General features: G+C 43.9%; 58 protein-coding genes (2 of these 58 only partly in view). 23 read left to right on the top strand and 35 right to left on the bottom strand.

What is annotated here, in order from left to right; translation table 11 throughout:
- The 8 genes from ACO05V_RS04140 to ACO05V_RS04175 form a co-directional block, all read left to right on the top strand.
- A protein-coding gene (locus ACO05V_RS04140; protein WP_421847797.1) for a LysE family translocator crosses the window boundary here: on the top strand, positions 1–4 show its final stretch. 632 nt of this gene lie to the left of the window's left edge; the window shows 4 of its 636 coding nt (coding positions 633–636); its start codon lies beyond the left edge, outside the window; it ends in the stop codon at positions 2–4.
- A 36-nt stretch (positions 5–40) separates the two neighbouring features.
- The gene (locus tag ACO05V_RS04145) at positions 41–658 is read left to right on the top strand and encodes a MarC family protein (protein ID WP_421847799.1); all 618 of its coding nucleotides are present in this window, start codon (positions 41–43) and stop codon (positions 656–658) included.
- A gap of 114 nt (positions 659–772) precedes the next feature.
- A complete protein-coding gene (locus tag ACO05V_RS04150) occupies positions 773–1,738 on the top strand; it encodes a nickel/cobalt transporter (RefSeq protein ID WP_421847801.1) in 966 nt (321 codons plus the stop codon).
- Entirely contained in the window at positions 1,738–2,250 is a 513-nt protein-coding gene (locus ACO05V_RS04155) for a Fur family transcriptional regulator (protein ID WP_421847803.1), read from the top strand. The genes ACO05V_RS04150 and ACO05V_RS04155 overlap by 1 nt, the downstream gene beginning before the upstream one ends.
- Positions 2,247–3,035 (top strand): zinc ABC transporter ATP-binding protein ZnuC, encoded by a 789-nt coding sequence (gene znuC / locus ACO05V_RS04160; protein ID WP_421847805.1) that lies wholly within the window; start codon positions 2,247–2,249, stop codon positions 3,033–3,035. The genes ACO05V_RS04155 and znuC overlap by 4 nt, the downstream gene beginning before the upstream one ends.
- Before the next feature lie 35 nt (positions 3,036–3,070).
- The gene (gene znuB / locus ACO05V_RS04165; RefSeq protein WP_421847807.1) at positions 3,071–3,862 is read left to right on the top strand and encodes a zinc ABC transporter permease subunit ZnuB; all 792 of its coding nucleotides are present in this window, start codon (positions 3,071–3,073) and stop codon (positions 3,860–3,862) included.
- Positions 3,863–3,864: 2 nt separating this feature from the next.
- On the top strand, positions 3,865–4,443 hold the full coding sequence (locus ACO05V_RS04170) for a biliverdin-producing heme oxygenase (RefSeq protein WP_421847809.1): 579 nt from the start codon (positions 3,865–3,867) through the stop codon (positions 4,441–4,443).
- A gap of 157 nt (positions 4,444–4,600) precedes the next feature.
- A complete protein-coding gene (locus tag ACO05V_RS04175; RefSeq protein WP_421847811.1) occupies positions 4,601–6,232 on the top strand; it encodes a methyl-accepting chemotaxis protein in 1,632 nt (543 codons plus the stop codon).
- Positions 6,233–6,240: 8 nt separating this feature from the next.
- Here the strand turns inward: ACO05V_RS04175 and ACO05V_RS04180 are convergent, their stop codons facing one another.
- From ACO05V_RS04180 to ACO05V_RS04210, 7 genes are all read right to left on the bottom strand, one after another.
- Positions 6,241–6,699 (bottom strand): DoxX family protein, encoded by a 459-nt coding sequence (locus tag ACO05V_RS04180; protein ID WP_421847813.1) that lies wholly within the window; start codon positions 6,697–6,699, stop codon positions 6,241–6,243.
- A 36-nt stretch (positions 6,700–6,735) separates the two neighbouring features.
- Positions 6,736–7,491, bottom strand: a complete 756-nt coding sequence (locus ACO05V_RS04185; protein WP_421847815.1) for a putative DNA-binding domain-containing protein — start codon at positions 7,489–7,491, stop codon at positions 6,736–6,738.
- Positions 7,484–8,371 carry a DUF692 domain-containing protein gene (locus ACO05V_RS04190; protein ID WP_421847817.1) on the bottom strand — a complete coding sequence of 296 codons (888 nt, stop codon included), beginning with the start codon at positions 8,369–8,371 and terminating at the stop codon, positions 7,484–7,486. Before ACO05V_RS04190 ends, ACO05V_RS04185 begins: the two co-directional genes overlap by 8 nt.
- Positions 8,372–8,383: 12 nt before the next feature.
- Complete coding sequence (locus tag ACO05V_RS04195; RefSeq protein ID WP_100186196.1) at positions 8,384–8,659, bottom strand: DUF2282 domain-containing protein; 276 nt, start codon at positions 8,657–8,659, stop codon at positions 8,384–8,386.
- Between the two features lie 108 nt (positions 8,660–8,767).
- On the bottom strand, positions 8,768–8,959 hold the full coding sequence (locus tag ACO05V_RS04200; protein WP_421847819.1) for a zf-HC2 domain-containing protein: 192 nt from the start codon (positions 8,957–8,959) through the stop codon (positions 8,768–8,770).
- 5 nt (positions 8,960–8,964) lie between these two features.
- Complete coding sequence (locus ACO05V_RS04205) at positions 8,965–9,594, bottom strand: RNA polymerase factor sigma-70 (protein ID WP_421847821.1); 630 nt, start codon at positions 9,592–9,594, stop codon at positions 8,965–8,967.
- 99 nt (positions 9,595–9,693) lie between these two features.
- Positions 9,694–10,251 (bottom strand): gamma carbonic anhydrase family protein, encoded by a 558-nt coding sequence (locus tag ACO05V_RS04210; protein WP_421847823.1) that lies wholly within the window; start codon positions 10,249–10,251, stop codon positions 9,694–9,696.
- Positions 10,252–10,420: 169 nt separating this feature from the next.
- Here ACO05V_RS04210 and prlC point away from each other — a divergent pair, with 169 nt between their 5' ends.
- On the top strand, positions 10,421–12,451 hold the full coding sequence (gene prlC / locus ACO05V_RS04215; RefSeq protein ID WP_421847825.1) for an oligopeptidase A: 2,031 nt from the start codon (positions 10,421–10,423) through the stop codon (positions 12,449–12,451).
- 107 nt (positions 12,452–12,558) lie between these two features.
- Entirely contained in the window at positions 12,559–12,819 is a 261-nt protein-coding gene (locus tag ACO05V_RS04220; RefSeq protein WP_421847827.1) for a YheV family putative zinc ribbon protein, read from the top strand.
- Positions 12,820–12,897: 78 nt separating this feature from the next.
- Here ACO05V_RS04220 and ACO05V_RS04225 read toward each other — a convergent pair whose 3' ends face one another.
- The 3 genes from ACO05V_RS04225 to ACO05V_RS04235 form a co-directional block, all read right to left on the bottom strand.
- Positions 12,898–14,823 carry an alpha-amylase family protein gene (locus ACO05V_RS04225; RefSeq protein ID WP_421847829.1) on the bottom strand — a complete coding sequence of 642 codons (1,926 nt, stop codon included), beginning with the start codon at positions 14,821–14,823 and terminating at the stop codon, positions 12,898–12,900.
- Positions 14,824–15,048: 225 nt separating this feature from the next.
- Complete coding sequence (locus ACO05V_RS04230) at positions 15,049–15,585, bottom strand: DUF3750 domain-containing protein (RefSeq protein WP_421847831.1); 537 nt, start codon at positions 15,583–15,585, stop codon at positions 15,049–15,051.
- 182 nt (positions 15,586–15,767) lie between these two features.
- The gene (locus tag ACO05V_RS04235; RefSeq protein ID WP_421847833.1) at positions 15,768–16,406 is read right to left on the bottom strand and encodes an NAD(P)H-dependent oxidoreductase; all 639 of its coding nucleotides are present in this window, start codon (positions 16,404–16,406) and stop codon (positions 15,768–15,770) included.
- A gap of 223 nt (positions 16,407–16,629) precedes the next feature.
- Here ACO05V_RS04235 and sstT point away from each other — a divergent pair, with 223 nt between their 5' ends.
- Complete coding sequence (gene sstT, locus ACO05V_RS04240) at positions 16,630–17,850, top strand: serine/threonine transporter SstT (protein ID WP_421847835.1); 1,221 nt, start codon at positions 16,630–16,632, stop codon at positions 17,848–17,850.
- A gap of 96 nt (positions 17,851–17,946) precedes the next feature.
- On the opposite strand, the gene ACO05V_RS04245 is transcribed toward sstT, so the two are convergent.
- A complete protein-coding gene (locus tag ACO05V_RS04245; RefSeq protein ID WP_421847837.1) occupies positions 17,947–19,596 on the bottom strand; it encodes a methyl-accepting chemotaxis protein in 1,650 nt (549 codons plus the stop codon).
- A gap of 198 nt (positions 19,597–19,794) precedes the next feature.
- On the opposite strand from ACO05V_RS04245, the gene ACO05V_RS04250 reads away from it, so the two are divergent.
- Positions 19,795–21,024: an MFS transporter gene (locus ACO05V_RS04250; RefSeq protein WP_421847839.1), complete on the top strand. Its 1,230-nt coding sequence runs from the start codon at positions 19,795–19,797 to the stop codon at positions 21,022–21,024.
- A 134-nt stretch (positions 21,025–21,158) separates the two neighbouring features.
- A complete protein-coding gene (locus tag ACO05V_RS04255; RefSeq protein ID WP_421847841.1) occupies positions 21,159–21,677 on the top strand; it encodes a glycine cleavage system protein R in 519 nt (172 codons plus the stop codon).
- A 28-nt stretch (positions 21,678–21,705) separates the two neighbouring features.
- Here the strand turns inward: ACO05V_RS04255 and ACO05V_RS04260 are convergent, their stop codons facing one another.
- Positions 21,706–22,611, bottom strand: coding sequence for a LysR family transcriptional regulator (locus tag ACO05V_RS04260; RefSeq protein WP_421847843.1), 906 nt, complete (start codon positions 22,609–22,611; stop codon positions 21,706–21,708).
- 98 nt (positions 22,612–22,709) lie between these two features.
- Between ACO05V_RS04260 and ACO05V_RS04265 the strand changes: the two genes are divergently transcribed.
- A complete protein-coding gene (locus tag ACO05V_RS04265; protein WP_421847845.1) occupies positions 22,710–23,651 on the top strand; it encodes a DMT family transporter in 942 nt (313 codons plus the stop codon).
- Between the two features lie 29 nt (positions 23,652–23,680).
- On the opposite strand, the gene ACO05V_RS04270 is transcribed toward ACO05V_RS04265, so the two are convergent.
- Positions 23,681–25,240, bottom strand: a complete 1,560-nt coding sequence (locus ACO05V_RS04270; RefSeq protein WP_421847847.1) for a cryptochrome/photolyase family protein — start codon at positions 25,238–25,240, stop codon at positions 23,681–23,683.
- A gap of 2 nt (positions 25,241–25,242) precedes the next feature.
- Positions 25,243–26,568 carry a DASH family cryptochrome gene (locus ACO05V_RS04275; protein WP_421847849.1) on the bottom strand — a complete coding sequence of 442 codons (1,326 nt, stop codon included), beginning with the start codon at positions 26,566–26,568 and terminating at the stop codon, positions 25,243–25,245.
- 207 nt (positions 26,569–26,775) lie between these two features.
- Here ACO05V_RS04275 and ACO05V_RS04280 point away from each other — a divergent pair, with 207 nt between their 5' ends.
- Positions 26,776–27,117, top strand: a complete 342-nt coding sequence (locus ACO05V_RS04280; RefSeq protein WP_421847851.1) for a zinc ribbon domain-containing protein YjdM — start codon at positions 26,776–26,778, stop codon at positions 27,115–27,117.
- A gap of 109 nt (positions 27,118–27,226) precedes the next feature.
- Here ACO05V_RS04280 and ACO05V_RS04285 read toward each other — a convergent pair whose 3' ends face one another.
- A complete protein-coding gene (locus ACO05V_RS04285) occupies positions 27,227–27,502 on the bottom strand; it encodes a DUF3817 domain-containing protein (RefSeq protein ID WP_421847853.1) in 276 nt (91 codons plus the stop codon).
- 154 nt (positions 27,503–27,656) lie between these two features.
- Entirely contained in the window at positions 27,657–28,124 is a 468-nt protein-coding gene (locus tag ACO05V_RS04290) for a GNAT family N-acetyltransferase (protein ID WP_421847855.1), read from the bottom strand.
- A gap of 546 nt (positions 28,125–28,670) precedes the next feature.
- On the opposite strand from ACO05V_RS04290, the gene ACO05V_RS04295 reads away from it, so the two are divergent.
- Positions 28,671–29,531, top strand: a complete 861-nt coding sequence (locus tag ACO05V_RS04295) for a hypothetical protein (RefSeq protein ID WP_421847857.1) — start codon at positions 28,671–28,673, stop codon at positions 29,529–29,531.
- On the opposite strand, the gene istB is transcribed toward ACO05V_RS04295, so the two are convergent.
- The gene (istB, locus tag ACO05V_RS04300) at positions 29,481–30,221 is read right to left on the bottom strand and encodes an IS21-like element helper ATPase IstB (protein ID WP_421846544.1); all 741 of its coding nucleotides are present in this window, start codon (positions 30,219–30,221) and stop codon (positions 29,481–29,483) included. The two genes, ACO05V_RS04295 and istB, sit on opposite strands and share 51 nt — an antisense overlap.
- A gap of 9 nt (positions 30,222–30,230) precedes the next feature.
- Positions 30,231–31,763 (bottom strand): IS21 family transposase, encoded by a 1,533-nt coding sequence (gene istA / locus ACO05V_RS04305; protein ID WP_421846542.1) that lies wholly within the window; start codon positions 31,761–31,763, stop codon positions 30,231–30,233.
- Positions 31,764–31,963: 200 nt separating this feature from the next.
- On the opposite strand from istA, the gene ACO05V_RS04310 reads away from it, so the two are divergent.
- Both ACO05V_RS04310 and ACO05V_RS04315 read left to right on the top strand, forming a co-directional pair.
- Positions 31,964–33,178 (top strand): putative bifunctional diguanylate cyclase/phosphodiesterase, encoded by a 1,215-nt coding sequence (locus ACO05V_RS04310; protein ID WP_421847859.1) that lies wholly within the window; start codon positions 31,964–31,966, stop codon positions 33,176–33,178.
- Positions 33,179–33,597: 419 nt separating this feature from the next.
- Positions 33,598–34,356, top strand: a complete 759-nt coding sequence (locus ACO05V_RS04315; RefSeq protein ID WP_421847861.1) for a 5'-nucleotidase, lipoprotein e(P4) family — start codon at positions 33,598–33,600, stop codon at positions 34,354–34,356.
- A gap of 51 nt (positions 34,357–34,407) precedes the next feature.
- On the opposite strand, the gene ACO05V_RS04320 is transcribed toward ACO05V_RS04315, so the two are convergent.
- From ACO05V_RS04320 to ACO05V_RS04395, 16 genes are all read right to left on the bottom strand, one after another.
- The gene (locus ACO05V_RS04320; RefSeq protein ID WP_421847863.1) at positions 34,408–34,689 is read right to left on the bottom strand and encodes a Fis family transcriptional regulator; all 282 of its coding nucleotides are present in this window, start codon (positions 34,687–34,689) and stop codon (positions 34,408–34,410) included.
- Positions 34,682–35,038, bottom strand: a complete 357-nt coding sequence (locus ACO05V_RS04325; RefSeq protein WP_421847865.1) for a type II toxin-antitoxin system RelE/ParE family toxin — start codon at positions 35,036–35,038, stop codon at positions 34,682–34,684. Before ACO05V_RS04325 ends, ACO05V_RS04320 begins: the two co-directional genes overlap by 8 nt.
- A 302-nt stretch (positions 35,039–35,340) precedes the next feature.
- Positions 35,341–35,676, bottom strand: coding sequence for a YgaP family membrane protein (locus ACO05V_RS04330; RefSeq protein ID WP_421847867.1), 336 nt, complete (start codon positions 35,674–35,676; stop codon positions 35,341–35,343).
- A gap of 215 nt (positions 35,677–35,891) precedes the next feature.
- Complete coding sequence (gene ahpF / locus ACO05V_RS04335) at positions 35,892–37,439, bottom strand: alkyl hydroperoxide reductase subunit F (protein WP_421847869.1); 1,548 nt, start codon at positions 37,437–37,439, stop codon at positions 35,892–35,894.
- 148 nt (positions 37,440–37,587) lie between these two features.
- Entirely contained in the window at positions 37,588–38,145 is a 558-nt protein-coding gene (gene ahpC, locus ACO05V_RS04340; protein WP_421847871.1) for an alkyl hydroperoxide reductase subunit C, read from the bottom strand.
- 166 nt (positions 38,146–38,311) lie between these two features.
- Positions 38,312–39,379: an HD domain-containing phosphohydrolase gene (locus tag ACO05V_RS04345; RefSeq protein WP_421847873.1), complete on the bottom strand. Its 1,068-nt coding sequence runs from the start codon at positions 39,377–39,379 to the stop codon at positions 38,312–38,314.
- A 5-nt stretch (positions 39,380–39,384) separates the two neighbouring features.
- Positions 39,385–43,242: a response regulator gene (locus ACO05V_RS04350; RefSeq protein WP_421847875.1), complete on the bottom strand. Its 3,858-nt coding sequence runs from the start codon at positions 43,240–43,242 to the stop codon at positions 39,385–39,387.
- Positions 43,243–43,277: 35 nt separating this feature from the next.
- Positions 43,278–44,438, bottom strand: a complete 1,161-nt coding sequence (locus ACO05V_RS04355) for an ABC transporter substrate-binding protein (protein ID WP_421847877.1) — start codon at positions 44,436–44,438, stop codon at positions 43,278–43,280.
- Between the two features lie 20 nt (positions 44,439–44,458).
- Positions 44,459–45,625, bottom strand: coding sequence for a PAS domain-containing protein (locus tag ACO05V_RS04360; RefSeq protein ID WP_421847879.1), 1,167 nt, complete (start codon positions 45,623–45,625; stop codon positions 44,459–44,461).
- 169 nt (positions 45,626–45,794) lie between these two features.
- On the bottom strand, positions 45,795–46,718 hold the full coding sequence (locus ACO05V_RS04365) for a biotin-dependent carboxyltransferase family protein (protein ID WP_421847881.1): 924 nt from the start codon (positions 46,716–46,718) through the stop codon (positions 45,795–45,797).
- Positions 46,708–47,412, bottom strand: coding sequence for a 5-oxoprolinase subunit PxpB (gene pxpB, locus ACO05V_RS04370; RefSeq protein WP_421847883.1), 705 nt, complete (start codon positions 47,410–47,412; stop codon positions 46,708–46,710). Before pxpB ends, ACO05V_RS04365 begins: the two co-directional genes overlap by 11 nt.
- Positions 47,413–47,415: 3 nt before the next feature.
- Complete coding sequence (locus tag ACO05V_RS04375; RefSeq protein WP_421847885.1) at positions 47,416–48,183, bottom strand: 5-oxoprolinase subunit PxpA; 768 nt, start codon at positions 48,181–48,183, stop codon at positions 47,416–47,418.
- A 36-nt stretch (positions 48,184–48,219) separates the two neighbouring features.
- Complete coding sequence (locus ACO05V_RS04380) at positions 48,220–49,527, bottom strand: TRAP transporter large permease (protein WP_421847887.1); 1,308 nt, start codon at positions 49,525–49,527, stop codon at positions 48,220–48,222.
- On the bottom strand, positions 49,527–50,045 hold the full coding sequence (locus ACO05V_RS04385; RefSeq protein ID WP_421847889.1) for a TRAP transporter small permease: 519 nt from the start codon (positions 50,043–50,045) through the stop codon (positions 49,527–49,529). The genes ACO05V_RS04380 and ACO05V_RS04385 overlap by 1 nt, the downstream gene beginning before the upstream one ends.
- A gap of 126 nt (positions 50,046–50,171) precedes the next feature.
- Positions 50,172–51,149, bottom strand: coding sequence for a TRAP transporter substrate-binding protein (locus tag ACO05V_RS04390; protein WP_421847891.1), 978 nt, complete (start codon positions 51,147–51,149; stop codon positions 50,172–50,174).
- Positions 51,150–51,227: 78 nt separating this feature from the next.
- Complete coding sequence (locus ACO05V_RS04395) at positions 51,228–52,028, bottom strand: putative hydro-lyase (protein ID WP_421847893.1); 801 nt, start codon at positions 52,026–52,028, stop codon at positions 51,228–51,230.
- 240 nt (positions 52,029–52,268) lie between these two features.
- Here ACO05V_RS04395 and ACO05V_RS04400 point away from each other — a divergent pair, with 240 nt between their 5' ends.
- Positions 52,269–53,540 (top strand): amidase family protein, encoded by a 1,272-nt coding sequence (locus ACO05V_RS04400; protein WP_421847895.1) that lies wholly within the window; start codon positions 52,269–52,271, stop codon positions 53,538–53,540.
- Here ACO05V_RS04400 and ACO05V_RS04405 read toward each other — a convergent pair whose 3' ends face one another.
- The gene (locus tag ACO05V_RS04405; RefSeq protein ID WP_421847897.1) at positions 53,541–54,446 is read right to left on the bottom strand and encodes a LysR family transcriptional regulator; all 906 of its coding nucleotides are present in this window, start codon (positions 54,444–54,446) and stop codon (positions 53,541–53,543) included.
- Between the two features lie 160 nt (positions 54,447–54,606).
- Between ACO05V_RS04405 and ACO05V_RS04410 the strand changes: the two genes are divergently transcribed.
- The 4 genes from ACO05V_RS04410 to rfbC form a co-directional block, all read left to right on the top strand.
- Positions 54,607–55,188 (top strand): DUF502 domain-containing protein, encoded by a 582-nt coding sequence (locus tag ACO05V_RS04410; RefSeq protein ID WP_421847899.1) that lies wholly within the window; start codon positions 54,607–54,609, stop codon positions 55,186–55,188.
- 78 nt (positions 55,189–55,266) lie between these two features.
- Entirely contained in the window at positions 55,267–56,355 is a 1,089-nt protein-coding gene (rfbB, locus tag ACO05V_RS04415) for a dTDP-glucose 4,6-dehydratase (RefSeq protein WP_421847901.1), read from the top strand.
- 5 nt (positions 56,356–56,360) lie between these two features.
- Positions 56,361–57,242, top strand: coding sequence for a glucose-1-phosphate thymidylyltransferase RfbA (rfbA, locus tag ACO05V_RS04420; RefSeq protein WP_421856870.1), 882 nt, complete (start codon positions 56,361–56,363; stop codon positions 57,240–57,242).
- A 12-nt stretch (positions 57,243–57,254) separates the two neighbouring features.
- Positions 57,255–57,671 carry the 5' portion of a dTDP-4-dehydrorhamnose 3,5-epimerase gene (gene rfbC / locus ACO05V_RS04425; protein WP_421847903.1) on the top strand. It continues 120 nt past the right edge of the window, so 417 of the gene's 537 nt are visible here — the first part of the coding sequence; its start codon is at positions 57,255–57,257; its stop codon lies beyond the right edge, outside the window.

Raw genomic sequence — 57,671 nt, forward strand, 5'->3', positions numbered from 1 at the left:
CTGATCGCGTGGCTGTGTGCTTTTCTGGTGATTCCCCTAAATGAGTTTATTGATCTCGACTTGGATTAAGTTCTTCTTTCTCTTCGCGCCGTTTTTTGTGTTGTCTATGTTTCTTGCGTTAACCCGCGGAGAATCTTCGGCATCCCGTCGGCAAGTGGCGAATAAAGCCATTATTGCCTCGGTGGCGATTTCTTTGGTGTTGTTATTTTTTGGCGGCAGTTTGTTTGCCGTATTAGGCATCACTCTGGATTCTTTCCGTATTGGTTCTGGTATTTTGCTGTTTATGTCTGCCTTGAGTCTGGTTCGTGATGGTACGCGTAATCATGCGGTGGGCATGCCAAGTGAAGAGCGTGACGATGTGTCTGTTGTGCCATTGGCGGTACCGACGATTATTGGACCAGCGACCATTGGTACGATTCTGGTTTATGGTGCCGAACTACAAGGCTGGGATTTGTTCATCGGTTTGTGTGGTTTGTTGTTGGCGTTGGGGACTTTGGCGATCATTCTGTATTCCGGTTCTTTGATTGAAAAGATGCTCGGTCGAACTGGCTTAAACGTTTTGTCTAAGATTACCGGTTTGATTTTGGCGGCTATGGCGGCGCAAATCTTTATGAGTGGTGTGATGGGTTTTTTACATCCAGCTGCTTCAGTTAGCTAATCTGTCATGAATTAAATTTTGTACAAAATGCGGCGTTTCTAGGCTTTGGCTTCTCCTTGAGATTGACTTGTTATACCATAACAAAATTATGTCTAATCTCGGTGAGAGCCAAATATGGCAAAGAACGTCGCTTTTTTATTGTTATCTTTTTTATGTCTCAGCTCGCCTCTTTATGCCGCAATGGATTTTGCGGTGTATCAAGATTTTATTCAGTGGGTTATTTCCCAACAGGCCACGTTTCATCGTGAATTGGTGTCTTTAGTTCGCTCTATTAGTAAGAGTGGCAGTCCGATTTTATTGTGGGGATTAATCTCTACGAGCTTTTTTTATGGCGTTTTTCATGCGGCTGGACCGGGTCATGGTAAGGCGGTAATTTCTGCTTATATGCTGGCGAGCAAAGCGCCATTGCGTCGTGGTATTAGCTTGGCGTTTTTGTGCGCTGGTGTTCAGGCGCTGATGGCGGTATTGGTGATTGTGGTGCTGAGCCAGGTGTTTTCTTTGGCGAGAAAAGCCATGCAAATTAGTCGCTTTTTTGAGGTGGCGAGTTTTGCTGCGGTTGGCTTGATTGGCGTATGGATTCTAATTCGTTTGTCCCGAGGTCAGTCGAGTTGCGGTCATGATCACTCACAAGACCATTTTGAAGAACATCATCACGATCATTCTGCGGAGCATCATTCCCATTCCCATTCCCATGAACACTCTCATGATCATGCATGCTGTTCTCACCACAAAGACGAAGCAAAGACAGCGCGTCGCAGCATTTGGGCGATGGTAGCAGCGGTGGGGATTCGTCCTTGCACCGGTGCGATTTTAGTCTTGTTATTTTCGTTAAGTACGGGGATTTTTGTTTGGGGCTTGGTTGCCACTTTTGCCATGGCATTGGGAACGGCGATTACGGTTTCGGCTCTTGCTGGTATCAGTGTGTTTGTACGTGATACCGGTTTTGCGTTAAGTAGTGAGCATCGTGTTTGGCGACAACGAGTGTCGCGAGCTTTTGGTTTTATTGCCGCTTTCGCTTTGATTATCATCAGTACTTCGATGATTTGGAGTTACATCAACAATGTAGGAAGGGCTTTCTAATGAAGCATGAAGACTCACAACAACAGTCCCATCAACACAGTCATCACAACCATAATCATTGTATTGATACGGCGTTAGAAACAGCAGAAACCCTGTGCGCAGAGCAAGGCCAGCGATTAACAAAAGTTCGCCGCCGCGCATTGGAATTGATCTGGGAACGTCATCGCCCACTTGGTGCTTATCAGCTCTTGGCGAAGCTAGCCGAAGAAGGTTTTAACTCGGCGCCGCCAACAGTGTATCGCGCGTTGGATTTTTTATTGAGCGCGGGTTTGATTCATAAAGTGGAATCGATGAACGCCTATCTTGGTTGTGCTCATGCTGACAAAGCTCATAAAGGTTATTTCTTGATTTGCGATGAGTGCCACAATGTCATGGAGTTCGATTATCAAGATATTCACGCTGCGCTGATTGAAAAAGCGGCGCATCAAGGGTTTGAATTGCGCGCTGAAACCATTGAATTAACAGGTTTATGCGCGAAATGTAAGGCGAAATCAGTAGGAGCAAGCGCGTGAGCAAACGATTAGTCGCTTTTGACAAAATTGGCATCTCGTTTGATGGCCGAGTCTTGCTCGAAAACATTGATATGACGATCAGTGAAGGTGAAATTGTCACCTTGATTGGCCCCAACGGCAGTGGCAAAAGTACTCTTATTCGCACCTTGTTAGGGCTACAAGATGCCACGTCAGGTGAGATAGTAAGACACAAAACCTTGCGCATCGGATATATGCCGCAAAAATTGCATATCGATCCGACGTTGCCATTAACGGTAAAGCACTTTTTAGCTTTGGTGCGCGGTGTTGATAAACAGCAAATTCTTCCCACATTGGAAAAGCTCGGCATCGCACATTTACTTCATTCGCAAGTGCATGTTTTGTCTGGTGGTGAAACACAGCGTGTTTTGTTGGCGCGTGCCTTATTGAACAGACCAAATCTATTGGTGCTTGATGAGCCCGTGCAAGGCGTGGATGTGAATGGTCAGGTGGAACTTTATAACCTGATTGAACACATTCGTAATGAGCTAAATTGCGGCGTGCTGATGGTCTCTCATGATTTGCACTTGGTGATGGCGAAAACCGATACCGTGGTCTGTATTAATCAGCACGTTTGCTGTTCTGGTAGCCCACAGCATGTCACCGATCATCCGGCTTATCAGGCTTTGTTTGGTGTACCTGGGGCGGATGAATCCATCGCGATTTATGCTCATCAGCATGATCACGTGCATGACGAACACGGCGGTATTGTATCTGACGATGGCGATGCTCACACCCACGATCATTCTCACTGTAATCATTATTAATCACACCCCAGTTCAGATTTGGAGTCAGTAATAGCATGTTAGATCTTTTGCTCAGAGCCTTGTTAGGCGGATTGGGTGTGGCGGCGGTCGCAGGGCCATTAGGGGCGTTTGTTGTTTGGCGACGCATGGCGTATTTCGGTGACACCTTGGCGCATTCTGCGCTATTAGGTGTGGCGTTAGGTTTTTTATTAGACATCAATTTGAACCTTGCGATTATCGTTTTATGCGTTGGCTTGGCCTTGGTGTTGGTGACTTTGCAAAAGAAACACATTATCGCGACAGATACTTTGTTGGGCATTCTTGCTCACTCTGCATTGTCACTTGGTTTGGTAGCGGTGAGCTTTCTCGACAATATTCGTATCGATTTGATGGCGTATTTGTTTGGTGATTTGCTGGCGATTAACCAAACCGATGTGTATTGGATTTATGGCGGTGGTTTTGCGGTCATTGCGTTATTAGTCACATTTTGGAAACCTCTGTTGGCCGTCACGGTTAATGAAGAGTTGGCAAAAGTAGAAGGCTATCCGGTCGAAGCGATTAGTTTATTACTGATGTTGCTGGTGGCCTTGGTGATTGCCGTGGCGATGAAAATCGTCGGTGTTTTGTTGATTACGTCCTTGATGATTATTCCTGCCGCGACGGCGCGTAAGTTATCGAGTACGCCGGTGCAAATGGCCTCGTTTGCTAGCTTGATTGGTTGCTTGTCGGTATGTGGTGGTTTGTGGGCATCTTATCGCTGGGACACTCCAACAGGCCCAAGCGTCGTGGTATGTGCTGCTTTGCTGTTCCTGATCGCTTACACCTTGCCATTTAAGCGTTTGCGTTAACCATGACAGAAGAAAAAGATACTTTAACCTTCGCAAAGCGGCTGAAATATTCCACGCTTGCCAGTCACGATAGTGTTGATACATTGGTGATGCAATCCGAGCCATTCGCCAATGAAGAGAACTATATAAAGTTTTTGCGTGTTCAGCATATTTTCCATTTGTCAGTTGCGCCTTTGTATCATCAACCAGATTTGCAAACCTTGCTGTCAGGTTTGGCTGAGTTACCTCGTTTGTTTGCGGTGGAGTCGGATCTGGCGGATTTAGGTTTAACGCTGAATGTGGATAAAAAAGATGTGGCATGCATCGATCATCTTTACGAGGCTATTGGCTGGTTATATTGCAGTGAAGGGTCGAATATTGGTGCTGCATTTTTGTATAAAGAGACACAGAAACTGAATTTCGATGCTCATCGAGGTGCTAGGCATTTGTCTGCACACGTAGACGGTCGAGCGCCTCATTGGCGTAAGTTTGTCGCACAATTGGATGCGCTCAATCTGACCGATGAGCAAACGGATCAGGCTGTAAAAGGTGCTGTGGATGCGTTTGATTTTTATAAAAAAACCTTAAAGCGTATATTTTAAATGTCATTCGTTATTTAAAAACTTGCTTTAAAAAAGTGGGTCATTATTCAGTGAAGACTATTTACCTGTAATAAAACTAGCTAGTTTTACGTCTATTATGTTCATATCAGATGGTACGTGCTTTTCGTCGCTTTAATATTTCATAAGAGGTTGTTCTATGCCTGGTTTTACTAGTATCCGTGGTCGTCTCAGGGCGAGTTATTTAGTGTTGTTGGCATTGTTGGTGCTGGTGGTTGTGTTGTCTGTCAGCCGCTTTCAGCTTTTGTCTGGCAATATCCGCAGCATAGTGGATGAAAATGCGGCGCTAGTGGAGTTGACCGGCGAGCTCAACGTAAACGCAGAAAGCTTGGCAAGCCGTTTGTTATTATTGTTTGTACTGGAAGAGCGAAACGCTCGGGTGGCAATTTATAAAGAAATTGATGAACGTAATAAAAGCCTAGACACCAATCTAGAGAAAATGGCTCTGTTGGTGCAAACGCCGAAAGATAAGGCGAGCATCGAAGGATTAAAAAAACAACGTAAAGTTTATCAGGCCGCTCTTCAAGCAACGGTAGAAGCCTTAGAGTTCGGTGAACTTGATGATGCCAAAAAATTGATGGCAGGTACGACTCGTAATGAATTACAAACGTTTTTAAAACAAACCTCTGCGTTGTCTGAGTACGAACGCAATATGATGCAAGGGCGCCAGAAGGAAGTTTTATCTGAATCAGAATTGGCTATTTGGTTAACCGTTGGTGTTGGTCTTTTGGCGGTGTTAATTGGTTTGGTTATGTCGGTTTTGATTTCTCGTAGTATTGTTACTCCACTGAATTATGTCATTGCCTTGCTAGACAAATTTGCTCGTGGCGACCTTTCTCAAGACATTACTTCTGAGCAAAAAGGGGAAATTGGCCAATTGCTCGATAGCGTTAAGCGCATGCAAGTCAGTTTAGCTGGTGTTGTTATGAAAATTGATAAAAGCGCCAAAACCGTGGTCACCGCGGTGAGTGAGATTCGTACCAACGTGGCGGATGTTAACCAAGGCTCTAATACTCAAGCTGTTATGGCTAATGATATTCAGGGCTCGGTCAGCGAATTATCTAATTCGGCGAATGTGATGGCAGATCACGTTAGCGTATCGCGTAATCAAGCGGAAGCCGCGCACGATTTGGCCAAACATGGCAAGAAAGTGATTACTTCTGCGGCCACAGACATTACTGCGGTGGCAGCTTATATAGAAGAAACCTCTAAAGCAGTCGCTGAGTTAAATCAAAGTGCGATGACGGTAACCGAATTTGTGAACAGCATTCGGAATGTTGCGGAACAGACAAATCTATTGGCCTTGAATGCGTCTATTGAAGCGGCTCGGGCCGGAGAAAGTGGTCGAGGTTTCGCAGTAGTTGCCGATGAAGTCCGAAATTTGGCAACGAACACGGCGGAAGTGACGGCTTCCATAGATAAAGTGATCACAACCATCAGCAGCTTGTCGATGCAGATTTCTAATGAAATGGTGCAAGGCCAAGAGAAAATGCGCCACGGCGTTGCGCAAATCGAGGACGTTGTCGCGCCTCTGAGCCAATTAGAAGCAGATGCGGCCACATCATTAGAAAGTCTAGATGGTCTGTCGCAATTAGCTCAGCAGCAGGCACGAGAAGCGAATGATATTGCCGAGCACATTAGGCGGATTGTGGAAGTCACCGTCAGCAATGAACAGACATCAAAACGCTTGAGTAAGCTCACCGATGCCTTATCCGGAGCCGCTGAACAAACCCATGAAGCAACGTCTACTTTTATTCTGCCGGCTAAGTGAGAAGCTGATTAGCGTTTAAAAATCAAACGATCTAAAGAAAAAGCGCCCGCGCCGCGCCACATGATTAACAAGGCAATGGTTAACCATGTGGCGTGAGTTGGGTAAGCGTCATGATAGACAAAAAGCTGAATCACCAAGGTCATTCCTGCCAAACCGAGCGCAGCAAAGCGTGTCAAAAAACCAGTCAAAATGAGAATCGGTAAAATGTGCTCGGCAAGAGCCGCTAAGGTTGCTGCTATCATCGGCGACAGCAATGGTAAATTGTATTCGTATTCAAACAAAAACAAAGTTGAGTCTTTTAAATGCGGCCATCCTAAGTGCGCTTCCATCGCGATAATATCCAAAGAGAATCCTTCTATTTTTGTTTGGCCAGACTTCCAAAATACCGCAGCAATGGCAAATCGCGCCAAGAGCAGAATCAATGACTCGGGTATTTTTTTAAATAGATTTTCTGCCGTTTGTAGCATGGTTTCCCCTTCTTATTATCATTCAAGGTTGTGCTCTTAGGCGCCCGCTTCAGAGATTTCAGTTAATAGTTTCCACTCAATAAGCTTTGCCAGACTGGTGCCGGGGTCAAAACTCTCGTCGTCTGGGATAGCTTCGCCGAGTGGTTTGGCTTGCATTAGATGTTTTATAAAAACGGCTTCGGTGTGACAAATAATATGCAGCTCTGCGTATAAATGGGACTTTGATAGAAGTAAGTACTCGCTTTTATCTATTATTATGTCAGCTAAAGAGTGGCTTCCATTGCCTTGATGCGCTAGATAAATGGACCCAATAGCAAAAGGGGAAACAAGGATTTGTGTAGTTGGCGGTAACAGCAGGTGCAAGGTGGTTGGGTCTGATGCGTTATTAAACGCCGCTGAAATTTGCTCGTGCTCAAGTGTGTCGTATTCTTGTGCATTAGTCAGTGCGAGAAGATTAAATTCTAGCGTCGCCAGATCACCTAAAAAAGGCAGACTTTTCGCCGGTTCAAAATGGCGAACAAAGTCGGAAAAACCATCTCCATAATCGCTGATGATGGGCTTTTTTGGAGGATTCAATGGCACATATTCTCGCGCCATTGCTCGGAAGAAGTCTTCACCGACGAGCATTTGCGTGACAGGGAAAATATCCGCTAGAGCGTCGATCAAAGAAACATAGACATTGTTGCGATAAACGTTAAAGCGAGCTTCTTTCTCATCGTCTGAACGGCCTTTTACTTCGTCATAAAAAGCGTTGTTTTGATTGAATAAGGTGGTTTTAAAGTGCTCATTCATGCGGGTTTTCCTGTCGAATTGCGTCTCTTATTGTGTCTGCTTGCTGGGCTTCTGCCAGTAGTTCTACCAGAGGCGGTAGATTACCATCGCGCTCAATTAGTGTCGGGCGATCTCCAATGGTTGCTAAGGTGTGTCGATATAAATCCCAAACATCATGAGAAACAGGCTCGTCGTGGCTGTCTATTTTGAGCGGCACGATAGGATTGTTGTCAAGCGTGTGACCGGCAAGGTGAATTTGCTCAACGGCGCTACTTGGAAATTCGTCAATGTAATTGTATGGGTTGCTGTGGTTGTTGAAACAGGAGACGTCGACATTGTTTACATCGAGCAATAGGCCACAACCTGTGCGCTTGACCATGTCACGAATGAAATCTATTTCGCTGCGGTCGCTGTGTTTGAATTCAAAATACGTCGAAGGATTTTCGATTAAAACACGACGTTTTAATCGTGATTGAAGCTGGTCTATGTGCTCACAAACGCGATCTAAAGTTGCTTGATTATAAGCCACTGGTAATAAGTCATTCAAAAATGCGTTGTCGTGAGTTGACCATGCAAGGTGCTCGGAAAAAACTGCAGGCTGCACTTCGCTGACGAGTTGAGCCACGCGACGTAAATGTTGTTGGTCTAAAGGCATTTCTCCGCCAATGGATAACCCCACGCCATGCACTGTAAAAGCATAGAATTCGCGGATTTTTTGCAAGTAGTGTCGAGCTGGGCCACCTAGGTTTAAATAGTTTTCAGCGTGAATCTCGAAAAATCCCAGTTCTGGATGGGCGTCGAGAATCTCGTGGTAATAGGAAGGTTTTAGGCTGATGCCAGTTTTTTGTATAAAGCCCGAAGGCGCATTAGCGCCTCGGCTTTGTTGTGACTGAGATAACATGTGTTATCCGTCTTAGAAGGCTTGCAATTGGCCGTGGCCAGTTGAGGATGTTTTAGACTCTAGATCGTTACAGGTACCAGCTGGAACTAATTTCCAAGAGTTTGACTGGTAATCTGTTTTGGAAGTGCCTGCGCAAGAAGTGCCTGGGCCTGCCGCGCAATCATTTTGACCAGCCAGTGCTACGCCGTAGCATTTTTCTTTACTAGCCGCTTCAGCTGGAACTGCAACAGCAGATAGGGCAATAGCGGTACCAAGAGCTAGCGATAAAGATAGTTTTGCATTTTTCATGGGTAGATCCTCAATATTCTAAAAGGGAAGACAAACATGTCTTTTGATTACGCTTTGTTTGACGCTGACCAGAATGTCTTTATTACACTATCTTTCGAAAATAAATATTTATTTTTTAGTTGTATCGCTTTCTTTAGCGTAACTCTTTGAAATTTCGCGCATAGTTTTCATTTGCTCGCCAAACTGACGACAAGGTGAGCAAATAGAAGTGTGCAGAGTAAGCAGCACTTTTTCTTTTACGTTCAAAGGACGATCCATTTTCTCAGAAAGCAATTGTGTTGCTTCTTTGCATTTGATCATAATGTTTAAGACCTCTCTACTTGATACCAGTTGTCTTCTAAACATTCCCGTAAGCGTAATCGAGCACGATACAAGGTGACGTTTAGGCTACTTACTGACACATCTTCGTTATGACAAATTTCAGGCGTATCCATTTCGAGAAATTCGCGCATCATAAATAATCGACCATATTTGGCTGGTAAAGCGTCTAAGCAAGCATCGAAAATACGCCAGAAGTGCTCGTTTTCAACGCCATGCTCTGGTTGATCCCATTTTTTTGGACGCTCGTCTTTCTGCCAATGGCCATTTTCTTCGAACAAGTATTCTATTAATGCATCACCACTTAGGTTTGGCCCATCTTCAAGCTGGCTAGCTGAGGTATGGCGTTTTTCTTTACGCAACAAATCGATAATTTTGTTCTTTAAGATAGAAAACACCCAAGTCTTAAACGCGGCTTGTCGCGCAAAACGATCAATATTTTGATACGCAGAGAACATGGCTTCTTGTACCGCGTCTTCTGCTAATTGATTGTCTCGTACTTGAAGTTTTGCAAATTTCAGCATTTGCATACGCAATTCTTCAATAAAGACAGCATCTTGGAAGATGCCTTTTGTTGCCGAATGATCTATCTCAACTGAAAAATTCGCATTGGTCATTTAAGCCTCGAGGTATGCGCTATTGTTAGACGATGTGGTTTTATGATTTCTTACAATACGGCCGTGTTATTTTTGCTCATCCTTTTTTTTCGATATTTATTACTGTGATATTTTTTCTTGAGCCAGTGCTTCAGCTAAATATTCATCTTTCAATTTGACGTAATTCAGTCCGGCATACTGAAAGTATTCGATTTCTTTATCGTTGAGTGGACGGATTTGCTTTACGGGAGAACCCATGTACATAAAACCCGTTTCTAAACGCTTACCAGGTGGCACCAAGGAGCCGGCGCCGATGATGACTTCGTCTTCAATCACCGCTCCATCGAGGATTGTGGTCCCCATGCCAACTAATACTCTGCTGCCAATCGTACAGCCATGTAACATCGCCATGTGGCCAACGGTGACGTCGTCACCAATGGTCAGCGGATGACCTTCTGGCTTATAGTCGCTGGCGTGAGTAATGTGTAGGCAGGAATTGTCTTGGACGCTGGTACGAGCACCAATACGAATGCGGTGCATGTCGCCACGAATCGCCACCAAAGGCCAAACCGAACTGTCTTCGCCAATGGTGACATCACCAATAATCACGGCACTGTCATCGACCCAAACACGGTCGCCAAGTTGTGGTGTTTTACCACGGAAAGATTTCATCACCATAAATCCTCTCTTAAAGGGGGGCTTGTTAATAGAAAGTGTTATTAAATGAAGGAACTATTAACACAATAGGCTTTTATGCATTGAAAAAGTGTTAAGACAACCTATCTTAGTAAGCATAGTATTGATCAATGCAATACAGCGTTCAATTAATATAAAAGGATATCATGATATGTCACAGTCTGTATGGGACGCGACCAGCTTACCTAATTTTACCGACGTCGATGTTGCGAACATCGAAGCGGATCTAGAGAAACTACTCAAGCACAACCAAGCAGCCATCGACGCCTGTGTGAGTGAAAATACCAATCCAACATGGCAAAGCCTTGTTTTGCCCTTGGATCAACTACACGACGACCTAAACAATTTTTGGTCGCCGATTAGTCATTTGAACTCAGTAAAAAACACCCCAGAGCTGCGTGCTGCTTATAACGCTTGTTTGCCAAAATTGACTCAGTTTTATACGGATCTTGGGCAAAACAAAGCCTTGTACCAAGCCTACAAAATCCTTGCTGAAAGCGATGCAGCAAAAAAGTTAACACAATCACAAAGCGAAGCCTTGACGCAAACCATCCGTGATTTCGAATTGTCAGGTGTTGGCCTAGAAGGTGAAGCGAAAAAACGCTATGGCGAGATCAGCCAGCGTTTGTCTGAATTGGGTAGCCAGTTTGGTGAAAACGTGTTGGATGCGACGCAAGCATGGAGCAAATTAATTACCGACGAAAACGAGTTGTCTGGTTTGCCTGAATCGGCACTAGCACAAGCGAAGCAAATGCCCGAAGCCAAAGAAAAAGACGGTTGGTTGTTCACATTAGATTTCCCATCTTATATTCCAGTGATGAGTTACGCTGACAATGCCGAACTGCGCGAAGAAATGTACCGCGCTTTTGCGACGCGCGCGTCCGATCAAGGTGGCGACATCAAATTCAACAATGCGCCTTTGATCGACGAAATTTTAGAGTTACGTCATGAGATGGCGCATATTCTTGGTTTTGATAATTACGCTGAATTGTCGGTTGCCACTAAAATGGCTGACAATGGCCAGCAGGTTATCGATTTCTTAGACGATTTAGCGAAAAAGTCAAAAAGCTCAGCAGAACAAGATCTTGCGCAGCTAACAGCGTTTGCGAAAGATGAAAATGGCATAGAGAAATTGAACGCTTGGGACATGACTTACTATGCGGAAAAACTACGCCAGCATAAGTTTAGTATTTCTCAAGAAGAGCTGCGTCCTTACTTCCCAATGAACAAGGTTTTGTCTGGATTGTTTCACGTGGCACAAACTTTATTCGGTGTGGATATTCGTGAAGAAAAAGAATTTGATAGCTATAACAAGGACTTGCAGTTATTCACCATCAGCAAGGATGGCGAAGACGTGTCTCGATTTTATCTAGATCCGTATGCGCGTGAAGCGAAACGCGGAGGTGCATGGATGGATTCTTGCCGTACACGTCGTCGTTTAAGCGATAACCGCTTGCAGTTACCGATTGCCTATCTTGTGTGTAACTTCACGCCGCCAATTGGGGACAAACCCGCTTTATTGACGCACGACGAAGTGACGACCTTGTTCCACGAATTTGGTCATGGCTTGCACCACATGTTAACTCAAGTGGATGTTTCTTCTGTATCGGGCATCAATGGTGTGGCATGGGATGCCGTCGAGTTGCCAAGTCAATTTATGGAAAACTGGTGCTATGAGCCAGAAGCTCTGGCTCATATTGCAGGCCATTACGAAACAGGCGAGCCGCTGCCACAAGACTTGTTAGACAAGATGCTGGCCGCGAAGAACTTCCAATCCGGCATGCAGATGATGCGTCAATTGGAGTTTTCTTTGTTCGACTTCCGTTTGCACATGGAATATCAAAAAGACATTTCAGTTCAGTCTGTCCTTGATGATGTTCGTAGCAAAGTGGCTGTTACCACGCCACCTGAATTTAACCGTTTCCAAACCAGCTTCTCGCATATTTTTGCGGGTGGTTATGCGGCGGGTTACTACAGCTACAAGTGGGCCGAAGTGTTATCGGCGGATGCGTTTTCGAAATTCGAAGAGGACGGCATCTTCAATAAAGATACCGGCGCACGCTTCCGTGATACCATATTGGCCAATGGCGGTTCTCGTCCAGCAGCGGAATTATTCGCTGAATTCCGTGGTCGTGAGCCAAGCACCGATGCCTTATTGAGACACAGCGGCATCGCGGCTTAAAATTTTGTACTGCAAGGAAGCAGCGCCTCGCTTGATAATCATCAGACAAGGCGCTGCTTTGTTATAACGTCGAATTAGGGCGTTACTTTTTTAAAGGTAGTTGGGTTATGACTGTAAAACGCTTTATCGCAGGGGCGGTATGCCCTCGTTGTAGTGAGATGGATAAAATTCGTGCATGGCGCGATGATGACGCTGAAAAGCAATATCGTGAGTGCATTTCCTGTGGTTACACGGACGAGCAATCTACGGTTATACAGGCGCAGCCGACTGAGATTCCAACGCGAGTGAATAAGCCCCAAACGAGCTTCCCAGAAGCGGAAGAAGTGGTGATTAACTTCATCCCAAATCCCGGTTCAACCAAGCACTAGTCTCAAGCGAGTACAGAGCAATTAAAAAAGCGGATTGATATTTCTATCAATCCGCTTTTTTGTAGCAGCTGAAAGTGCTTAGTTATTAACCAGCCAAAGAATATCTAACGGTTCGATAAGGCTTAATGATGGCAAATCAATTAACTCTTTATCTAGCAAGTTGATTGCTGTGTCTTGGCCGATTAGTTGGCTTAGTGATTGGCCAAGTGGTAGATGTTCGAGCGCTACTAGGTGTTCGCTCATGTTGGCAATGACGAATAGTGTTTTGTCGCCCATTTGTCGTTTGAAAGCAAACAGGTGTTGGCTGCCTAGAGAAACCAATTCAAATTTATCCGCTGCAAAAATCGAATGGGCTTTGCGGATTTGGATCATCTCTCGGATCAGCTGAGCGATTTTGCCTTGTGGTGTGCTGTTGTCTTCCGCCAGCGCGAAATCGGCTTTGGTGAGCTTCTTACGATGCACCCAACGGCTATCATCCACCTTAGTTGGATCATTTAAGTAATCGTCACTATTGAGCACGCCCAGATCATCACCTTGATACAGTAGCGGAATGCCGGGCATGGCGAAGTTTATGCCATTGAGGACTCGAATACGTTTGATAGCATGATCAAGTAATAGAGGATCATTGATGTTGATGGCGTTTTCTACACCCGCCAGAGACGCCAAGGTACCGCAAACACGGCAATCACCATTGACTGGGTTTTCTTGAAAGGGTACGCCCGCAGCAAAAGAACCTTCAAATTGTCCGGTATAGAATTGGTTCAAGAAGCGGCGATGGCCGATCCCATCAATGCCAAGACGATCAGAAATGGCGTCATCCCATAACCAGCCAATATCGTCATGACAGCGAATGTAGTTTATCCAAGTGGTATGTTCTGGAATGGTGAAACTGCGTTCAAGGGATTGATACAATAAGCTAGTTTGGCGTGTCGCTAAGCTTTCCCATAACAAGGCCATCATCAGCGGATTGTAAGACAGCGTGCATTCGTCGGCGCCGATGTATTTGTTTACTTCATCTGGGTGAACAATGGCTTCGGATTTAAACACCACTTGTGGCGCAGCAATATCCAAGCAGGCTTTGAAGGCTTTGATCAGGTTGTGAGCCTTGGGTAAGTTCTCACACACCGTGCCTTTTTCTTTCCAGACAAAAGCTAAAGCATCGAGTCGTAAAACATCGCAGCCGTTTAAAATCAGATGCAGCATTTCTTCTACGACAGCGACAAAAACCGCTGGGTTGGAATAGTTTAAATCCCATTGGAATGAGTTAAAGGTTGTCCAGACGTGGCTGTCTAGTTCAGGTAAATAAGTGAAACTACCGCGACGAACCTGCGGAAATATTTCACGTACGGTTTTGTTGTATTCCATGGCGTCTTGCTCGTCCATGAAATAGTAGTAGCCTTGGAATTCTTGATCGCCTGACTTTGCAGCTTCCGCCCAGCGATGTTCGTCTGATGTGTGATTAAACACAAAATCCAACACCATGCGGATGCCTTTTTTATGCAGCGCGGAAGCAAGGTCTTTTAGATCTTTGTTGGTGCCCAAATTTGGCGATACAGTACGGTAATCTGAAATCGCGTAACCGCCATCACTATTGCCTTCTGGTGCTAAATAAAGCGGCATTAGATGAACATAGTTGATCCCTAAGGATTCAAAATACGGGATCTTGTCGATTAGGGAGCTGAGGTCGTCAGCTAATAAATCCACATAGACGGCAATGCCGACATTTTGATTGGATTCAAACCAGAACTCTGCTTTGTCTTTGATTTGTGCTGGGCGTTTTTTCTTATGAAAATCGATAAAGGATTGCAGTAATACCTTAAGGTGATAATGCAGGTCGAAGCACTGTCCATAAAGCGGAAAAAGCTGCTCAAAGAGTGGCGTAAATCCGTTTTCTAAGCGCTTAATAAAGATGGCTTTTTGCTGAGAAGTGAGTTGGCTAAAATCTAATTCTGCTAACAAACGCTGTTGTGTTTTTTGTGCTTCAAAAGCGTAATCCTTGACCATGTTTGTGCCTTTTAAAAGATGCTCGTAAAAGATCCGAGTGAATTGTTATTGTGACTTAGATTGGAACATTAACTGAAAAGGTTAGGTTGGAACGTTGGCTTTAATAACAAGATTGCTAGGCTACATTTTCCATGCAGAAAACGTAGCCTAAGGGCAAAGGTGGGTCAATACAGAGGCTTTCTAAATACTGACTTAATTTTTTGCCTAGCGAGCGAATAAATGATTTTAGTTATCCGCATAGCCGCTGCCGATGGTTCTAAATGGCATATCAAGGTTTAGCTCTGGTACTTGCAAGCCTATCCACTCGGGGAATGTGTTGCTGTTTGGTCCAGGGAACACGGTGTATTCGTTTGCCCAAGGGTAGCGTTTTACTGCCTCGTTAATTTTGGGAATCAATGCTTCCGCTTTTGGGCCAATAATTGACAGCACTTTCTCTGGCTTTGCGCCAAACCAATAACGATCTGGTGTGGTCGTTGTGTATTCAGATAACGCTGGCAACCCTCTATCTACTCGCCAACCCACGACCTCGTGAACGGTATATTCAGCAGCATTCTTTTCTTTGGTTGCTACCCAAGTATGAACCGCAAACCACCCACGCCAACTAAAGGCATCGGCGGCATAAAATTCAATCACGGCGTTTTTTTCTGTTTCTGGTGAAGGCGCAATGCCTGCGGGTTCTCGGCTTGCTGTGCGCCAGCTGTCGTTCGAAGAGCAAGCGCTTAAAAATAGGGTGATGAAGAGGAGTCCTAGGTATTTAACCATGCTTTGTCCTTGGGCAGTTAAAGAGTCTTAATGCCATTAACATACGCAGGTTTTTTGCGTTTGGGTCATTATTATTTGATCTGGTGTGTGGCTTTCATGCTTTTTGTCATATTCAAAAGCTGAGCATAAAAAAACGCCAGCAGACTGGCGTTTTAGATCTGTTGTTTCAATGAAACAGCAAATTAGTTCATTTCAGTAATAAACTCTTCTGTTGAACGACGTACTTTTTTCAGGTCTTTCAACCAGTCGCCTTCGTCTGCGCGGTAACCTAGAGGAAGCAAAATCACGGAGCGAAGTCCGCGTTCAGTTAGACCTAGAATTTCGTCAACTTTAGCAGGGTCGAAGCCTTCCATTGGTGTGCTGTCTACGCCTTCTTCTGCGGCAGCAATCAAGGCAGTACCAAGACCGATGTAAGCTTGACGCGCAGCGTGTTGGTAATTTACTTCAGCATCACGTGGAGGGTAAGCACCTAGAATCATTTGACGGTAATTTCCCCAGCCTTCGTTTTTAAAGCCTCGTTCGTCGTTGACTAGGTCGAACATCTTGTTGATGCGCTCTTCCGTGTAGTTGTCCCATGCAGCAAAAACTAACAGATGAGAACCGTCTGTGATTTGTGCTTGGTTCCAGGCATGAGGAACGATGGCTTCACGTAGAGCTTTGTTTTTCACGACGATAACTTCGTATGGCTGAAGACCGCTTGATGTCGCTGTAAGACGAATCGCTTCTAAAATACGATCTACTTTTTCTTGCTCAACGGCTTTGCTTGAATCCATTTTTTTGGTGGCATAACGCCAGTTCAATTTTTCTAACAAATTCGACATTGTGATTCCTTAGTAAGGTTTATGTATGTAAGCAATATGGGGCTAATTTGGGCTGAGTACAAGTGGTGTTTTTAGTAGAAAATGAGGAAGTTGAATGATCGGTTAAATGTTGGAGTTGGTTGATATATTGCAATAATATCTGCAATCACGCCCTAAAATGGTTCATTTTTGAGTTGGGATGCAGTAAGGTGCGGCCTTGAAAATTTCAATGGACCCCCTTCTAATGACATTTGCTCAAAAACCATCACTGTTTCAGCGTTATCTTCGCGGTAGTTTGGTATTACAAATTGCCATCGGTATTATTTGTGGCGTAGTACTCGCCTATGTCTCACCTAGCGTCGCTTTGTCTACCAGTTTGCTTGGTGATTTTTTCGTCAAAGCACTGAAAGCCATTGCGCCAATTTTGGTGTTTTTGTTGGTGATGGCATCGATTGCTAATCATAAACAAGCGCAACAAAGTCATATTAGCCCTGTGATTGTGCTTTATATTGTAGGTACTTTTGTCGCAGCGTTAACGGCTGTGATGTTCAGTTTTGCCTTCCCGACGCAATTAAACTTGGTAGCTCCTGATTTAAGCCAAAGCGCGCCTCAAGGCATTGGCGAAGTGTTGCATACCTTGGTGTTTAAAATCGTAGACAATCCAGTCAATGCGCTGGTTCAAGGCAACTATGTTGGCATATTAACGTGGGCGATTGGTTTTGGTTTGGGTTTGCGTCATGCGTCGGAAGCGACTAAATCTGCGTTGCAGCATATATCGACTAGTGTGACAGGTATTGTGTCCTTCATTATTCGCTTGGCACCTTTTGGTATCTTTGGTTTGGTTGCCAGCACGATAGCGGCGACTGGTTTTGATGCGCTATTTGGTTATTCTCACCTGTTAGCAGTGCTGATTGGCTCAATGCTATTTATCGCGTTTGTTACCAATCCATTGTTGGTGTTTTGTAAAATTCGTCGTAACCCATATCCTTTGGTTTTTAAGTGTCTAAAAGAAAGCGGCGTGACGGCATTTTTTACCCGTAGTTCTGCGGCAAATATTCCGGTTAACTTAGATCTTTGTAAGCGCTTAGACTTGGATGAAGACACCTATTCTGTATCTATTCCGCTGGGCGCGACGATCAATATGGCAGGTGCGGCCATTACTATTACGGTTTTAACCTTGGCGGCTGTACATACCTTGGGTATTTCACTGGATTTTGGTACGGCATTATTACTTAGCGTGATTGCGGCCGTGTCGGCGTGTGGCGCATCGGGCGTGGCTGGTGGTTCTCTTTTATTGATTCCATTGGCGTGTAGTTTGTTCAATATCCCCAATGAGATTGCCATGCAGGTTGTAGCGGTTGGTTTCATTATTGGTGTATTGCAGGATTCTGCTGAGACGGCGCTGAATAGCTCGACCGATGTGTTATTTACCGCGGCGGCTTGTCTTTCGAATGATAAGAACTAATTAGCGATAGAGCGGCTTTTGGTTATTAAAAAGAAAGGGAAGCAATTTGCTTCCCTTTCTTGTTTCTACGGTTTGCTCGCCAAACGGTTGTTGGTTTTAAAGCTTAAACTGAGTCACTAATTTATCAAGTTGAAGAGACAGTTTCTGCAAGTTCGTGCTCGACGCTGTTAGTTCATCAGCGATTTCAGCGGTTTCGGTTGTTAGCTGGTTAATCTCTTCAACATTTTTGCTCATATCAGTGACGACAAGAGCTTGCTCTTCCGTGGCTGTAGCTACTTGAATATTCATATCACTAATTTGGCCAATGTGCGCAGTGATTTGTTCAAGGGAAGTATTTGCCTCATTCGCTTGGCCGACCACAGCGGTGCTTTGATCTTGTCCGGCTTTAATTGTAGTAACCGTTTTGGCTGATTGTTCTTGTAACTTGTCGATCATTTTTTGAATTTCATCAGTGGAAGCGGCAGAGCGACTAGCCAGGTTTCGAACTTCATCGACCACTACTGCGAATCCTCGGCCTTGTTCACCAGCACGAGCAGCTTCAATCGCAGCGTTTAAAGCTAATAGGTTGGTCTGTTCAGAAATGCTTCGTATGGTATCAAGGATGCTACCGATAGAATCTGTCTGTGTTGCTAATGAGTTAATATCAGTGCTGATGTGTTCTATTTCGGAAGATAAGGCGCTGACGCCTTGTCTTGCTCTGGCAACCAGTTCTGCGCCTTGATGAGCTTGTTTATCGGCTTCTTGGGCTGCTTTCGCTGCTTGTGATGCGTTTTCAGCGATGTTCTCAACCGTGGCGCCCATTTCATGGATGGCCGTGGCAATTTGTGTGGTGCGGTCGCGTTCATTTAGGCTGTTTTTGTGAGTGGCCTTCGCTTTAGCCGCCACATCATTGGCTGTGTGGGCAAGCTGACGAGAATTGTCGGCAACGTTTTCAATTGCAGTACGAACTTTCGTTATGAAGAGATTGAAGTGCTGCGCAATATCGCTAAGTTCATCTTTACCGTCCATGGTCATGGCAGAACCTAAATCCAATTTATCACTGGCACTGGAAATATGTTGCTGTAGATAGGAGACACGCAGAGAAAGACGACGTAACATTAACCAAGCCAACAGAATAGATGCCAGCAAGGCGATGATAATCAAAACAACCATATTATTTCGGCTGTTTTCGTAATTTGTTTGGCTTTGAGCGTAGGCTTTTTCGCCTTGCTCAAGTAAGTCATCGAGCATTTTGTTAACGGCCTTGCGCATGACGCCGTAACTGCTAGCGTATTTCGTTTTGTATATTTCCTGTGCGGTGGTGAGATCATTTTTCTCTATTGCTGCTAGCATTGGCGTGAGTTCGTTACTTTTGACCTTAGCAAAAATATCAATGATCTTTTGTACTTCGGCGCGCATCTGAGGCGTGGCTTGTGCCTCCAATGCTTGTTTTAGTGCCATATCCATTTCAGGGATATCTTCTGTGCGAGTTTCTTTGACGCGTGTTAAGGCGCCTCTTTCATCCTGCATTGCGGGTATTTCTTGCAGCAAGATGATGTCGATACCGACACGCATGCGAGGAATACGAGACGCCACTTCAGCAAGCGACCTCAGAGGAGCGCTGGTATTTTGAGCCAGTTGTTTGGTTTGTTCTTGTGCATTAGATAAACCGCGTAATCCGGCCCAGCTGACTAGTAAGAGCACAAGGCAGGGTAGCGCAATAACGGAAATAAACTGTGCTTTTAGAGACATTTTATTGAATATCACTATGTAATACCTGTAGTTGATTATTTTTATGAAGCAATGACTGTGAAACTTTTAATCCCTTACGTTTTACAGGATTGGGCTTACTTTGTTCAGTGTACAAGAAAGCGCCATTTAAGCAGTGTTTTTTAGCTCTGCTATTTATTCTCATTATGTTAAATCCATTTAATGACATTTTTTAGGTGATAAAAGGAGTTTTCGTTGAGTAGAACATTTCGCTCTTTATCTAACCCGAACTATCGACTTTGGTTCGGTGGCGCTGCTATTTCGAATATAGGCGCTTGGTTGCAACGTACTGCCCAAGATTGGATCGTGATCGCTGAACTCTCTGATAAAAACGCTTCCGCTGTGGGCTTGGTTGTCTTTTTGCAATTCGCCCCGCAAATTTTGCTTTTGCCGATTACCGGTTGGGCAGCGGATCGCATGGATCGCCGCAAATTACTCTTTATTACTCAATCCTTAATGGCGGCTTTGGCATTGATTCTTGGTGTGTTAGTGCTCAGTGGGCAAGTGGTGCTGTGGCAAGTGTGTGTTTGTGCCTTTGCCTTGGGGTGTGTTGCTGCGTTTGATGCGCCTGCCCGTCATGCCTTTGTGTCTGATATTGTCAGTGAAAAAGAATTGTCGAACGCGGTGGGTTTAAACTCGGTGGCGTTCAACTCGGCTCGTTTGATTGGTCCTGCTATTGCTGGGATCCTAATCGCACTGATCGGCACTGGCTGGGTGTTTATGATCAATGTGCTGTCTTTTATTCCGTTGTTGACTGCCCTTCACCTTTTTAAGAAACGTCTTCCTGAGGTGGTGCCAGATACCAGCAAAGCCACACCAGACATGGCGAAATTCTTGGATGGTTTTCGCTATATTGGTCAGCACCGAGAGATGACCGTGATCCTAGTCATGTCGTTCTTGATTTGTGGTCTTGGCATGAACTTCTCGGTGTATTTGTCGGCGATGACGGTGCATGTTTTCCAAGGTCATGCGGATCAATATGGCTTCTTGATCTCCATGATGGCCATTGGCTCTATTTCGGGTGCTGTGGTGACGGCAAGTCGTCGTTCTTCGCCGTCTTTCCGTTTTATGATCTACGTTGCAGCCATGTACGCGATGAGCAGCTTTTTTGTGGCCGTGAGTCCCTCTTTCTGGTCGTTTGCCGTGTTACTGGTTTTGTTGGGTCTTAGTTTGCAGCTGTTTACCACGTCAACCGCTTCTTATATGCAAGTGGCAACGGAAAAACGTTACCGCGGTCGGGTGATGGCAGTGGTTCTAGCAACGGCCTTGGGAAGTACTGCCTTGGGTGCGCCTCTGGTCGGTTGGGTAGCGGACTCCTTGGGAGCGAGATGGTCTATCGGTATGGGCAGTGTTTCTGGCATCTTAGCGGCTGGTTTGGGTTTTTACTTTTTACATCAGCAAGCGAAATTGAAAAAGGCAGATTGAAATACGGAAGGGAAAAGGACTTTTGCTTGGCGAATAAGAAGAGTTGCGGTAGTTTGGATTTCGTCTACTTTTATTGTTAGCCTTGCATAACCTGTTTTATCTTATAAAAAATCTAAATTTTGGGTAGGAAAACTATGTCGCAGCATCTTGTATTGAGTTTTATTGGTGAAGATCGCCCCGGTCTTGTTGAGCGTTTATCCGATACGATTGCTCGCCATCACGGCAATTGGTTGGAAAGCCGCATGGCGCATTTGGCAGATAAGTTTGCCGGTATTTTAATCTTGTCTGTTCCCTTGGAGCATCAAGAAGCACTGGTGAATGCGCTACGTAATTTTGAACAACTGGGTCTGCATGTCACCGTTGAAATGGCGAATCAGAAAACAACAGAAGGCTCGACATTGTCACTATCCGTGGTTGGCAATGACCGTCCGGGCATTGTTAAAGAGGTGTCCCAAGTACTGCATTCATTGATGGTTAACGTCAAAGAACTTACCACCACTTGTGAACCTGCGCCGATGAGTTCCGATATGCTGTTCAAAACTGACATGGTGTTGGCTGTACCAAAAAATTTACCTTTGTCAGAATTGGAAGCAGCCTTAGAAAAGATCAGCAGCGACTTAATAGTGGAGCTATCGGTTAATCAATTTGCTTAGTCGCTTAAAATAAGTATGCCTTTTTTAGTTATTGGTATAGTGGATTGTCGTTAAACCGCTTGATCATGAAGTCGATTAACAGACGAAGTCGCAAGGGCATGTTGTCTCGATCTCGATAGAGCATTTGGCAGCCGCGAGGTTGGTTACTCCAATCTGGTAAAACTTGTTGAATCTCTCCGGAATCAATCAATGGCTGCGCATTATAATCAGGCATAAAACCGATACCTAAGCCATCTTGTATGGCGCGCGTAAGCAAGCTGATGTCGTCTACTTTTAGGCGAATATTATGGTTTGGTTTATGGGTTTGCATCTCTCCTGAGGTAGTGTGTTGCAGCTTCCACGTAGACATGGGCGAACACAAGACAGTGGGAAAGCCTTCCAAGTCACAAGGCGCTTTTAGATTGGATAGGTCTAAATTGACCGAGCCGCATATCATAAAGCGAATATCTGTTAAGTGTCGGCCAACCCAATGATCTGCATTATGGTCACCGACTCGAAACGCGATGTCGATGGCTTCTTCTTCAATGTCGATGTTTTGATTTGAGAGACGCAAATCCAGATTAATGTCAGGGTATTCGATCAAAAAGGCATTAAAGTGCTGAGCTAAAACATGCACACCAAAATTCACCGGTGCAGAAATCCGAATCGTACCTTTGGCTTGGGTTTTGTCCTGCAGCAGGCACTCCGCCACATCCTCTAATTCTTCAAAAAGAGACGCGCTCCTTTCGAAATATCGTTGTCCTGAGTGGGTGAGCTTGACTCTATGTGCATCCCGATTCAGCAGTCTTATTGCCAAGTCTTCTTCGAGTTTGGCGACTCGTCGACTCAATGTAGAGAGTGGAATCTCCAGCGCCGCCGACGCTTGTTTAAAACTGCCATGTTGGGCAACCGCACAAAAACAACGCATATCATCAAGTGAATAGTTAAATTTCATATTTGGGATTTATTGTCTCAATTTTGTCTATTTATTCCGTATTTAAAATCTATACACTGCACCTTATATTTTCAAGTTTTCTTTTAATGGAGAAAGATATGAGCCGTTCGGTGAATACCAATGCCGTATTATTGCTGTTGCTATGCACGTTTTTCTGGGGAGCGTGTTTTCCCGTTGGTAAACATGCGTTGGGAGAAGTGCACGCGCTAACCTTGGTCATTTGGCGTTTTGCCATCGCTGCTTTTTGTCTGTTTATTTATGCCAAATGGAAAAACATGCCGATGCCTAGTTTAACGGCAAAGCAATGGGCGTGGGCGATTGGCGTTTCTATTATTGGTGTCGGTGGTTTAAACCTTGGTTTATTTACTGGCTTAGCACAAACAGATGCCAGTAACGGTGCTTTGATTATGGCGCTCAGCCCTTTGGCAACGTCTCTGATTGGTTCTTTGTTGCAACGCAAACTGCCAGCTCGCGGTGCGGTGTTTAGTTTGGTGGTTTGTTTATCCGGTGTGTTGTTGGTATTAACCAATGGCGAGCTTAAACGCTTGTTGGGTTTTGAGTTTAACCACGGCGATCAAATGATCTTTCTGGGTATGTTGTGCTGGAGCCTTTATACCTATTTAACGCAAGGTGTGAGCCGTTGGATGCCGATGATTCCTTATACTCTGGTTGGCATGTTATCAGGACTAGGTGTGATTTCTTTGGTTACGGCGTTTAGTACTGAAGTTCATCCACTACAAGAAAGTTTGGCGATCAGTGGCAGTGTCTTTGGAGACTTATTGTTCATTGGTGTGTTTGGCACCGTGGGTGGTTACTTGTTGTGGATTTCAGGTGTGAAGCAGCTAGGTGCCGCGAATGCTTCCTTGTTCTTTAATTTTGTGCCTGTCTTCGCGGCCTTGACGGCATTTGCATATGGTCAAACTGTAACAAGCTTGCAGCTAGTAGGCGTAGCGATTGTGATTGCCGGTTTATTGTTACCAAGAATCGTTAAATGGCAGCAACAGCGTTTTAATCGCCAAGAAGCGACATCGGTTAATTAAACTTTCAATCAGAAAGTAAAAAGTAGAAATTACAGCGATTCAATGTTTTCTAAACACCATTCTGCTCTTTGTAAGACGGCGTGCTTTTGCGCGTCGTCTTGCTTATCCCAATTACCATAAATCATGCCGATGCGATGATTCTTCGCAAGGCGTTCTCGATGTTTCACCATAAATCGCCAATACAAGCTGTTGAGAGGGCAAGACTGCGCGCTGGTTTTCTCTTTGACCTTGTAATGGCAATCACCGCAGTAATCGCTCATTTTCTGCATATAGCTGCCGCTTGCAGCATAAGGTTTGGAGGCAATCCAGCCACCATCGGCAAATTGACTCATGCCACGGGTATTGGGCAATTCCACCCACTCCAAAGCGTCCACATAAATGCCTAGATACCATTCATCGACTTGTTGCGGCTGAATTTCCGTTAGCATGCAGAAGTTGCCTGTTACCATTAAACGTTGAATATGATGTGCATAGGCGTAATCGAGAGATTGCCCAATGGCGCTGGCAAGACACTTCATCTTGGTTTTCCCGCTCCAGAAATAGCTGGGTAACTCTCGCTCGGCGTTTAAGGCATTTTGTTGTTCATAGTCCGGCATATTGATCCAATACATGCCGCGCACATATTCGCGCCAGCCGAGGATTTGCCGTACGAAGCCTTCAATTTGGGCAATGTCGATGTTGTCGTTTTCTTGATACGCCGTAATGGCGGCTTTGATAACGTGTTTTGGGCTGATCAATTTGGCGTTAAGTGCAAAAGACAGACGCGAATGGTACAAGCTCCAGCTGTGCGGTGTTTGGTTTGTCATGGCATCTTGAAAGCGACCAAAGTTTGGCAGCAAGTGCTCGCAGAAAAAGGCGAGTAAATTACGCGCGTCTTTGCTGGTGACTGGCCAAAGTAAATTGGATTCTGTTTTGCCAAGGGAAGGAATATTGTGACGCTGGATGCGCTCAAGCAAATGGGTTACATCATGCTGGAAACACAAGGGCGCTGGAATATCGTCGAGATCTTTTGCTTTGAGTTTATTGCGATTGGCTATGTCGTAGTTCCATTGCCCGCCTTCAGGTTGTCTTTCATCGGCCATCAATATATTAAAACGCTGGCGTATTTTACGATAGAAATGCTCCATACGAACGGTGCTTTTTGCTTGAAAAAAGTTAGGAATATCATTGAAAGGTAATAAGAAATGCTCGCTATCGACCATGCTAAATTTAGGTGTCGAGTGATGGGTTATTAGCTGATGATATTGCTGTAAGACACGGTATTCATCGGGGCGTTGAAGCTCTATATGGTCAATATTATATTGCTTGGCGAGGCTTAATATTACTTCTTCTAAACTCTGATTTTGAGTGTCATCCAAAGTGAGATAACACACGTCATGGCCGTTTTCTTTTAGCGCGTTAGCAAAGCGTTCCATGGCGAGGAAAAATGCACAAAGCTTTTGGATATGATGTGTGACATAAGTGGCTTCTGGATGTAGCTCGGCTATGATGTAGAGCACGCCTTGATCTTGTTCTTTAAACCAAGAGTGGGCAGCGTTTAGCTGATCGCCAAGTATAACGCGTAGCGTGTGATATGGATTATGCTTCATAATTAATTGCTGGATGTTGGGTAAATTGGCCAATCGGCAGCATCGACCGAATCTAATTGTGTATCAAAAACTTGGCCTTGCCATTTATCAATAAAATTCTGGTTTGGGTCGTACTGTTCGGTTTGCTTTTGCAAATTGAAGTGGCGGCCGCCTCTTGGATCGGCACCAACACCCGCAATGTATTGCCAATTGCCCCAATTCGAACCGACGTTGTAATCGATCAGTTGTTCTTCAAAGTAAGCCGCGCCGTAACGCCAATCTAAGCCAAATTCATAAATCAAACAACTGGCGACAATTTGGCGACCGCGATTGCTCATAAAGCCTGTTTCATTGAGCTGTTTCATGCAAGCGTTTACCAAAGGATAAGGCGTATTGCCTTGGCTCCATTTACGAAAACGCTCGGCATAATAACTGCCTTGAGTTTGCTTTCCTGTTAATCCACCTGGCAAGAAAAGTTGCTTGCCATAGCGTGTCGCATACCAATGAAAATACTCGCGCCACAACAGTTCGAAATAAATCCAATAGGTTGATTCGCTTGCGCCATGATCTCGCTCGTAAACGTCGATACTGGCTTTGATTTGTCGAGCGGACAAACTGCCTTGTGCCAACCACGGCGAGAATTTAGTGGAGTTTTCCCAACCGTCTAATTCATTGCGTGTTGCTTTGTATTGGCTTGGGAGGTTGGTCGAGAAATAATCGCTTAGCTGATATATCGCAGCTTGCTCTCCGCCAGTGAATACACTGTTTTCTTCTATTTGCTTAAGCCTCCAAGGACGAATACGTTGAATATCGAAAGTCGGTGCTGGTGGTAGTTTTTGTAATGCAGGTAAGGGCGTAAGCACATCTATATTTTCGACTAATCGTCGGAATTTTGAAAAAGAGTCTGGTAACTGCATTACATCAAATGGCAGTTGTGATGGCATGAATAAGCTCAAACCATGGTCTAGATGAATACGCACGTCAGGGTATCGGCTGGCGATGCGCTTTAGCGTTTGTTGTTCGTCCCAACCGCCGTGGTGGTTTCGGTATAGATGCGCAATCGGTACTTCATTGAGTAGTATATTTAAGCTTGTGGCAGCATCCATGGAACTGACGAATAAGGTTTGCCCCAAGGACTGTAATTGTAGTGCTAGATTTTGAAGGCCTTGGTCCAAAAAGCGACGACGATTCTCGGACATGCCTTGAGTCGCATAACGGCTAGGGCGGTTGAGATGAGGTTCGTCGCAGTATAGGCAGACAAGATAATCGACCTCCTGAACCGCTCGCCACAACATGTTCTGATCTGCACAGCGCAAATCATCTCCGAACCAAACCAATCCTAGTTTCATGTAAGTGCTCCTCATTTCATCTTCATCATTTGAAGTCTAGTACGTTTTATTAAGGAATTTAGATTGGTTTGTATTCTTGAATATCTATTTACCGTATATCTAGGGAGAGTAAAAATAAATTATTTTTACGGATGAACAAAAACCATAACGAAAATAGGGTTATAATGCGCGAAATTTTCCTGTTTACGTTAGAAGGTAGTGATAAATATGAGTCTTCCAAATTGCCCCAAATGCGATTCTACTTACGTGTATGAAGATCAAGCTATGTTGATTTGTCCGGAGTGTGCGTATGAATGGAACCCAAATGAAGTTGTCGTTGACGAAGATGCGCTTATTATCAAAGATATGGGCGGCAACTTATTGCAAGAAGGCGATAAAGTGACGTTGGCGAAAGACCTTAAAGTTAAAGGTTCTTCTCAAGTGCTAAAAATTGGCACCAAGGCCACGATCAAACGCCTTGTTGATGGCGATCATGACATCGATTGCAAATTGGATGGTGGCGGCGAAATGATGCTGAAATCTCAGTTCGTGAAGAAATCGTCTGTTTAAGACAGATTGATCGGTTATAAAAGATCAGAAAAAATAATACGAAAAGCAGAGAAGAGGATGGTCTTTTTCTCTGCTTTTTTATTGGAAGCATGTCACTGAAGCGCGGGTGTTAGTATTTATTTAAGACCTTCGCTTTAAAGACATAGCTACCGAATGGTATTACTGACGCAATAAATCCTATCAAGGCGTGTTTTGACGAAACCCCATACCGAGACACACTTAACATCAAAAGAATGTTAAACAAAATAAACAATCCACCATGAATTGGACCAATAATGCTTACATATTCCGGCATGTCCATCAGGCGTTTCAATGGCACGGCAATGAAGAGCAACAATAGCAGCGATGTGCCTTCTAAAATGGAGATAAAACGTAACATTTTCATACTATGTCTCTTTTGTTGAAGTGTATTGAAAGAATGTATTCAGCGCTAATAAGACCCCAGAATAGCATTTTAATTTCATACAAAGGCCGTTATTTACGGTGTGGAACAGCGCAAGCTGAGTCATTAAGTGTGAGAGCGTAAACCGTATGTTTTCCTACCCAAGCCTTAGAACCATCACCGCTTTCTCGACGTCTTTGTCATTCATTCTGTGTATCACTTCAAAATCGTGTTTTAAATACAGGTCGATATTATGTTTTTCGCATTGCAGATAAAGATCTGGAATACCTAGGTTTTTAGCATGCTTAAAAGTGTGTGAAAGAATAATGTTGGAATAACCTTGTCCACGTTTATCAGCTGGAACGAAAACACCACCGAGCCAATGTTGGTAGTCGGGAAAATCAGGGTGTTCATGGTACTTTAGCTCTGCTACAGCCAGCAAGTCGTCATTATCATGCAATACAAAAGAGATCGGCAGTGCCGCTCTACTTTCAGCCATCGACGTAACTTTTTTCACAATATCCTCTAGCGATCTGTTAGGCGTTAATCGTCCCCATTCATTGAAATACCACTGAGCAATAGTGGGAATGAATTGTTTTTCGTCGGCGAGGAATGAGACTTTCATAATAAATAACACCTATATAACTTAATGATTAAGAGTTTTATGTATGTTTTAAATTTTTGTTATAAATTAAACGTTAAAGGCTTCTTTTTTAGATGTTTTTCTTTAAAAAATATGATTATTAAATACGTTAAAGTTAACTAAAAGCTTTATAGTTAAATGACAATTTAAGGATGATAACAGCCTAGGGAAGGTGCGAATAAGTCTACTAAGCCTCAGTCTTTCAGAGAAATCGTCAGATAAGGCGCGACTCTGAAGGAATGTAGGTACCTTTCAAAGAGTCGCAACGACATATGGCGTTTTCTCTGAAAGACCCATAGGGCATGGTCTAAAAGCCTGTATTCTTTGTTGAGCACCTCGAAAATAGAACCACTATTCACATTCGGTACTCGCCTCGAATAACAGGCTTTTATCCACATGCTGAGGCAAGAGGGCTTGTTCGTACCTTTCCTAGCGTTATTTTTAGTCTTGTCAGACAAGTTTAAGGTTGTTAATCGGGCGAATACGTGTTTATTTTTACAAAGAAATAGCCAGAATCAAGAGCCATTTATGCCAAAAATTATAGATAGAAACATGAAAGAAGAAGCGAATAAGCTACTTTACAGTAACTTTCCTGCTGGCCTTATTATTATCATTATCACCAGTGCGGTTTTAGCATTTGGTTTTGAAAAAACGATAGACCAATCTGAAAAAGTGGTGTGGTGGCTCATCATGCTTGGTATCGTTTTTTACCGCGCTGTTGTTAGTGCTTATTACAAAAAAAATCCATCTAATGATCCGAAACGAAATTTGTTTTGGTTTTCTATTGGTGCAACTGCGACGGCATTTATGTGGTCGTTTTATACATTATATTTTTACCATAACGCCAGTGAGATCGAGTTAACAGCGACCATGGTTATTGTAGCTGGGTTTGCCAGTGGCTCGGCGATGATTTTATCTGCAAATAGAACGCTTTCTCTTTCTTATATTCTTATTTTATTGCTTCCGTATTCAGTGCTTCTGATGTCTTCGGAGGTATCATCACACCAAACGTTAGGTTTTTTAGGTCTCTTCTTTACCTGCATTATTTTGTTATCCGCTTTTAAAACCGCAGGGTTTACGGTCGATGTTATTTCTACCAAGCATCAGCATGCTAAATTACTGGTTGAAATGGAGCAAAAAGTTGAAGAGCGGACTCAGGCCTTTATTACACTTTCAAATATAGATTCGCTGACAAACCTTCTGAATCGTAAAGCGCTTATAGAACAATTAGATAAATTAATGAACAGTAAATCAGAACATGCATATTCCGCTGATTCCGGACACTGGTACCGTTTTAATCCGGACACCTTTTTCCCTTCATTTTCTCAGTTTCTAGTTTTACTCCATGTGTCCGGATTGCGCCAGTTTTCTCATCGATTCTCCTCCTAGTTCGATGCGGTGACTGTTGTGGATTAAACGGTCTAATAAAGCATCCGCTACCGTGGCATTGCCTATCATGTTGTACCACTCTTTCACCGGCAGTTGACTGATCATGATCGTGCTGCTTGTTTGGTAACGATCTTCTAAAAGCTCTAATAAATGGCCTGCATGATCCGCACTGAGTTTTTCCATTCCCCAGTCATCGAGTATCAGCAGCTGCTTTTTGGCGAGGGCGGCGAGTTGTTTTTGATAGGTGCCGTCTAAGCGGCCAAGGCTGAGGTCGTCCAGCAGTCGACTCAGACGCAGATAACGAACGCTATAAAGTTGCTCGCACGCCTGTGAGGCAAGAGCGCAGGCAACATAAGTTTTTCCCGCGCCCGTTGGGCCTGTGATAAGGATGTTTTGATGCTTTTGCAGATAACCGCCTGTCAGCAGTTCTCCTAATTGGAGGCGTTTCAGTCCACGCCCTTCTTTGTAGAGTAGCTGGCTGGCGCTGGCTTCTACGCGCAGTTTTGCTTGTCGCTTGAGCCGTTCGATTTTGCCTTGATTTCTGCCTAGCAGCTCACTGTCAAGGAGCAATGTGAGACGTGGCTCAAAGTCCAGTTCTCCATAGGTAGTTAATTGTTCTCGTTGTTGCTCTAACGCGGTGACGGCATGGCTCAATCGCAGCATTTTTAGTTGTTCAGTCAGGTGATTCATGTCGTTCTCCTAGTGGTAGCAGTGTGGCCCGCGAACATTGCTGTGCGGGATGTCGGGTGTCGAGTCAGAAGGAAGGGACAGCGTGCCTTCTCGATGATGGTCGAGCAGATTTCGGATAAAGCGTAGAACGGGCTTGTTTACCAGTAAGGCATCCTGACAGGCTTGCTCTAGGCGAACATCACCATGTTTGCGCGCTAGACTCAGTATGCCAAGGCAGCGACGAGTGGCTTGGGCTGGATGAGCTTTGGACTGGATTTGTTGTTTGATGACGTTTTCGGTGGCGACGCCTATCTGCTTGCTCCATCCGATCAAGCGTTCTGGTGACCACTTTTGATGTTGATGATGGCTCGGCATATGTTCCATGTGGGTACTCAGTCCATACTCTTTTCGGCTGATTGGGTGAGACGAGACAGGTTGACCTTGATGGAAGATTTGTATGATCTGCGACGTGGCTTCCAGTGTCACATGTTGACCCACAAGCTGATGCGGTACCGAGTAGTAATGTTTTGCGTACTCAATGTGGTAGTCCGGCCCCACTTTGGCGCGTTTATGTTCTGTGTAGACATATTTTTGCATCGGTAATGGTTTCAGGGCGGGCTTATCGAGGGTGTCAAAAAGGGCTTGGCGGCTCACGCCAATCTTTTGCATTGGTCGCTGATTCAGAACCTTCATCAGCTCTCGAATCGCATTATTCAGCTCTCTCAGGGTGTGGAAGGTGCGATGACGAAGACGCATCATGATCCAGCGCTCAACAATCAGAACCGCATTTTCGGCCTTGGCTTTGTCTTTGGGTTTATAGGGACGAGCCGGCATAATAGCGGTTTGATAGTGATGTGCTAACTGACGATAACTGTCGTTGAGTTTCGGCTCATAACGATCTGTTTTTGTCACGGCAGCTTTTAAGTTGTCTGGCACCAATAAAGCGGGAACGCCACCGAAGTGTTCAAACGCATTGGCGTGACACTGTAACCAATGCTCCAGCTTTTGACTTTCGCTGGCTTCAACGTAGGTGTAGTTAGACGCTCCCAGTGTGGCGACAAACACTTGTGAGTGGCGAACGTCGCCCGTTTCCGGATTGACGATCGGGATAGTCGGTCCGCAATAATCAATGAATAACTTGTCACCTGCGGTATGGAGTTGACGCATACTGCGTTTTTGTGTGGTGAGCCAACGACGGAAGTACTCGCAGAACTGGCTGTAGCCATAAGTGCGCTCTTGGTGCTCGGCAACATATTCTTCCCACAACAATTGCTTCGTCGCCCCTTTGCGCTTGAGTTCGATAAAAAAGTACGCAAAGTCCGGCATCACTTTCAGGCGATTAGCCGGTTTTTCTTGATACAGCGCTTTAGACAGATCGGTATCGGAAACGTCACTGGCAAGGGGCCAATAATAGTCACTTTGTTTGAAACGAGTCAGGACATCGGACACGGTAGAGCGGCCGATATTCAAACAAGAAGCAATCTGCCGCGTGGATAAATGGCACTCATGTTTGAGACGCAAAATCTCTTTAATATTGGTCATTGAGGTTCTCTTTCTGGTCATGATCACTTCCTGGCAACGTATTAGGGGTAACCAAGTGTAGTGAGCGATTGATTTAAAAGAGAAAACGAAGGGATTCCGGTGAATCCGGACAGAGTTTACGCTAATCCGGACAGGGATTCCGGGAAAAGCCAAAAAGTGTCCGGTTTAGAGCGTAATAGGTGTCCGGATAAAAACGGAATGGGTGTCCGAGTTATATCGGAATGGGTGTCCGGATTGCTCCGGTATATGCAGAACAGTCACTGGCTATCTTATTTATAGACTTAGACGGTTTCAAAGGGATTAATGATACCTTAGGCCATGAAGTCGGAGATCGAGTTCTTAGCATGGCGGCTTTGCGGGTTAAAAACTTTAGTACTGATTCTCAGTTGGTTTGTCGATGGGGCGGCGATGAGTTTCTCGTTGTGTTATCTCATGAGGGCCATCAGCAAACATCGACTTTTGCAAAAGGCCTGATTGAAAAAATGTCTGAGCCTTATGTTGATGGTACTTATCGTGTCACGATTGGTGCAACCATTGGTATTTCAATTTATCCAGAGCATAGTCAAAGCAAAGAAGAGCTTATTCAGCATGCCGATATGGCCATGTATCAACAAAAGCGCCAAGCAAAAGGCAGTGTTGGTTATTTTAATGAAACTCTACGCTTACAGTTGCAGCGTGAATTTAATCTGCGAGATCAGCTGATTACAGCAGCCGAAAAGGATGAACTAAACCTTGTTTATCAGCCGATTGTAAACGCTAAAACGGGAAAAGTAGAGGCGTTCGAAGCGCTGTTACGCTGGAACAGTGCTCTTGGATTAATCATGCCGGATCAGTTTATTGCTATTGCAGGGCAATATGGGCAGATCAAAAATATCGGCCTTTGGGTATTGGAACGAGCATGTCAACAAGCCAAGGTTTTTCAACAGCGGTCTCCTGAGATCGCGATATGCGTTAATGTCTCGGTTGTGCAGTTTCAAGATGAAGATTTCATTGAGCAAATTTCGAATGTCTTTCAGAAGCATGATTTTGAGCCTTCTGGATTGCACATTGAAATCACCGAATCTTTTTTCGCATCAGATAAACTTGGTTTGATGAAACAAATTAAAGCGTTACAAGAAATGGATATCCAGATTTCGATTGATGACTTTGGCACTGGCTATTCTTCTTTGTCTTCGATGCAAGACATGGGCGTTGATATTGTGAAAATCGACAAAAGCTTTGTCGATACTATTCAAGGCAGCGGCTTGAGTATTATTACTGCCGTACTTCACATCGCCAATGAGCTGAATTATCAAGTCGTCGCGGAAGGTGTTGAGACAGAAGAGCAGGCGAAGATTTTACGAGACCTGAATGTAGATTATCTACAAGGTTATTACTTCTCACGTCCTATGGAATCGGAACAAGCGCTAGAATATTTGGAAAGCCAAGCGTCTTAAGTATTTTTTGGGCTTTATTGCCTAGTTCAACTCTACTGTAAGAGTCTCGCCCAAGGCTCTGGCTGCATTGTCAAAGCTATGAAGCGTGATGAGTTAAAAATTTGGCATTTTTGGCATGATCTAATGTCTCTCTTGGGAAGGGAAAAGGATCATCGTTGATATCGGTTATGTCATTGGGGCTTCATAGACACCACAATAGTCATGGATGGCGATTTCAGTCCAATTAAACGGATTGCTCAAGGAGTTCTTTCACTTATCGCCATGACTAACTGTTTCATTCTAATCGTTAGTAGCGTTTAGCAATCATGCAGAAGTGGTGAAGAATCGATCTAAATAGATTAGAGTTGTAATTAAATTGGCGTTTAATAAAAAAACATGCCATTTTATGTCGCCTTAAACATCAAGGAGATATTCGCTTTATGAAAAAAATCACCACCTCTTTACTCGTTGCGTTGCCTTTATTGAGCAGTAGTGCTGTGTTTGCAGCGGATCAAGACACTGTTTGTAAGCCAAAAGAATACAATATGGCGCTGCGTTATCAGCAACAGTCTGCCGAAGTGATGGCGTTGCAATTGCAGGCATACCAGTTTGCGACTCAGCGTTTTATACAGATTTTAGCGAACCATGATTCCGATAAAAAACCTGCTGTGGTGTTGGATTTGGATGAAACAGTGATAGATAACACCCCATTATTAGTTCGTGATGTAAATAATTGCCACGATTACACATCTTGGGATACTTGGAGTGATTGGGAGAAAAAAGGCGAGCCGACTTTGATTCCAGGCGCAAAAGATTTTATCGACTTTGTCACACAACAAGGCGTGAAAATTTACTATATCTCAGATCGTTTTCAGGAGAACAAAGCAGACACGCTTAAGACACTGAAAAAACTGAATGTTGCTCAAGTAAGCAGTGATAATGTGTTGTTGTATACCGAGTCGAAAGAAGCACGTCGTGATATCGTTCGCAAAGAGCACGATATTCTTATGTTGATTGGCGATAGCCTGCATGATTTTTCTGCCGAGTTTAAAAACAAGAAATCAACTGAGTATCAACGTGGCCTTGTGGCGAAAGAAGCAGCCCATTTTGGTAACGACTGGATTGTTATGCCAAATGCCTCGTATGGTTCTTGGTCTAAATCAACGCTAAACGCGTGGGATGAAAAAGCCGTAAAATAACGCTGAATAGAACATAAACAGCCAATACGAATTAAGGTTTGTATTGGCTGTTTAAACAAGTTCTAATTTGAGCTTTTTACCTAACGCTTTCGCGGCATTATCCAAGGTATGCAGCGTGACAGATGTGTTGTTTGGATCAAGTAGTCTATCCAATCCAGAGCGGCTTGTTTTCATCAGCTGCGCCATTTTTGTCTTAGACAAATGTTCGTTTTCAATCTTCTGTTGAATCTGCCAAGCTACCACTCGCTTTATAGCCACAGCGTTGGCTTCAGCCAGTGTGCCTTCCTCTTCTAGGAAGTCATCAAAGGAAGAACCTATGTTTTTGTTAGTCATTCTCAGCCTCACGTTTTCGTTTTTTAGCTAAATCTAATTCAGACTTAGGTGTCTTTTGGGATTTTTTCATAAAGCCATTTAGTAAAATTAATTCGTTGTTTTTAAAGAAAAATAATACCCTTGCAATACGACCACCTTCTAAGTTAGTGCGTACTTCCCACAGCCCATCCCCCATAGAACGACAGATGGGCATACCGACGGGCCAACCATACTCTGCTGTTTTGATATCCTGTCCTATGGCGCTTCTATCCTCTTTTGTAAGAGATAACAACCATTCCCTGACAGGTTCACCTCCCGACGCAGTTCGGAAAAAGCGAACAGACACTTTCCTGTTTTTTATGGTATTCATGAATTATTTGTACCATAAATGGTACAAATTTGTATAGCTGTTTATAAAGTTTGGTTTCATGCTGATGAGATTCAATTTGGCGCATTAACTTTTAAATTTTAGTCTCTAGAGATTAATACACTAGAGATAATGGTCATTGATTTGTTAGAAAGAAAACGAGTGAGTGATTCATGAGTTCTTTCCACTTCAGTAATAGCGTCATTTAAGCTCGAAGCGTTTATAGTACTTGCCAGCAAAAAACCGACTTTCAGTGTTACCTGATGCCGGCTTTAGTCTTTATAGTGTTCGTTTTAAATTGGGTGTTATTTCTTGGTTTTACAAGTTGAAAAACCAAAAGGCAGATACGCTGGGCAGATGCTGAATACGCCTGTGGCAAGCAGTACAATGCCGATTGCGCCCCACCATGAGTTGAAATATACGCCGATTGCGATGACGACGGCGCCGATTGCGATTCTGATCACTCTATCTGTTGTACCTACGTTATAAATCATCGTCTTCTCCTGTTTGTATTGCCTTAAGTCGTGCGACGAAAAGCTGAGTTGCTTATGCACTAGAGTGCAATCGGGAAGATTGGCGTGTTTAAACGAGGTTTGCGGAGCGTTTGCCAATATCACCCTTCTTAGTGTTGTATCGACCATACGCTTTGTTAATACTTTAACCTAAGGCTTTAGACGTTATTTGATTGTTTTTTGATCTATGTTCTGGTTTAGCAATAAATTTTGTCTTGAGCTCAGATAGACAAAAAAAACGCTCTCCATGTTACTGGAAGAGCGTTTTTTTGCTGAAGGAGGCTTTCGCTTCCTTCTGGAACTTGATCAACTAAGTAAGGGGTATAACTTAGTTACGAAGGCGTCTAGCTTCTAATCAAGTAATCAAACGCGCCGAGGGCAGCCGTCGCGCCAGAACCCATTGAGATAATTATCTGTTTGTATGGCGTTGTGGTAACGTCACCCGCTGCGAAGACGCCAGGAATAGAAGTCTCGCCGTGGGCATTGATCACGATTTCGCCACGATTTGTCAGTTGCAATGTGTCTTTCAAAAATTCACTGTTTGGGACTAAACCGATTTGCACAAAGATACCAGCGACATCAACAAGATGTGATTCATCCGTGGTGCGGTCTGTGTATTTCAAGCCGATTACACGTTGGCCATCGCCGATTACTTCAGTTGTCATGGCGTTTTTGATGATAGTGACGTTCGGCAAAGATTCCGCTTTTTTCACCAATACATCATCAGCGCGCAACGTGTCGCCAAATTCAAGAACGGTCACATGCTCTGTGATACCAGCCAAGTCGATGGCCGCTTCGATACCTGAGTTACCACCACCGATAACGGCTGTTCTTTTTCCTTTGAACAACGGACCGTCACAATGTGGGCAGTAAGCCACGCCTTTATTGCGGTATTCTTGTTCGCCCGGTACGTTCATTTCTCTCCAGCGAGCACCTGTCGCTAGGACGATGGTTTTACTTTTTAGGATCGCACCATTTTCTAGTTCTACTTCGATGAATTCTTTCTTTTCGATGCGAACGGCTTTTTGCGCTTTGATTAAATCTACGTCGTAATCAAGTACATGTTGTTCTAAGTTAGCGACCAGTTTTGGGCCTTCGGTTTCTTTTACAGAAATGAAGTTTTCAATCGCCATGGTGTCACTGACTTGTCCACCAAAACGCTCAGCAACAACACCAGTACGAATACCTTTACGAGCAGAGTAAATGGCGGCGGACGCACCAGCTGGGCCACCGCCGACAATTAACATGTCGTAAGGGGCTTTTTCTGCCAATGCCGCAGCTTGTTTTTCACTTGCGCCAGTATCCACTTTGTTGAGTATTTCCGCCAATGTCATGCGACCTTGACCGAATGACTCACCATTTAAGTACACAGATGGCACAGCCATGATTTCGCGTTTTTCTACTTCGTCTTGGAACAAGGCACCGTCGATCATGGTGGTTGTTACATTCGGGTTCAAAACGGCGATTAGGTTCATCGCTTGCACAACTTCAGGACAGTTTTGGCAAGTCAGTGAGATATAAATCTCAAAATTCATTTTGTTGGTTAAGCCTTTTGCTTGTTCTAGCAGGGCTTTTTCTGCTTTAGATGGATGACCGCCAGCTTGTAATAGAGCCAAAACGAGAGAGGTAAACTCGTGCCCCATTGGAATACCGGCAAAACGCACACGTGCTGCTTCGCCTTTTGGCGCGATGGCCATTTGTGGCGCACGACCTTGTGGGTTTTCGTCGACGATTAGGTCGATTTTGTCGCTTTTCAACTCGGTGATTTCGCGAGCTAAGCTAAGCAATTCTTCTGCTTTTGTTGAACCGTTTGTGGACACAGTAATTTCAATCGGATTAACGATATTTTGTAGGTATGTGCCCAGCTGCTGTTTTAAGTTTGCTTCTAACATGATGATGTGTAACCCGTTTTCTGATTGAGTGATTTACTGTGGTTAATCGCTGTATTGATGTGCTTGGCTTTAGTGTTGAGAGAAAAGTGGCTCTCTCAAAAGAAAGAGCCATAACAACTGTCTATAAGCTATCTACAAATCGATCAGCTTAGATTTTGCCAACTAGGTCTAGAGAAGGAGTTAGTGTTTCTTCGCCTTCTTTCCATTTTGCTGGGCAAACTTCACCTGGGTGAGCGGCAACGTATTGCGCAGCTTTGACTTTGCGAAGTAGGTCTTGAGCGTCACGGCCGATACCTTCCGCAGTGATTTCCATTGCTTGGATAGTGCCTTCTGGATCGATCAAGAAAGTCGCACGGTCAGCAAGACCTTGACCTTCACGCATTACGCCGAAGTTGTTTGTCACGTTGCCAGCTTGATCGCCAACCATGTAGTACTGGATTTTGCCGATTGTGTCAGAGCTTGCATGCCAAGCTTTGTGAGTGAAGTGAGTGTCTGTAGAAACAGAGAATACTTCTACGCCGCGAGATTGAAGTTCTGCGTAGTTGTCTGCAACGTCACCTAGTTCAGTTGGGCAAACGAATGTGAAGTCAGCTGGGTAGAAGAAGAATACAGCCCATTTGCCGAGTACATCTTTTTCAGAGATTTCTACGAATTCGCCGTTTTTGAAAGCCGTTGCATTGAATGGTTTGATTTGAGTGTTGATCATTTTGTTTCTCCTAATGTGTTTGAGTGCGTTACCAACGAGACTCATATTAGGGAAAACGGTTAGATAGGTAAAATTAGTAATAACTAAACTTCTAATTGCTAAAAACTATTTAAAGAGTATCAGCTTAATGAATGGGTTGATGGTCAGGCATCGCTAGATGAGCTTATTAACTGGGCTCATCTGGATACTCCTGACGAATGGCAATAATTTGTTGTTCCATTGAACCAATAATGGGTGCTAGGGCTGGGTCAAAATGGGAACCAGAATTTTCTTTAATATAGGCTAGAGCTTGATCTAGTGGCCAAGCTTCTTTGTAAGGACGCTTGGACATCAGTGCGTCGAGCACATCGGCAAGGGCAACAATGCGGCCTTCTAAAGGAATATTTTCTCCTTTTAAGCCTTTTGGATAACCGCTGCCATCCCATTTTTCATGATGGGTAAGTGCAATGGTTCGTGCCATTTTTAGCATTGGATCATTGTCTTCGGCTAATATTTCTCCGCCGAATACGGTGTGAAGTTTCATGATTTCCCACTCTTCCGGTGTTAATTTGCCTGGTTTTAAAAGAATGGTATCGGAGATGCCAATTTTACCGACATCGTGCATCGGCGCAGCTTGAAACAGGTGATTGACCCACTCTTCGTTTCCACCAAGGGTTTCGGCTATCAGTCGAGCGTAGTGACTCATGCGGATAACGTGAGCGCCAGTTTCATTGTCTTTATATTCAACAGCGCGGCCCAGATGATGAATGATGCGTAGTTGGCTGGCCTGAAGTTCTTGCGTGCGCTCTGCGACTTTTTTTAGTAACTGACGGTTTTGATCGTATAAGGCTACATGTGTACGAACTCGGGCTCGAACGATGGGCGGACTAATCGGTTTGACGATGTAATCAATCGCTCCCATGGCGAAGCCGCGTTCTTCATCCCTAATATCATGTTTAGCTGTCACAAAAATAACCGGAATATTGGCAGTAGTTGGGTTGTTTTTGAGTCGATAGCAAACATCGTAGCCGTCTAGGTTTGGCATCATTACATCCAATAAAATAAGATCTGGACGCGGTGCAGAGGCGGCCAAATCTAATGCCTTAATGCCATTGAGTGCTACTTTGATAATGTACTCATCGGATAACGAAGCCACTAACACATCAATGTTTTCTGGTGTGTCATCAACGATTAGAACGATTGGTTTTTCGCACGGTTCTTTGGTTTTTGATTGTTCAAACGTCGTCTTTGTCATTATGTTTACTGCTCAGAGTCCTCTAAATGTTCTTTGAGTATAGTCAAATGCTTTGTAGCCAGTTCAAAATCATAAACCTGGAGGGCTTCGATGACGGTTACCATCGTGTCATAGGTTTGCTTGTCGGTTATGTGTTGAAGGACTTCTTGGGCAAGAGGAAGTGCTTCGGTAAGATTTTCTTTTATGTAACTCGTTAATATAGTGACTTTATTTTTTAATGCTTCCGAGCTCATATTTGAGGCTGGTTGAGTCTCTTTCTTAATACTTGTTTTGCGGTTGTCGTGCCAAGTATTAAGATCACCAAGAATATTGTTTAAATCATTTTCCACGATATTTAGTATAGGTGGTATATGTGTTTTTTTCTCTTCAAATGCTTTTTCTAATTGGGCTGCAGAATTCGCCAGTTGTGTCATGCCTAGCGTTGCGGCAATGCCTTTTAATGTGTGGGCATGTCGGTTCGCAGTTTCTCTATCATTTGCTTCCATACAGGCTTTGCATTCTTCGATAAAATACACTTGCGTGGTTAAGAATCGCTTCAAGAGGCGATTATAAAGTTCTTTGGTGAGTGTTCTTGAAAGCCCTAACTCGACATCAATAAATAGGCTCTCGGGAAGTGTCGTCTTATTCGTGTCATCATCGTATGGCACTGAATTGTCTTCAGAGGGACGGAGCTTGATATCAATCCATGTCTGCAAGGTATCAAACATGTTGTCTATTTGTATGGGTTTGCCAATATGGTCATTCATGCCGGATTCTGTTGCATGTTTGATATCTTCTGGCATGACATTGGCTGTCATCGCAATAATGGGAAGGTCTTTGAATTTAGGCATTGCACGTATTTTTTGTGTTGCGGTGTAGCCGTCCATGACTGGCATTTGGCAGTCCATTAAGACGCAATCGAACTGACCAGCTTGTAGTTTGTCTATCGCTTGCTGACCATCGTTGGCTGTGGTGACTTCTATGCCTCGTTGTGAAAGCAGTTCTTCAGCCAATTCTCGGTTGATTTCATTGTCTTCAACCAACAACACTTTTGCACCTGCCAGTTTATAGGTAAGCAATAAGTCGTTGTGTGTGGGTTCTTGGTTATGCGACGAGATAGATTCTGGACCGGATACACTGATAATTTGATCGAATAAACTAGAGGCGGTGACAGGTTTGGTTAAATAGCCGGCGATGGGTAAGCTTGCTCCTGCTTTTTGGGCATCATCCAAATTATAAGCGGTGACCATAATAATGGTAAGAAGCTCGTCGTTGCCGATGTGTTCAAGAATGGCTTTGCAGGTTTCTATTCCGTCCAGTTCCGGCATTTTCCAATCGATCAGCATCAAAGGATAAGGCTGTGCGCTTTTTTTAAGAGAAATAATATAGTCGATCGCATCGTATCCATTGCTATAAGCATGGCAGCTCAGGCCAAGAGTCTCTACATTGGCTTTTAGTACATCTCTAGCGGTATCGTTATCATCCACAATCACAACTTGACTCACGTCTGTACGCTGGCTTAAAGAGAAATTAGCTGGGTGGTTTTCACATTGTTGGAAAGACACAGTGAAATGAAAGGTACTGCCTTTGCCTTCTTCACTTTCGACCCAAATATTTCCGCCCATCAATTGAATTAAGCGCTTGGAGATAGCCAATCCCAGTCCTGTGCCACCAAACTTTCTTGTGGTTGACGTGTCTGCTTGCGAAAAAGACTCGAACAGTCTTTCCTGAATGTCACGGTGAATACCTATGCCTGTGTCTTGTACGGAAAAGTGGATAATATTTTCTTGTTGGTTCTGTTTAAAATACGTGGCTCGTATGATGATCTCGCCTGTTTCCGTAAATTTCACGGCATTATTTCCAAGGTTAAGCAGAATTTGACGAAGTCTTGTCGGGTCTCCAATAACCTTTTCCGGGATGTCAGGGTCAATATCTATAATGAGTTCTAGCCCTTTTTCTTCCACTTTCAGTTCTAGAACATGGGTTACATTATGAATAATATTGTGTAACTTAAAAGTAACGCTTTCGATGTCCATTTTACGTGCTTCAATTTTCGAAAAGTCGAGAATATCGTTAATGATGCTAAGTAAAGATTCGGCTGAATGACTGACTTTTTGAATGTAACTACGTTGTTTATCGTTTAGTTTGGTACGCAAAGCCAAGGAAGACATACCAATGATAGAGTTCATTGGCGTACGAATTTCATGGCTCATATTGGCAAGAAATTCACTTTTTGCTTGGTTGGCGTTTTCAGCCAGCTCTTTGGCAGTTTGTAGCTCTTGGGTTTGCAAAGCGATCTCGGTTTCGAGCTTAACTTTGTAGTTTCCTAAAGACTGCTGGGACATGTGTTTTTCAGTAATATCGCGCCATGTAATAATGGTGGCTGGGTTGTCGTTAAAAGAAATGGACAAAACCGTCATGTCGGTAAAAATCGGTTCACCATCGTAACGCTGAAAAACCCATTCTGTTCTTGTGTGACCATATAAGGCAAGCTGCTCAAAAAGTTCTTCACTCATAGATGAAGAAGAGAAACCATTAGCTTGTTGAGAGGGGGAAAGGTCACTCAGATCGGTTTGCAATAGTTTGTCTTTTGTCGGGTATTGCAGTGTGAGAACGGCGGCATCGTTACATTCCACCATTTTAAAATTGATTAAAATCCATGCCGGATCTGGTGACACTTCAAACATGGAACGAAAGCGTTCTTCACTCTCAATAAAGCCGGATAATTGTCGGTTTACTCGACGAGAGACTGCCCAAGCAAGTAAAAGTAAGATGGCAATAGTGATGCTGCTGATCCAGATAATACGAACCTTTACATCGGTTAATTGATCCTCGATTTGTTGCTCAAGCTTTTTCGAATTGGTTTGAACGTATTCACCAATTTGATCCATTAGGCGTGGCAAAGGTAAAAAAGTATTTTCTAATAATTCACTCAGTTCGACCTTTTTATCTTCTAATTCTATGTGTTCCAAGCGAAAGTTAAACAGCCCACCTTCGCCAATTTGTACGGCTTCTGTGTCCGTCTTAATGTCATGATTTTCACCAAATAAAATATTTACCAAGGCATTTTTTTCTTGCAGAAGTTTCTCTGCCTCATCTGGGGCGATTTTGGCTGATTCAGCGATCAAGTAATCTAGGCGATCTAATGATGAGTTCATTTGGTTTTCTTTGATGTCAGTAATGGTACTCAGTGAATCAGAAACCAGTAGGACATTAATGGCCACTTCCAGTGTATTTACATCTTCCATCGCGGTGTTTAATACAGACTCAAGTCGGGTTAAACGAAGTTTCAAGTACTGTTTTGCGAGTTGGTCTTTGTTCTTATCAGAGGCGATATTGTATTGATAAAGTAAGATATTTTCCTGTAAACGGTTTTTCCCGTTCATGGAATTAATGTAGCGTTTTAAGTTACTGATGATACCCAGTGTTCTTCCTTGGAAGTTAGACGTTTCTTCACTTAAAGTATGCTGTGTCTTACGAGTATGCCAGTCGTTCACTTTCTCTGTGAGAGCTAACATATCTTGACCGCTTTTTTCTAGCTGTGCGCTAATGGCCGCGGTTTTCGAATTTATTGATTCGGAGTTTAGTGTGGCAATGGCTTCGTTGTATTGGTTCAGCTTATAGAGGTTGTCTGTTGCCGAGTTGGAACCTTCAAACAAGGCTTGGCGAAGTTGGCTGCGATAGTTTGGAACAATTTCTCTTAGCTCTGCGGTGGCACTGAGTAGGCGAGTTTGTTGGGCTCTTAGGCTTTGTCGTTGCAACGCTAACTCTTGCAACGTGGCGGTGAGAATAAAAGCCCCGATAACCGACGAACTGAGGGCGACGAAAGCCAGCAGCCAAACAAGAGGGGAAATAGATAAATGGCGTTTTTCTAATGTTTTCATATTGTTAGCTTGCCATACTTAAGTTTAATAGATGATTAATGATTGTTCGTAACACTTAGCTCTTCTATAACCCCATCTTTAATAATATTTACCCAAACATGCCTGTTTTCGGGGTTTAAAAACTGTAGTTCTGATGGGCCTTTATAATCATGGTTTTCTGCTATTAGTTGTTTTAATCCGTCTTCAATCTGTTGGCTAGTTGGCAGTTGTTTTAAGGGCAGAAGCGCATTCCCTAAAATCAGAGTGTTGATATAACTTTCAAACTGAACCGTGGTTGGAGGGTCAAAATCCCCAAAGTCTTTCATATCCTCTAATAGTTGGTTAATAAGCATAGACCTTGTATCACTAAAAGAGGGCGTTGTTTGGGTAACAATGATGTTGGCTTTATACTTTTGTACTTTTTTGTATAAGGTTTCTAATCCAGAGTATGAGAAAGAGGCGTAGATTGGCCGTATACCAAGTTGCTCAAGTTGCATAACAAGATTGGCCGATATCTCGTAAGTACTGATCATAATAATCGCCTTTGGCGTTGGGTAGACGCTTAAAATATCAGCCACTGCGTTATCTGCACTGATGCTATTACGCTGGTAGCGAATTTGTAAAATATTGGAGGGATCTTCTAAACCAGCGTTCTTTAATTCTTTCAGGGTGTTGGCTAATCCTGAATCCCCAAAACTGTCTTTTTGCGCAAGAATGGCCACTTCATTAGGATTTATTCCATAGTGATTGGTCAACGCTTCGATTAAATTCTTAGCTTCTTCGGCATAATCGGCTCTGGTATTAAAGATAAAGGGTTTGGAATCGCTCTGCCGAAGGGATCTTGCTCCTGAAAGTGGTGCAATCAGTGGAATATTATATTTCGCTAGAACGTCTAACGAAGCGAGATTGGTCGGTGTACCGATACTGCCTATAATGGCTTTTATACTATCGTCATGAATCAACTTCATTACTTGTGGGACAGTTCTGCTAGGCTCATAGCCATCGTCCAAAGCATGCAAAACCAGTCGATAATTCAGTTTCCCTGAAGCATTGAGCCGTTTGAACCCCAGTTCTATTCCGCGCACAGCTTGTTGGCCTAATAGGGCATTTGGACCAGTAAGTGGGCCGGTAAAACCAAGGCGCAATTCATCCGCTATTCCTCTTTGCGTGAATAAGAGTAAAAGCACACATAAAAGCATTTCCCCTTTTTTTGGCAACCTATACAAAGTCTTCTCCTTTAAGGCCTGACGGAATTTTCTTCTGAGTAAGGGTAGTAATAACCAATAACACCAATGATTTTTCCTTCTGGGTCACGCAACGGCATTTTGCTTTTGATAACCCATAATCTTGAGTTGTCTGCAAACAGCACTTTTTCTTTAAAGTCGTGCTGGCCTTTGCCAGAATCCATGATGGTTCGATCATCTGCCATGATCAATTTTGCGCGTTTTTGCCAAGCAAACTGGTCATCACGAAAACCGATTACCTGGCTAAGCGTGCAATTTATATCACTCAAAAAGAGTGCATTAGCTCCAAGATAGGCTCCGTTAAGGTCTTTCCAAAAAACTCTGTAAGGAAGGGCATCTATCACAGTCTGTAAGTGATATTCGGCATGTTCTTTATCTTGCCGATAACGTTCTATTTGACCGTACTGACTTGCGGTTAGCTGCTCAAGATTTTTTACTTGTTCATCAAAAGCAAGGTCTTGGCGTTTTTTAAAGCGAAAGTACACTCGGTTCATTTGCCAAACACGAGTGATACTTTGTATTAAAATATCTATTTCATTCTTATTGTTCTTGTTTAAAACTTGATGAAAGGGGTCATTAGACTCATAAAATTTTTCATCTTTCGCGTAATTTAGTTGTTTCGCAATACTGGATAAACGAGCAATAATTTTTCTATTGAGAAAGAAAACGAGGCAGAGTAAGTTTACTAGCCAAAAAGCGATCAGCACGAAAATGGTATTTACTTTTAATGGCATTAAGTCACTATTGGGTCTTTTTTCGGTGACTATCTGTAATTTTCCAAGAACAGCTTTCGAGTTTACGCTTTTATAAATAAGTGCTTCGAAATGCCAGCCATCCTCAGATGTATCAAGATGCGTTCTTTCCCAAGTAATATCTTTTTCTAACTCTGCTTTAACAGCCGCGACGCCTTGAAAACTCAGTAAAGAAAGTAAATATACGTTAAGATTTTTTTGATCTGAAAATGGATAAGCTGATGTCAGAATAGAGGCATATTCGGTGGTTAATTCTTGGTAGTGACGTTTTCTATCTTGATCAATTAATTGGTTTTGTTGATGAATAAGCCAATAGGAAAAACAAGGAATCAGGACAAGCGCGATCATCAAGAGCCATATTGAGACTTGAAAGGTGAGTTTGTTGTGTGGCTTAAAGGGTTCAACCATCTTTATTCTCTTCATTTTTAAGTCTGTTGAATAAAATACTCATGCATCTCTGAGTAATATTTCATCAGTTTAGAATAAAAACAGTGACAGTTAATCTAGTAATTGGTAAGTAAATGTCAAAGCAGGTCGCGTGACCTGTTTTGACATTATATTAGACTGCTAGGAAGGGCTAGCGCCATTGAGCGAGTCGAGCCATTTGCAAGTGTCGTTCTTGCTCGGCTTGATCGACTGTGATGGGCGTGAATTGGATAATATCGCCCGGCTTTTGTTGTGCCAAAATGCCACCGCCAATGCGGGTTACACAGCCCATTTTTGGGTAGCCACCGATGGTTTGCCTGTCTTGCAGCAAGACAATAGGTTGGCCATCTTTGGGAACTTGAATCGCGCCATAGGCAATGCCTTCGGAAATAATGCCTTTCAGGTCGCTGTGTACTTCTTTGCCTTCTAAGCGATAACCCATTCGATCTGAGTTCGACGACACTTTGTAATCGCTCGAGAAAAAGTTCGCACGTTCCAGAGAAGAAAAAGACTGATATTGATAACCCAAAATCACCGGAATTTCTTTGTTACCATAATTCGGGATTGCCAAGCGTGGCACAGATCGTTGCTGATGATCAGAACAAGCTTGATAAGAAAGTAAATCGCCTTTTTGCAGCTTGTCACCTTTACCTGTGAGTCCGCCAATTTTTTCGCGCATCACAGTGGCAACACTGCCTAGTGTCGGTTCGCAACGGAAACCGCCTTTCACCGCGAGATAAGCCCGTAATCCCCAAACCGGCTGGTGGAAGGCTAAGACATCGCCTTTTTTAATGGCGTAGGTTTGCCAAGGCGTGATGCTTTTGTCGTTTAACGTCGCCGCAAGATCAGCCCCAGTGATAGCAATACTGGTATTGGCTTGTGCTTCCAAGGTGAACATACCAAAGGTGATTTCGATCTGCGCACTATTACTGTCGTTGTCTAGTAGGGCATTAGCCCAACGAAAGGCGACCTCATCCATCGGCCCGCCCGTAGTTAGACCAATAGATTGATGACCATGACGGCCCAAGTCTTGAATCAGTGCCAATAAACCAGGTTTGATTACTTTAAAAGCCATCGAGCTGACCTCCTTGCACTAAGAATTCATCCCGAGAAATAGGCTCGAATCGCACCGAATCTCCCATGGCGATTAGTGCGAGATTCTTGCTGCCCCAATCAATCAAATTGACTGGCGTGCGACCAATGATTTGCCAGCCACCGGGCGTGACGCTGGGATACACTGCGGTTTGGTTTTCTGCAATGGCAACGCTGCCAATCGGTACTTTTAATCTCGGTGTGGTTTTTCTTGGTACATGAAGTTCATCTGGCGTATTTCCCAGGAAGGCAAAACCTGGTGTAAAACCAATGGCGTAGGCGCGATAAGTTGTTTCACTGTGACGTTTAATGACCTCGTCGATGCTCAGTTTACAATGGCTGGCAACGTCTTCGATATCTGGTCCGACTTCTTTGTCGTAATACACAGGAATCACTACTTCGCGCTGATCTTTGACCGAGAAGTCATTGGGATCAATGGCTTCTATGGTCTGGCGTATGGTTTTAAAAATGGCAAAACGGTCGTAATGATCATCATCAAATACCACCAAAAGCGTTGTGTAAGATGGCACCAAATCCACAATGCCCGCCAGCTTCGCCAACTGCTGCGTGACTTGAGCAATGTAATTGGAGGTCGCTTCGCTAATCACCTTACTAAAGGTTAACAAGCAGGCCTGATTACTGACCATCTCTATGTTCGGGAAATCTTCACGGCTCATGATTTATTTCGCGCTTTTTTTAACTGGTTGATTAAGGTTTAGTCGATCAACCAGAGTGCGAATGCGCGTGACAGCATCCACCGCATGAGCACCATCGCCATGCACACAAATTGTGTCAGCGTGGATCGCCAACTGCTTGCCCGAGGTGGTCGTTAATGTGCCTGTTTCGCATAATTGCTCGACTTGTTTTTCGATCAAATCAAAACTGGCGTGAACCGCGTTGGGTTCTTTGCGTGGCGTGAGTCGACCTTCGTCTGTGTATAAACGATCAGAGAAAGCTTCAAACCAAACTCGAAGGCCATATTTCTTTGCCATCTTCTGGATTTCAGGGGCTTCTGGCACCGCCATCACCATAAGTGGCATGGTAGCGTCTAATTCGCTGACCGCTTGCATCACTGTGTCTAACACGGTGAAATCCGCCATCATGGTGTTGTACAAAGCACCGTGAGGTTTAACGTAATCCACTTGTGTATTTTGGCTTTCGCAAATGCCTTTTAACGCGCCAATTTGATATTGAATAAGCGCCTTTAATTCAGCCGGTGCGATGTCCATATTACGACGACCAAAGCCAACCAAATCCGGATAGGCTGGATGCGCGCCAATAGTGACATTATGTTGTTTTGCTAAGGCAACGGTTTTTGCCATGGTTAGCGGATCGGAAGCATGGAAACCGCAAGCGATGTTTGCTTGGTCTACAAACGGCATAATTTGATCGTCTAAGCCCATTTTCCAAGTGCCAAACGCCTCGCCCATATCGCAATTTAATTTCATCTTTGGTTCCTCGTGCCGATTTACGGTTAAAAGCGTTTAGTTTTGAGACATGGTCGTTGGTAAATAGGTTACAATTTCAGGAAAGATACTAATTAACAGAATAGCCACGCCAATCAGTAAAAAGAACGGTAAGGCCGCTTTTGCTACATATAAAATGTTCTTCCCGGTCAGGGCCTGAATCACAAACAGATTGAAGCCAACGGGTGGCGTGATTTGCGACATTTCCACCACCAACACTATGAAGATACCAAACCACAACAGATCAATGTTCGCCGCTTGTACCATAGGTAAGATGACAGCAACGGTCAGTACCACCACAGAAATACCATCTAAGAAACAGCCTAAAATCACGAACAACACTGTGAGGTATAAGATCAATTCCATAGGTGATAAAGACATGCCTGAGATCCACAAAGCCAAGGCTTTAGGGATACCCAAAAAGCCCATCGCCAGCGTCAGAAAGTGCGCGCCAACTAGGATAAAGCCAATCATACAAGAGCTTTTTACTGCACCTAATAAGCTGTCCATAAAGCTATGACGGCTTAACGATCCAGTGAGTGCTGCTAGTACTAAAGCACCCGCCACACCAATAGCCGCCGCTTCGGTTGGCGTCGTAATACCACCGTAAATAGACCCTAAAACAAAGCCAATTAATCCTACGACCGGCAAGAGTTTGCGTAAGCCTTTGATGCGTGCCGACCAGCTGGTTTCATAGCCCGTTGTTTTAGGCAATTCGTCCTTATGTAGATGTCCCCATATCATGGTAAAGCCCATAAACAGGGTGACTAATAACAAGCCTGGCAAAGCGCCAGCGATAAACAAACGTGCGATAGATACTTCTGCCGCTACCCCATACACAATTAAAATAATCGATGGTGGAATGAGCAGTCCTAATGTTCCAGATCCTGCCAAGGTGCCGATGGCCATGCGATCGCTGTAACCTTGCTTGCGAAGCTCTGGCAAAGTCATGCGTCCAATCGTCGCAGCGGTGGCCGCAGAAGAGCCAGATACCGCAGCAAAAATGCCACAGCTGAGAATATTCACATGTAGCAATTTACCTGGAACGCCGCCTAACCAAGGCGACAGACCTTTGAATAAATCTTCTGATAAGCGAGTACGAAACAAGACTTCGCCCATCCAAATAAACAAAGGCAAAGCGGTAAGTGACCACGCAGTACTTGCACCCCAGCTAGACGTCGCGAAAAGCAAATCTACCTGATAATTTTCTGAAAGAATTAAGCCCAAACCACCAATGGCGATTAGGGTAAAAGACACCCAAACACCAAGCGATAAAAGGACGAGCATGGCAAACACCAGCAGGATAGAAATCCACATCATATCCATTAGATTTCCTCCAAAGACAGAGCGTCTTCTTGTTCACTGTAGGCTGGTTTTTTGCCGCGTAGTACGGTGATTAAGGCATCTAAAATAGCGAGATTAAGCGCAATAACACCAATAGCCACTGACAGTTGAGGAATCCAAAGTGGAACCGGCACATAGCCGTAGGACACTTCTTCATAAAGATAAGATTCGTACACCATGTAACAGCAGGCGTAGGACAAAAAGCACAATAGCCCTAAGGACAAGATTAAAATAACGCTTTCTTGTATCTTTCGAGGTACCGGAGAAAATCGTTGAATCAACAAGGTGACTCGAATATGACCGCCTTCACGGAAGGTATAAGCCAATCCAAGAAAGGTTGATGCCGCCAGTGCGTAACCAGCGAAATCTTCCGCAGAAGGGACAATGAAACCGAATAAACGACCGACGATTTGTGCTAATAACAGCAAGGTAATAATAACGATACACAAACCGGACAACAGGCCAGAACAGAGGTAAAGTTTTTCTTTTAATTGGCTCATAGTGTTCACTTTTTGCTTGGAAGACACCACCTAGCTTTATGTTGAAACCAACAAAAAACTAGGGAGTGTTGGGAGGACTCGTTTTTATCCAAGAGTCTTTTGTTATCAGCTAAAGACTCTTGATAATCAGTTCTGGTAACGCGTCAGGATTTCACCAACTTCTTTTGGTGCTTCCGCTTTCCATTCTTCGGTCATCGTTTTACCAATGGCTTGTAGCTCTTTTAATAATTCTGGAGAAGGATCTGAGACCTTCATGCCGTTGGCTACTAGTGTGGCTTTATCTTTCGCAGTGCGCTCAGCTACTTTTGTCCAGCCTGCTGCTTCAGCGTTTTTCGCAGCGTCTAGCACTACTTGCTGAGTTGCTTTATCCAAACGACGGAAAGAGCGTTTGTTGACGACAATGATGTTTTTAGGAATCCACGCTTTGACATCCGTGTAATAGTTCACGTAATCCCACGCTTGACTATCTACACCGGTAGAAGGAGACGTGATCATGGCTTGGATGATGCCAGTACTAAAAGCTTGCGGAATATCAGGTACTTGAATTGTGGTTGGTGTTGTACCCATTAAGTCTGCTAGACGAGACGTCGAAGGGCTGTAAGCGCGCATTTTTGTTCCAGCTAAATCGGCAAGTGTATTAACTGGTTCTTTGCTGTATAGGCTCTGAGCAGGCCACGCCACTGCATAAAGTAGCATCATGCCGTCTTTATCAAGTTGTTTTGCTACCGATGGTTTGGCGGCTTCCCAGAGTTTTTTAGCATCACCAAAAGTGGTTGCTAAAAACGGAATGTTGTCGTGTTTGTAGATAGGATTTTCATTACCCAAAATGCCTAAAAACACTTCCCCTATTTGCACTTGTCCAGATTTTACTGAACGTGGGATTTCAGTGTGTTTGACCAAAGAGCCACCAGAGTGAACCGTGATATCTAGCTCACCTTTAGTGTTGTCTTTGATTTCTTTGGCAAAAGTATAGGCGATTTGAGTTGGTAAGTTGCCGTCACCATAAGGCGTTGGCATGTGCCATTTTTCGGCAAAGCTGGCAGTAGAAGTCAGGCCGCCAATAGCGGCGCTACTAATGAGTAATGCGTTAGTTAATTTTGACATAGTGTTCGTTCCTATTTTGTTTATTATCATTGACGCGGTAGTTTCTACCTGCGCGATATCATTCAAGGTTCTGAAAAACTATAAAACAGCGAGGTCCGTATCTAAAATATCTGTCACCAGCATTTTTCCTGGCGCGTGTGTAATGCAAATTGGTGGCTTGGCATTTCGAATGGCAACTTGTGGTGTGACGCCACACGCCCAAAAAACAGGGACTTCTCCCTCTTTAATGCTTACTGCATCGCCGTAATCTGGCTTGCTTAAATCCGCGATGCCAATCTCTTGTGGTGAACCAAAGTGCAGTGGAGCGCCGTGTGCTTTGGGAAAACGTGTGGTGATTTGAATCGCTCGGATCGCATCTTTTGGCACATAAGGGCGCATGGTGACGACCGTGTTACCAAAGAAACGGCCCGCAGGTACGGTGGCAATATTGGTTTCAAACATAGAGACATTGACGTCTTCTTCTATATTTCTTGGTGTGAGTCCTGCTTGGGACAACGCGTGCTCAAAAGAAAAAGAGCAACCCAAGACAAACGCCACCATGTCGTCTTGCCATAAATCTTCAATATCAGATCGGCTTTCGACTTTTTCGCCATTGCGGTACACATAGTATTCTGGGATGTCGTGGCGCATATCAATGTCGTTGCCAAGCTCTGGCATCGTAAAATTGCCCACTTCAGACACGCCAATCAAAGGACAAGATACAGGATTTTTTTGGCAATACAGCAAAAACTCATTAGCCCAATCGGCAGGCAAAATCACTACATTACCTTGCATTGCACCTTTTGCGAGGCCACTAGTCACACCTGTATGTGCTTTGCTGCGGATTGCTTGGCGCAATTCTGATGTTTGTTGCAGTAATGGTGATAGAGCTTGTTTCATTAATGCTTTCCTTATTTTTGCCACAATGTATTTAATTAAGAGTAGTTGTAGGGCATGCAAAAAGTCTAATCGTGTTTTTTTGGGTGATTTGATCAATTTTTTTATCAAATATATGGCGACGATTATTCTCCCTTTGACGGAGCGGATCAAGCGAGGTAATTTCCTACTCCAAATCAGGATGTTATTCCATAAAATCATTGTTCAAAAAACATCCAAAAACGTCTAGTAGCGAGCGAATGTATGACGCAACCAAAAACATCGAATTTTGCTTGGCAGGATCGAGATCTTATCGTCAAGTGGAAGAGTGCTTTAGATATTATCGATTCAAAAGGCCAGTCAGTTTTTACTGAGCTGTTTGATTATGTTGAGCCTCAGAAAGGACCGTTGAATGGGGCGATTATTTCTATTAAAGACCTGTTTCAGGTACAAGGCTATAAGACGCAAGCAGGATCTATATTTATTAACCAACAACTTGCCGATCAAGATGCTGCCGCTGTGACTCAGTTAAGAGAAGCTGGAGCGAGTTTTTTGGGTCATACCAATATGACAGAACTTGCCTATTCTGGGTTAGGACTAAATCCTCATTATGGTACACCGGATAATCCGATTAACGCAGGTCGCATTACTGGAGGATCAACCAGTGGCGGCGCGGCGTCGGTCGCTCTGGGTGCGGCGGATGCTGCGCTTGGCACAGACACGGGTGGTTCATTGCGTATTCCAGCGGCGTTTTGTGGTTTGACAGGGTTTAAACCGTCACAGCAAACCGTTTCCAGAGAAGGCTGTTTACCCTTGTCTGATTCACTTGATTCTATTGGTCCAATAGCTAAAACAGTAGAAGAGTGTGAGTTGTTGTGGCAGGTATTGTCTGGAACTTCGCCTTTACCTGAGGCAGCAAAAAGCTCAGGCGCTGAGCAATTATGCATCGTCGTACCAAGCAATTTCGGTCTGAATGATTTAGATACACTGATTGAGGAAGGTTTTGCCGAGAAACTAGCTCAGCTTGAAGCGGCTGGTGTTGTGGTTGAGCGACGTTTTATTGATGCGCTGGAAATCTACAAAACCTTACCAGTTTGGCAATTCTCGGCGTTCGAGAGTCAGGCGTTTTATAGTCAAAATTATGACTTAGAGGCAGCCGACCTTGACCCACGAGTGGCGTCTCGTATAGCGCGCGCTAAAACCATTAGTGCTGAGGATTTTCAGCAGACTCAAGCGGCTCGTAAGGCCTTTATTCAAAAAATGTTAGAGGATGAGCCGAGTACGGTTTTCTTGTTGCCAACTGTTGCGGTTGTTGCGCCTAAATTGTCTGACTTGGAAAAAGACTCCGAATACGATCGAATAAACTTATTGTGTCTACGTAATACGTCGTTAGCCAATTTGTTAAACGGTTGTAGTATTTCTTTGCCATTCAACTTCCAACAAGAGCCAATGGGGCTGATGTTGACGGCAGGCAATGGTATGGATCAGGCATTACTGGATCTGGCGAAACAATTGGAACCTATTGTAAGAGGCTAATTATTGAGTTTGTTTCTTGCTGTATTCCTGAGCGGCAATCACGGCAAGATCCGTTGCTACTTCAGCAATGGGGTTAAATGGCTCGTCTGAATAAGAGGCGGTGAAGGTGAGGTCATTAGGCGTCCAGACCGCTCTAATCTTTCGTAGGGTTCCCGCTTCTAGTTCTTTGGTTATCATGATGTTCGGTAGGGTGGAAATCCCTACGGCGTCAATAGCCAAACTGCGGCAAGCTGCCAATGATGTTGAAGCAAAAAAGTGTGCTGGAGGCCCGTCTAGCTCGCGGAACTTTTGGTTGATTTCTACATAAGGTTTGGTGGCGCGAGCATACGTAATGATGGGCCACTTAGCCAATTCTTCCAAATACAAAAGTCTATCCGGCAAGTCCAAATTCGGGCTGGCGACCCAAGAGAGAGAAAAAGTACAAAGCTCTCTATTAACGATGTTTGGTTCGGAAATTGGCCCCATTAACAGCCCCAAATCCAACGATCTATCTTTTATTCCATTGCTCAAATTGGCCGTAATATCGACTGTCATTTCAACATCGAGGTTTGGCATGTCTTTGTTGAGTCGTGACAAAAAATCGGGTAGCCAAGTGTTTACTATGGTTTCTGATACCCCCAAACGTAATACGCCAGAATAGGCAGTAGAAAGACCTGCGCGCTTTCGTAGTTGCTCGGTTTGATAAAGAATTTTTTCCACATAAGGGAGTAATTCTTTGCCTTTTGATGTCAGCATAATCGGGCTGGAACCACCTTCTCGTTCGAAAAGTTTGACGCCTAGCTCGGCTTCTAATCCAGAAATTCGAGCGGAAATAGCGGGTTGCGTAGTATGAAGTCGCTCTGCGGCCTTACGAAAATTGCCTAATGAGGCAACCCAGACGAAGGTTTCTAGGCGTTTGTAGTTCATATTGTTACTCCGTAAGAGACCTTAACTAAGTAGTCATTGCGCAAAAGGGTATAAGGCTGGTGATGTTTCGGCAATCTTTTCGTTAAGTCTTACTCGGAGTAATAGGAGTGGCCTAAAGCTTGCGGTATGCTGTGCACACATTTATAGGATCATTGTAAACATGAACAAATTGATTACGTTATTGCTTAAAGGGTTAGTGGCGGTTCTACCGATTGGTTTGACCGTGTATCTGATTTATTGGTTGTTGGCGACAGGTGAAGCGATTGCTCAGCCAATTTTATTATTTCTTATTCCCGATGTGCTGTATTTCCCTGGGTTGGGCTTAATCGCTACCTTGGGCGCCTTGGTATTGATCGGTTTCTTAGTCAATCTTTATGGCGTTCGTTATTTAGTCAAATTGAGCCATAACATTTTCGAGCGTATTCCGTTAGTGAAGTCCATTTATGGTGCCATCAAAGATATGATGATGGTATTTAATTTGGCGGAAAAGAAGGAAATGAAAAGCGTTGTATCAATTGAATGGAATGGCGCGCAAGTGATTGGTTTTATTACCGGTGAACAAACGGGACAGCAGCTCTTTGGCGAACAAGATTTAATCGGTGTTTATGTACCGCTAAGCTATCAAATTGGCGGTATGACACTTTACATTTCCCGTGATCGTTTGACTGAATTAGATATAGGTGTAGAAGAAGCCATGCGCCTTGCTTTGACCGCTGGAGTGCAAAGCCGACCTAAGTCTTAACGACTAGTATTAGTATGTTTGTTTTATTGGCGGTATCATTTGCCGATTCGTTCGAACGTTATTGTGTAAGGGGATAAAATGAAGTTATTGGCAACTGGTGGTTCTGGTTTTATAGGCAGTGCGGTAGTGCGCTATTTACTTAATAAATCAGACCATTCTGTGGTGAACCTTGATAAGTTAACCTATGCAGGGAATCCAGAATCTATCCCAGCAGATTTACATAATGGTAGCTACTTTTTTGAGCAAGTTGATATTTGCGATGCTGCTGAGTTAGACAGAGTATTCCAACAGCATCAACCGGATGCTGTAATGCATTTGGCAGCAGAGAGCCATGTTGATCGTTCGATTGATGGCCCAGGTGATTTTATCCAGACTAATATTGTCGGGACTTATACCTTATTGGAAGCGACTCGAAAATATTGGCTTAGTCTGGGGGCTGAGAAAAAAGCCGCTTTTCGCTTTCATCATATATCGACGGATGAAGTCTATGGAGACTTACCGCATCCTGATGAAGTGGAAGGCACTCTGCCGTTATTTACAGAAACAACACCGTATTCTCCCAGCTCTCCTTATTCCGCAAGTAAAGCGAGTTCAGACCATTTGGTTCGTGCGTGGCTACGTACCTATGGTTTACCTACTATCGTTACCAATTGTTCGAATAATTACGGCCCTTATCACTTCCCAGAAAAATTGATCCCTCATGTGATTCTCAATGCTTTAGCTGGTAAGTCATTGCCTGTTTATGGTGATGGATCGCAAATTCGTGATTGGTTGTTTGTAGAAGACCATGCTCGCGCGCTCGTTAAGGTTGTAACGCAAGGGAAGATAGGAGAAACCTATAATATTGGCGGTCACAACGAAAAGCGCAACATTGAAGTGGTTCAGACCATTTGTGATTTGCTTGAGGAGATGGTGCCTCATAAACCAGAAGGTGTGAGTGCTTATCAAGATTTAATTACTTATGTTAAAGATCGACCTGGACACGATGTGCGTTATGCAATTGATGCCTCCAAAATCGCCAATGAGTTGAATTGGCAACCTGAAGAAACCTTTGAAACGGGCATGCGTAAAACGGTGCAATGGTATTTAGATAATCCAGAGTGGTGGCAACGCGTATTAAGTGGCGACTACAAATTGAATCGTATTGGTGACCAAGAGCAAGGGTAGTTATGATGAAAAAACGTAAAGGAATTATTCTTGCTGGCGGCAGTGGAACACGTTTACACCCATTAACACTGGCGGTTTCTAAACAATTGATGCCCGTTTATGATAAACCGATGATTTATTATCCTTTGTCTGTATTAATGCTCGCTGGAATACGAGAGATTATGATTATTACGACACCAGAGGATCAAGCCAGCTTCCAGCATTTACTGGGTGATGGACATCAGTTTGGTATTGAGTTGACCTATGCTATTCAGCCGTCTCCTGATGGTTTGGCGCAAGCCTTTATCATTGCTGAAGACTTTATTGGTAGTGACAGTGTGGCGCTTGTGTTGGGTGATAACATTTTCTTTGGTCAACATTTTTCAGAAAAGTTATTGCAGGCCTCTTCTCTCGAAAGTGGTGCGACGGTATTCGGCTATCACGTGAATGACCCTGAGCGGTTTGGCGTGGTGGAGTTCGATGCCGATGGTAAAGCCATGAGTATCGAAGAAAAACCCGCGAAAGCTAAATCTAATTACGCCGTGACAGGGTTATATTTTTACGATAATGATGTGATCGACATCGCGAAAAGCATTAAGCCTTCGGAACGTGGTGAACTTGAGATCACCGATGTGAACTTAGCTTACTTACAGCGTGGTGATTTGCATGTTTCATTACTGGGGCGTGGCTTTGCTTGGCTAGATACGGGTACGCATGATGCCCTTTTGGAAGCTGGGCAATTTGTGCAAACCGTTGAGCATCGCCAAGGACTTAAAGTCGCTTGTTTAGAAGAGATTGCTTATCGCCGCGACTGGATTAGCAAGGAGCTGCTCGTTGAATCTGGCGCAGCGTTGAAGAAAACAGGTTATGGCCAGTATCTTCTTAAAGTGGCTGATGGTTATCAATAATAGGTAAGTGAGATGAATGTAATTAAGACGAATATTGACGGTGCTGTCATTATTGAACCAAAAGTTTTTGGCGACGAGCGTGGCTTTTTCCTCGAAACCTTTCAATTATCTCGCTATCAAGAGATGGCTGGAATCGATTTGCCTTTTGTACAAGATAATCACTCTCGCTCCAGTAAAAATGTACTGAGAGGTTTGCATTTTCAGAAGACGAAACCTCAAGGTAAGCTCGTTCGAGTTGTGCGTGGTGAGGTATTTGATGTCATCGTTGATATTCGTAAGGATTCGCCAAGCTATGGAAAGTGGACTGGCGTGACACTTTCAGAAGAAAATAAGAGCCAATTATGGGGTCCGCCCGGTTTAGCTCATGGCTTTGTTGTTTTATCAGACACGGCGGATTTTGAATATAAGTGTACGGATTATTATGATCCT

It is taken from the genome of Marinomonas sp., from assembly GCF_965225885.1.
Classification (GTDB): Bacteria; Pseudomonadota; Gammaproteobacteria; order Pseudomonadales; family Marinomonadaceae; genus Marinomonas.

Coding starts and splice junctions, on each gene's coding strand:
- ACO05V_RS04345 (WP_421847873.1), bottom strand. CDS start 39,379: ATGACAAAGACGACGTTTGAACAATCAAAAACCAAAGAACCGTGCGAA.
- ACO05V_RS04315 (WP_421847861.1), top strand. CDS start 33,598: ATGAAAAAAATCACCACCTCTTTACTCGTTGCGTTGCCTTTATTGAGC.
- ACO05V_RS04255 (WP_421847841.1), top strand. CDS start 21,159: ATGTCGCAGCATCTTGTATTGAGTTTTATTGGTGAAGATCGCCCCGGT.
- ACO05V_RS04310 (WP_421847859.1), top strand. CDS start 31,964: ATGGGTGTCCGGATTGCTCCGGTATATGCAGAACAGTCACTGGCTATC.
- ACO05V_RS04190 (WP_421847817.1), bottom strand. CDS start 8,371: ATGTTATCTCAGTCACAACAAAGCCGAGGCGCTAATGCGCCTTCGGGC.
- ACO05V_RS04280 (WP_421847851.1), top strand. CDS start 26,776: ATGAGTCTTCCAAATTGCCCCAAATGCGATTCTACTTACGTGTATGAA.
- ahpC (WP_421847871.1), bottom strand. CDS start 38,145: ATGATCAACACTCAAATCAAACCATTCAATGCAACGGCTTTCAAAAAC.
- ACO05V_RS04295 (WP_421847857.1), top strand. CDS start 28,671: ATGCCAAAAATTATAGATAGAAACATGAAAGAAGAAGCGAATAAGCTA.
- rfbB (WP_421847901.1), top strand. CDS start 55,267: ATGAAGTTATTGGCAACTGGTGGTTCTGGTTTTATAGGCAGTGCGGTA.
- ACO05V_RS04180 (WP_421847813.1), bottom strand. CDS start 6,699: ATGCTACAAACGGCAGAAAATCTATTTAAAAAAATACCCGAGTCATTG.
- istB (WP_421846544.1), bottom strand. CDS start 30,221: ATGAATCACCTGACTGAACAACTAAAAATGCTGCGATTGAGCCATGCC.
- ACO05V_RS04375 (WP_421847885.1), bottom strand. CDS start 48,183: ATGAAATTAAATTGCGATATGGGCGAGGCGTTTGGCACTTGGAAAATG.
- ACO05V_RS04230 (WP_421847831.1), bottom strand. CDS start 15,585: ATGGTTAAATACCTAGGACTCCTCTTCATCACCCTATTTTTAAGCGCT.
- ACO05V_RS04235 (WP_421847833.1), bottom strand. CDS start 16,406: ATGTCGAATTTGTTAGAAAAATTGAACTGGCGTTATGCCACCAAAAAA.
- ACO05V_RS04385 (WP_421847889.1), bottom strand. CDS start 50,045: ATGAGCCAATTAAAAGAAAAACTTTACCTCTGTTCTGGCCTGTTGTCC.
- ACO05V_RS04195 (WP_100186196.1), bottom strand. CDS start 8,659: ATGAAAAATGCAAAACTATCTTTATCGCTAGCTCTTGGTACCGCTATT.
- ACO05V_RS04410 (WP_421847899.1), top strand. CDS start 54,607: ATGAACAAATTGATTACGTTATTGCTTAAAGGGTTAGTGGCGGTTCTA.
- ACO05V_RS04360 (WP_421847879.1), bottom strand. CDS start 45,625: ATGGTTGAACCCTTTAAGCCACACAACAAACTCACCTTTCAAGTCTCA.
- ACO05V_RS04320 (WP_421847863.1), bottom strand. CDS start 34,689: ATGACTAACAAAAACATAGGTTCTTCCTTTGATGACTTCCTAGAAGAG.
- ACO05V_RS04325 (WP_421847865.1), bottom strand. CDS start 35,038: ATGAATACCATAAAAAACAGGAAAGTGTCTGTTCGCTTTTTCCGAACT.
- ACO05V_RS04155 (WP_421847803.1), top strand. CDS start 1,738: ATGAAGCATGAAGACTCACAACAACAGTCCCATCAACACAGTCATCAC.
- ACO05V_RS04150 (WP_421847801.1), top strand. CDS start 773: ATGGCAAAGAACGTCGCTTTTTTATTGTTATCTTTTTTATGTCTCAGC.
- ACO05V_RS04200 (WP_421847819.1), bottom strand. CDS start 8,959: ATGATCAAATGCAAAGAAGCAACACAATTGCTTTCTGAGAAAATGGAT.
- ACO05V_RS04270 (WP_421847847.1), bottom strand. CDS start 25,240: ATGAAGCATAATCCATATCACACGCTACGCGTTATACTTGGCGATCAG.
- ACO05V_RS04330 (WP_421847867.1), bottom strand. CDS start 35,676: ATGGTCGATACAACACTAAGAAGGGTGATATTGGCAAACGCTCCGCAA.
- ACO05V_RS04400 (WP_421847895.1), top strand. CDS start 52,269: ATGACGCAACCAAAAACATCGAATTTTGCTTGGCAGGATCGAGATCTT.
- ACO05V_RS04395 (WP_421847893.1), bottom strand. CDS start 52,028: ATGAAACAAGCTCTATCACCATTACTGCAACAAACATCAGAATTGCGC.
- ACO05V_RS04275 (WP_421847849.1), bottom strand. CDS start 26,568: ATGAAACTAGGATTGGTTTGGTTCGGAGATGATTTGCGCTGTGCAGAT.
- ACO05V_RS04285 (WP_421847853.1), bottom strand. CDS start 27,502: ATGAAAATGTTACGTTTTATCTCCATTTTAGAAGGCACATCGCTGCTA.
- ACO05V_RS04365 (WP_421847881.1), bottom strand. CDS start 46,718: ATGGCTTTTAAAGTAATCAAACCTGGTTTATTGGCACTGATTCAAGAC.
- ACO05V_RS04220 (WP_421847827.1), top strand. CDS start 12,559: ATGACTGTAAAACGCTTTATCGCAGGGGCGGTATGCCCTCGTTGTAGT.
- znuB (WP_421847807.1), top strand. CDS start 3,071: ATGTTAGATCTTTTGCTCAGAGCCTTGTTAGGCGGATTGGGTGTGGCG.
- ACO05V_RS04225 (WP_421847829.1), bottom strand. CDS start 14,823: ATGGTCAAGGATTACGCTTTTGAAGCACAAAAAACACAACAGCGTTTG.
- ACO05V_RS04175 (WP_421847811.1), top strand. CDS start 4,601: ATGCCTGGTTTTACTAGTATCCGTGGTCGTCTCAGGGCGAGTTATTTA.
- ACO05V_RS04260 (WP_421847843.1), bottom strand. CDS start 22,611: ATGAAATTTAACTATTCACTTGATGATATGCGTTGTTTTTGTGCGGTT.
- ACO05V_RS04265 (WP_421847845.1), top strand. CDS start 22,710: ATGAGCCGTTCGGTGAATACCAATGCCGTATTATTGCTGTTGCTATGC.
- ACO05V_RS04185 (WP_421847815.1), bottom strand. CDS start 7,491: ATGAATGAGCACTTTAAAACCACCTTATTCAATCAAAACAACGCTTTT.
- ACO05V_RS04210 (WP_421847823.1), bottom strand. CDS start 10,251: ATGGTGATGAAATCTTTCCGTGGTAAAACACCACAACTTGGCGACCGT.
- ACO05V_RS04205 (WP_421847821.1), bottom strand. CDS start 9,594: ATGACCAATGCGAATTTTTCAGTTGAGATAGATCATTCGGCAACAAAA.
- ahpF (WP_421847869.1), bottom strand. CDS start 37,439: ATGTTAGAAGCAAACTTAAAACAGCAGCTGGGCACATACCTACAAAAT.
- istA (WP_421846542.1), bottom strand. CDS start 31,763: ATGACCAGAAAGAGAACCTCAATGACCAATATTAAAGAGATTTTGCGT.
- ACO05V_RS04290 (WP_421847855.1), bottom strand. CDS start 28,124: ATGAAAGTCTCATTCCTCGCCGACGAAAAACAATTCATTCCCACTATT.
- pxpB (WP_421847883.1), bottom strand. CDS start 47,412: ATGAGCCGTGAAGATTTCCCGAACATAGAGATGGTCAGTAATCAGGCC.
- ACO05V_RS04405 (WP_421847897.1), bottom strand. CDS start 54,446: ATGAACTACAAACGCCTAGAAACCTTCGTCTGGGTTGCCTCATTAGGC.
- prlC (WP_421847825.1), top strand. CDS start 10,421: ATGTCACAGTCTGTATGGGACGCGACCAGCTTACCTAATTTTACCGAC.
- rfbA (WP_421856870.1), top strand. CDS start 56,361: ATGAAAAAACGTAAAGGAATTATTCTTGCTGGCGGCAGTGGAACACGT.
- ACO05V_RS04170 (WP_421847809.1), top strand. CDS start 3,865: ATGACAGAAGAAAAAGATACTTTAACCTTCGCAAAGCGGCTGAAATAT.
- ACO05V_RS04380 (WP_421847887.1), bottom strand. CDS start 49,527: ATGGATATGATGTGGATTTCTATCCTGCTGGTGTTTGCCATGCTCGTC.
- sstT (WP_421847835.1), top strand. CDS start 16,630: ATGACATTTGCTCAAAAACCATCACTGTTTCAGCGTTATCTTCGCGGT.
- ACO05V_RS04390 (WP_421847891.1), bottom strand. CDS start 51,149: ATGTCAAAATTAACTAACGCATTACTCATTAGTAGCGCCGCTATTGGC.
- ACO05V_RS04145 (WP_421847799.1), top strand. CDS start 41: ATGAGTTTATTGATCTCGACTTGGATTAAGTTCTTCTTTCTCTTCGCG.
- ACO05V_RS04350 (WP_421847875.1), bottom strand. CDS start 43,242: ATGAAAACATTAGAAAAACGCCATTTATCTATTTCCCCTCTTGTTTGG.